Source organism: Kitasatospora sp. NPDC048296 (genome assembly GCF_043201815.1).
Lineage (GTDB): Bacteria > Actinomycetota > Actinomycetes > Streptomycetales > Streptomycetaceae > Kitasatospora.
Map to the genome: position 1 here is coordinate 56,593 of NZ_JBICZB010000025.1, position 50,136 is coordinate 106,728.

A 50,136-nucleotide genomic window follows, 5' to 3' on the forward strand; every position below is an offset into this window, starting at 1 on the left:
CTGCCGCGTTCGACCTGGGCGGGAAATGCCTCAAAGGCCGTCCGCCGGGCCAGCTGGGCCGCCGTGGCGGCCTCCTCGCGCTCGCACCGGTGCGCGCCGTCCGCGTGCGCCGTACCGGCGCGTGCCGCCCCCGTGCGCGCCCCCGCCGCCCGCCGGCGCCGGCCGAGCGCGACCCGCTCGGCGTGTTCCTCGGCTGCCTGTCTAGCGGCCAGATAGGCCTGCACGGCCGCCATGCCGTAGACCGGCTGGATGAGCTGGTGTCCCTTGAAGAAGGGTCTGGCCGGCGCGAACCCGGCGGCGACCACCAGGTCGCGGATCTCGGCTATCTCCGCCTCGCTGCGGGCGGTGAAGCGGACCTCCCAGCCCTTCTTGTACGTATGGCCCTTCTCGCCGCTGCGGCGGGCCGGGTCCGGGCGGCGGACGTATCCGGGCAGGCGGCCGAGGCGGAGCTGGGCCGCGCGGAGGCCGGCGGTCTCGTCACGTGACATGACGTAAGCCTAGGCAATCCCCGGGGCGGGATTGACGCGCCGGGGGTCCCTCGCCGTATGCCCTTGATCACTCTGGGTCAGGCGACCAGGTCGGCGATCGTTTTCGATCGGATCCGATAGCCATATGAACGTCATTTACTCCAAATGAGTGAGGGTATGGGGACTTTAGTGCAGGCTGATCCCGGTTTGGCGACGGTTGCGTAACAGTGCGTCAGGCTGCGACTCGCGAGCGGCGGGGGTTGGGGATGGTGTCGGCATGAGCGAACGCAGTGAGCGAACCATCAAGGGGTGCGCATGGGCGAGCGAAGCGAGGCGGGTCGCATGAGCTACCGGATTCCCTCGTCGCCGCCGTCCCTGGAGGAACTGGCGAAGCGTCAGCAGAACGTCGTCACCGCGAGTCAGCTGCGCGCCCGGGGCGTGCCGGCCCGGGTCGTCACCGGGCACTGCCGCCGGGGCGGCCCCTGGCAGCGGCTGCTGCCCCGGGTCTACCTGCTGCAGTCCGGCGAGCCCACCCCGGAGCAGCGGATGTGGGCCGCGCTGCTGTACGCGGCGCAGAACGGCCGGGAGGAGGGCCGCCGCGAGGGTGCGGTGATCACCGGGGCCGCCGCGCTGGCGTTGTACGGCTTCGCCGCCGTGCCCCGGCTGCCCGCGGTGACCGGGGTGGACGTCCTGGTGCCCCGCCAGCGCCGGCTCAAGGACGCCGGCGAGGTGCGGATCCGGCGCACCGAACGGGAGTTGGTGGCCCGCTCGGTGCACGGCCTGGCCTGCGCGCCGGTGGCCCGGGCGGTCGCGGACGCGCTGTGCGAGTGGACGGCCGACCCGGACACCCCGGCGCCGGTGCGCGAGGTGCTGCGCGAGGCCGTCGCCCGCCCGGAGAACCGCTGCACGGTACGGGAGTTGGCCGATGAGCTGGTCGACTCCGGGCTGACCGGCGAGCCGCGGGTGCGGGCGGCGCTGGACGAACTCCTCGCCGGTGACCGGGACTTGGTGCTGGAGCAGGTCGGCCGACTGGTGGACGAGTGGCTGCTGCCCGCCCCGCTGAGCTCCCCCGAGCTGCGGATGCGCGGCGGCACCTACATCGCCGTCCCGGACCTCTACTGGCCGGAGCGCGGCGTCGCGGTGGAGGTGGACTCGGACCTGCGCTGCGTCAGCGAGGGCGAGGCCGCCTGGGTGCGCGGCGGCCAGCACCGGATGGAGTACCTGGGCATCCGGGTGGTGTACGTCTCCGGCGCCCGGCTGGCCGCCGACCCGGAGGCGGTCGGCGGCGAACTGCGCGAGGCCTACCGGGTCGGCGGGACGGACGTGGTGGAACTGCTGGTGGTCTGAACGCCGCCCGTGCTCACCGGAGCTACGACCGGACCACCGGCGTGCCGATCAGCTCGACCCCGGCCGCCCGCAGTTCGTCCAGCGCGGCGGCGGTGGTTCCCGGCGCCACCCCGGCGGTGAGGTCGAGCAGCACCCGGGTGGTGAAGCCGGCCCGCACGGCGTCCAGGGCGGTGGCCCGGACGCAGTGGTCGGTGGCGATGCCGACCACGTCGACCTCGTCGACCTGCCGTTCGCGCAGCCACTCCACCGGGCCGCGGGCGTTCTCGTCCAGTCCCTCGAAGCCGCTGTAGGCCGCCGAGTAGGCGCCCTTGTCGAACACCGCCTCGACCGCGCCGGAGATCACGGCGGGCGCGAAGTTGGGGTGGAAGCCGACGCCTTCGGTGCCGGCCACGCAGTGCACGGGCCAGCTGGAGACGTAGTCCGGCTCGGCCGAGAAGTGCTCGCCCGGGTCGATGTGGTGGTCCCGGGTGGCGAGGATGTGCTGGTAGCCGGGGGAGGACTCGGCGATCAGATCGGTGATGGCGGCGGCCACCTCGGCGCCGCCGGCGACGGCCAGACTGCCGCCCTCGCAGAAGTCGTTCTGCACGTCGACGACGATCAGTGCCCGGTGCATGGCTCGCATCCTCGGATGTGGGGGCGGTGTGCCCCGGTGGTGGGGGGCCTCGGCGGTTCTGGAGGATTCCAGGGGAACTCTACGGCTGACTCTAGGGAGTGGCGCGCGGGGGCGGAAGGCCTCAGTGCCCACCGCCGGTCCGCGCGGATCCGGCCCGGCCGGGGTCAGTCGATCAGCTCGCTGGGGATGACCGGGTCGCCCTTGGAGAGCTGAGTGGCCGACAGCGGCAGCGCCGCCCGGGCCCGGACGTGCCGCTCGCGGGCGGCGCTCAGCGGCTCGCGGCCGACCGTCTCGCCGCCCAGCACCAGCGGCACCTGCACCAGGTGCGGCCGAAGCTCGTCCGGGACCGCGCCGGTGCCGATCACCTCGGCCTCGGCCACGCCTTCGGCGTCGGGCCGGCGGGCGGCCCACTTGCGGCCGCCGATGCTGGTCTTGCCGCCGGCCGCGCGCTTGGCCACCGGCACCAGCCGGCCGTCCTCGGTCTCGGCGCGGGCGACCAGCTTGTAGACCATGGCGCAGGTCGGGTGGCCGCTGCCGGTGACCAGGCTGGTGCCGACGCCGTAGCCGTCCACCGGGGCGGCGGCCAGGGCGGCGATCGCGTACTCGTCCAGGTCCGAGGTGACGATGATCCGGGTCTTCTCGGCGCCGAGCTCGTCCAGTTGGCGGCGGACCCGGTGGGCCAGCAGGGTGAGGTCGCCGGAGTCGATCCGGACCGCGCCCAGCTCGGGGCCGGCCACCTCGACGGCGGTGCGGACCGCTTCGTGCAGGTCGAAGGTGTCGACCAGCAGCGTGGTGCCCTTGCCCATCGAGGCGATCTGGGCCTGGAAGGCGTCCCGCTCGCTGTCGTGCACCAGGGTGAAGGCGTGGGCGGAGGTGCCGGTGGTCGGGATGCCGTGGGTGAAGCCGGCCTCCAGGTCGGAGGTGGCGGCGAAGCCGGCGATGTAGGCGGCCCGGGCGGCGGCGACGGCGGCCTGCTCGTGCGCCCGGCGGGCACCCATCTCGATCACCGGACGGCCGCCGGCGGCGGCGGTCATCCGGGAGGCGGCGGCCGCGATCGCGGAGTCGTAGTTGAGGATCGACAGGATCACCGTCTCCAGGAGCACCGCCTCGGCGAAGCTGCCCTCCACGGTGAGCACCGGGGAGCCGGGGAAGTAGACCTCGCCCTCGGGGTAGCCGTGGATGTCGCCGCGGAAGCGGTAGTCGGCGAGGAAGCGCAGGGTGTCGTCCTCGACCACGCCCTGGTCGGCCAGCCAGCCCAACTGGGCGCTGCTGAAGCGGAAGTTCTCCACGGCGTCCAGTACCCGGCCGGTGCCGGCCAGGACGCCGTAGCGGCGGCCGCCGGGCAGGCGGCGGGTGAACACCTCGAAGACGGAGCGGCGGTGCGCGGCCCCGCTGCGCAGGGCGGCCTGCAGCATGGTGAGCTCGTAGCGGTCGGTGAGGAGCGCGGTCGACCCGGCCGCGCGCACTGAAGTGGCGTCCATGAGGATGATGCTACTACCACTTAGCGTCAAAGTGACGATTTCTCGCGCGATGGCCCGGGCCGGAATCGCCCGGGTGTCCCCCGGATGGCAGCATGGGGCTTGAGGGATTACGGACGAGCGTGCAACGAGGAGGCCCGCCGGTGAGTGTCGCGCCCGTGGAGATCGAGCGCCCGGAGGTCGAAGGGCAGCCGGTGACCGAGCCGGACACGCCCTGGGTGACCATCGTGCACAACGACCCGGTCAACCTGATGAGCTACGTCCAGTACGTCTTCCAGGCCTACTTCGGCTTCCCGAAGGACAAGGCCCGGAAGCTGATGATGGACGTGCACACCAAGGGCCGGGCGGTGGTCTCCAGCGGTTCGCGCGAGGAGATGGAGCGCGACGTCCAGGCGATGCACGGCTACGGCCTGTGGGCGACGCTCCAGCACGACTGACCCTGTCCGGGCGCACGTCGGTACGCGTGCGACCGGGTGCGCACCGGCACACATACGACTGACCGGCCGCCGGTCCGGCGGCGCGGCCGAAGACGACGAAGACGGGCTGACCGATACAGATGGCTGGGTTGTTCGAGAGCATCGGCGATGGCGGCGCGGCGATCGCGCTGGACGAGGTGGAGGCCTCCATCCTGCGCTCGCTGGAAGTGCAGATGCTGGAGCTGATCGGCCCCGGCCCGGGCGGCGACGGCGGCGGTGACCCGCTGGCCGCGCTGTTCGCCGAGGGCCCGACCGAGGCCCCCGCCGACCCGGCGCTGGCCCGGCTGTTCCCGAACGCCTACGGCGATCCGGCGACGCCGGACGACGTCGAGGCGGTGGTCGCCTCCGGCGAGTTCCGCCGCTACACCGAGCTCGACCTGCGGGCCCGCAAGCGGGACGACGCGCTGCAGGTGGTCCGGGCGCTGGACGGCCTCGGCGGCGCCGGGGTGCTCAAGCTGCCCGCCGCCGACTGCCTGCGCTGGCTGGGCGCACTCAACGACCTGCGGCTGACCCTCGGGGTGCGGCTGGAGGTCACCGAGGACGACGAGCAGGGCCTCTACGAGCTGCCGGACAGTGACGAGCGCAAGCCGCTGGTGATGGCCTACCTGTGGCTGGGAGCGCTCCAGGAGTCGCTGCTGGAGGCGATCACCGACTGACGGCGGACCTGTTTCGTCCGCCTTCCCGGGCAATCCTGCCCGCTTTCGGGCAAGCCCCGGCCGTTCCGTCCAGCATGTGGACGATCGACCGGGGCATTCTCGTTTAAATCGGGCAAACCGTAACAGGTCATGCTCAAATATCGCTCAGATGAACACCGCTATCCGGACCCTGCGTGGTACGACTTCTCCCCACCCACGAGACCCACCCAGGACGGTGACCATGGCCGAGCAGATCTACGACCAGGTGGTCGACGAGGAACCGGACGAGGAGGGCTACGAGCGGGGACTCGGCAGCCGCCAGATCCAGATGATCGCGATCGGCGGAGCGATCGGCACCGGCCTGTTCCTCGGCGCCGGCACCGCGATCTCCAAGTCCGGCCCGAGCCTGATCCTGTCCTACGCCGTGGCCGGCCTGGTGATCTTCGCGATCATGCGGGCCCTCGGCGAACTGCTCACCTACCGCCCGGTCTCCGGCAGCTTCGCCGAGTACGCCCGGGAGTTCCTCGGCCCCTTCGCCGGCTACGTCACCGGCTGGACGTACTGGCTGTTCTGGGTCGTCACCGGCATGGCGGAGACCACCGCCGCCGCCGTGTACGTCAAGTTCTGGGCGCCGGACATCCCGCAGTGGGCCAGCGCGCTGACCTTCCTGGTCATCCTCTACGCGGCCAACCTGATCTCGGTGAAGCTGTTCGGCGAGATCGAGTTCTGGTTCTCCATGGTCAAGGTCACCGCCATCATCGGCATGATCCTGATCGGCATCGGCGTGCTGACCCTCGGCTTCAGCAAGGCCGGTGACACCGCGTCGATCACCCACCTGTGGCAGGACGGCGGCTTCTTCCCCAAGGGCATCGGCGCCACCGTGATGACCCTGCAGATCGTCATGTTCGCCTACCTCGGCGTCGAACTCGTCGGCGTCACCGCGGGCGAGAGCGAGAACCCCGAGAAGACCCTGCCGCGCGCCATCAACACCCTGCCCTGGCGCATCGCGCTGTTCTACATCGGCGCCCTGGTGGTCATCCTCTCGCTGGTGCCGTGGCGGGAGTTCCAGCCCGGCGTCAGCCCGTTCGTCGCCGCCTTCGGCAAGATCGGCATCCCGGCGGCGGCCGGCATCATCAACTTCGTGGTGCTCACCGCGGCGCTCTCCTCCTGCAACTCCGGGATGTACTCCACCGGCCGCATGCTGCGCGACCTCGCCCTGCGCGGCCAGGCCCCCGGGCAGCTCACCAAGCTCAACACCCGCCGCACCCCGGCCTTCGCGATCACCGTCTCCTGCCTGCTGATGGGCGCCGGCGTGGTGCTCAACTACCTCGTCCCGGCACGGGCGTTCGAGTACATCACCTCGGTCGCCACGGTCTGCGGCCTGTGGACCTGGGCGATGATCCTGATCTCCCAGATCCGCTACCGCAAGGCCTGGAAGGGCGGCCACCTGCCCCCGCCCACCTTCAAGGCCCCCGGCGGCATCTGGGTCAGCTGGGCCGCGCTCGCCTTCCTGGCCCTGGTCGTGGTGCTGATCGGCCTGGACGAGGACAACCGGATCTCGCTGTACGTCTTCCCCGGCTGGGCCGTGCTGCTGGTGATCGGCTACCAGGTGCTCAAGCGCCGCAACCCGCAGGCCGTCCACGCCCACGCCCACGACCACCTGCACGCCCGCAACGGAAACGTGGACACCCACTGACCGAGCCTCGGACGCCCCGGCGGACAGCCGCCGGGGCGTGTCTATCCTGACCACATGCTGACCATCACCCGAGAACTCCGCGACCGGATCGTGGCCCACGCCCGCGCCGACCACCCGGACGAGGCCTGCGGCGTGGTCGCCGGACCGGCCGGCAGCGGCCGGCCCGAGCGGTTCATCCCGATGCTCAACGCCGCCCGCTCGCCCACCTTCTACGAGTTCGACTCGGGCGACCTGCTCAAGCTCTACCGCGAGATGGACGACCGGGACGAGGAGCCCGTCGTCGTCTACCACTCCCACACCGCCACCGAGGCCTACCCCTCGCGCACCGACGTGAGCTACGCCTCCGAGCCGTTCGCCCACTACGTCCTGGTCTCCACCGCCGACGGCAACGGCGGGGACGACCCCTACCAGTTCCGTTCGTTCCGCATCGTGGACGGCGAGATCACAGAGGAAGACGTCCAGGTCGTCGAGGCCTACCAGGCTTGACCAGCACCCACCTGGGCGCGGCCCGCCGACCCTCCGCGAGCGGTCGGCGGGCCCGTTTGATTCCGGCCACGTCTCGGCATCGGATACCGAAACATCCGGATCCCGAGACAGGCATGTCGGAGCGGGCCCGGGAATCTATACGATGAGCCCATGCGTTCCGTCGATGTGAGCAACCAGGCCCCGGGCACCCGCCTCGTGGCGCGCCTGCACATCGACCTGTGCCGGCACGCCGGTGCGATCTGTCCCGGCACGCCCGCGCGCTCGCGCTGAGAGCCGCCCCGCCCCGGGCCCGCCGCCGAACCGGCGGTGCCGCGCCCCGGGCACCGTCCGCCCGGCCGCGCCCGCCGCGGCCCACCAACTCCACCCGACTCGCACAGGAGCGCACCCATGGCCATCGAGGTCCGCATCCCGACCATCCTCCGCACCTACACCGACGGCGCCAAGGCCGTCGAGGGCAACGGCAGCAACCTCGGGGAACTCTTCGCCGACCTCGACGCCCGCCACCCGGGCATCGCCGCCCGCCTGGTCGACGGCGGCGAGCTGCGCCGCTTCGTCAACGTCTACCTGAACGACGAGGACGTCCGGTTCCTGGAGGGCATCTCCACCGCCCTCGCCGACGGCGACAGCGTCACCATCCTGCCCGCCGTGGCCGGCGGCGCCCGCTGACCTCCCGGCTCCCCCGCCCGGTGGCGGGGGAGCCACCCCTCTTCACCCGCACCGCCGTGGCCGGAGGCCTCCCTTGCGATACGACAGTCCGCTCGAAGCCGTCGGCAACACCCCGCTGGTCCGCCTGCCGAGGCTGTCCGCCGCCGTCCCCGGCAACGCCGAGGGCCTGGTGAGCCTCTGGGCCAAGCTGGAGGACCGCAACCCCACCGGTTCGATCAAGGACCGCCCGGCGCTGCACATGATCGAACGCGCCGAGGCCGACGGCCGACTCACCCCGGGCTGCACCATCCTGGAGCCCACCAGCGGCAACACCGGCATCTCGCTCGCCATGGCCGCCAAGCTCAAGGGCTACCGGATGGTCTGCGTGATGCCCGAGAACACCAGCGAGGAACGGCGCGAACTGCTCCGGATGTGGGGCGCCGAGATCATCTCCTCCCCGGCCGCCGGCGGCTCCAACACCGCCGTCCGGATCGCCAAGGAGACCGCCGCCGAGCACCCCGACTGGGTCATGCTCTACCAGTACGGCAACCCCGACAACGCGGGCGCCCACTACGCCACCACCGGGCCCGAGATCCTCGCCGACCTGCCGACCGTCACCCACTTCGTGGCCGGCCTCGGCACCACCGGCACCCTGATGGGCGTCGGCCGCTTCCTGCGCGAGAAGGTCCCCGGCGTGCGGATCGTCGCCGCCGAGCCGCGCTACGACGACCTGGTGTACGGGCTGCGCAACCTCGACGAGGGCTTCGTCCCCGAGCTGTACGACGCCGAGGTGCTCACCACCCGCTTCTCGGTCGGCTCCGCGGACGCCGTCCGCCGCACCCGTGAACTCCTCCAGCAGGAGGGCATCTTCGCGGGCGTCTCGACCGGCGCCATCCTGCACGCCGCGATCGGCGTCGGCCGCAAGGCGGCGGCCGCCGGGGAACGCGCGGACATCGTCTTCGTGGTCGCCGACGGCGGCTGGAAGTACCTGTCCACCGGCATCTACACCGCCGAGTCCACCGAGGCGGCGGTCGAGGCACTGCAGGGCCAGCTCTGGGCCTAGTGCCGTCGCGACCAGTGCCGTGCCGACCAGTGCCGTGCCGACCAGTGCTGCAGCGACTTCTAGTGCTGTAGCGACTTCTGCGCCCGGGCCCAGACCTGCCGGTCGACCGTGCCGGCCCGGCGGCGGAACGCCGACAGCGGCACCTCGCGCAGCTCGTCGGTCTCCAGCCAACTGGTCCGGCCCTGCCGGTCACCCACCGAACCGGGCGGCAGCGGCAGCACGCCCGGCCGCTCGGCATGGTGCTTGCTGGTGATCTTCACGACGGTGGCGGTCCGGCCGTGCACCCGCAGCACCAGGCAGGGGCGGTCCTTGGAACCGGGGCCGTCCTCGAACGGCACCTGCGCCCACCAGATCTCCTGCGGCTCCGGACGGTCCCGGGAGCTCGGGCGCGGCCGCGGACCGGTCGGCCCGGCCGGGCGAGGGGCCGGGCGGGTGCGCTTCACCAGCACCGCCGCGACGGCCGCCAGCGCGGCGACGCCCGCCACCGCCAGGACCGGCCAGATTCCCGTCATGCCACTCATGCGGCGAACCGTACCGGGCCGACGGTGAACGCCACCACCGTGGCGACTGTGACAATTGAGCATTTGTCCGCACATCGCTCCCGGTTCGTCACGAAACCGCCACAGCGCCCGTTCTGTCGTGAACGCACCGGTGCCGCCCGGAAAGGCTGCCTCACGAACGTCCGCCCCCGTCCCCCGGAGGTGCCCTCGTGACAAGCGACGAACTGTGGTCGTACGCCGAGATCGCCCGGCACATCAACGTCCAGCCCGAAACCGTCCGCAACTACCGCCGGCACGGGCTGCTGCCCGACCCCGACGTGATCGACGGCAGCAGCCACCCCCGCTGGTACCCCGACACCGTCCGCGCCTGGGCCCGCAACCGCCCCCGGCACCGCTGATCCGCGGCCCCCGTCGCCTCCCCCGCGTTCTGGTGATTCCAGCCACAGCCCGGCACGGGGACGGGGGCAAAGTGCCGCTCCGCCCTTACCCTCGACACACCAACGCAGTGCTACCGGCCGGTCCACCGGCCCGGCCTGCCGTTTTCCATGCTGTTTTCCATGCCGTTTTCCAGCAGCAGCCGGGACGTGTCGGGGCGGAGGGGCTCGGATGAAACTGACCGTGGTGGGGTGCTCGGGGAGCTTCCCGTCCGCCGACTCGTCCTGCTCCAGCTACCTGGTCGAGGCCGACGGCTACCGCGTGGTGATCGACCTCGGCAACGGCGCGCTCGGCGCGCTGCAGAAGTACACCAGCATCTACGAGGTCGACGCCGTCCTGCTCAGCCACCTGCACGCGGACCACTGCGTCGACCTGTGCGCCTACTGGGTCGCCCGCAACTACCGCGTCGAGGGCTGCCCCGACCTCCTGCCGGTGTACGGCCCGGCCGGCACCGCCGAGCGGCTCGCCCGGGCGTACGACATGCCGGAGAACCCCGGGATGAAGGAGGTGTTCGAGTTCCGCACCGTCACCCCCGGCAGCTTCGAGCTCGGCCCCTTCCGGGTCTCCGTCGCCCAGGTCAACCACCCCGTCGACGCCTTCGCCTTCCGGCTGGAGCACGCCGGCCGTTCGCTGGTCTACTCCGGCGACACCGGGGAGAGCCCCGAACTCGTCGAACTCGCCCGCGACACCGACCTGTTCCTCTGCGAGGCCGCGTACCAGGACGGCCGCGACACCTACCGGGCCGTCCACCTCAACGGCCGGGAGGCCGGCGAGCACGCCACCGCCGCCCGGGCCCGCCGGCTCGTCCTCACCCACATCCCGCCGTGGACCGACGCCGAGCGCAACCGCCGCGACGCCGCCGCCGCGTACACCGGCCCGGTCGAGCTGGCCCGGGCCGGCGCGGTCTACGAGATCTGACCCGGTCGGCGGGGCTCCCCGGAGTCCCGGAAAATTCTCGGAATCGACCTGCAACCCCCCAGCCCCCCACACGTCCTTGTCAGTGAGCGGGGGGAAATCCGCTCGGACCGGTCGGCCCGTCGAGCGCGACCGCGGTCACACCAGTCAACCGGGCTTGCTTTGTGCTGCCCGGACGCGGCCGTGCCGCTCCAGAGCGGAAATCCAGGGGGGCCATGTGCAAGACAACCGAGCTATGCGCAAGATCAACCGTGTCCTGCGTCAGACCCGCGGCCTCGTGCCGGCGGCCGTGCTCACCGCCGCGCTGGTCGCCGGCGGCGCCGTGACCGCCGTCCCGGCCTTCGCGGACTCCGGGCCGCTCGGCCTCACCGTCCACACCCCGGCCGTGATCGGCGCCGCGGGCGGGCCGGTGGAGTTCACCGAGACGATCGCGAACCCGGGTGACCAGGGCATCAGCGTCGTGCTGGAACTCTCGATCGAGACCCCGGGCGGGGCGCCGCCGCACGCCCTCAGCCTCGACCACGTCAACGAGTTCGGCACCTGGACGAGCGTGGAGCTGAAGGCGCGCACCGAGGCGGACAAGATCGTCTACTCGGGCACCACCGGCAAGCTCGTCATCCCGCCGGGCGGGAACGACGTCCGTCTGCGCCTCGGCGCCCCCATGGGCGAGCCGCACAACGGAGCCAGCAACGGCGGCGTCGGCCCGGTCCTCACCTTCCGCACCGTGGTCAAGGGCTCGCGGCCGGACAACCCGGTCCAGCCGCCGGTCAGCGACACCCACACGATCACGGTGGAGGCGATCTCCAACCACCTCCTCCAGGTGCCGGCCACGGTCGTCGCGGGCGGTGCGCCGATCGAGTTCGACGCGCTGCTCCGCAACCCGACGCCGTCCGCCTACACCAACCTGGGCAACGTGCTGTTCGCGGACCGGCACGCCAAGGTCGAGGTCCGCGGCGACGACGGCACCTGGACCGCCCTGCCGGCGGTCACCACCGAGCCGGAGCCGTCGGCGGGCTTCTACCTGGACGGCCGCAACTCCTCGGCCGCGCCCGACAGTCTGGCGACCAAGCGGGTCCGGGTCAGCTACCCCGCCGACACCCCGCTCGGCAAGACGGAGCTGAACCCGTGCGTCTACATCAACGAGGCCGACGGCCAGCCCTTCCAGGGCACCACCATGTGCTCGCCCGGCGCCACCGTGCAGGTCGTCGCCCCCACCGCCCCGAAGCCGACCGCCCAGGACCCGGCTCCCGCGGCCGCCCCGGCTGACACCTCGGCCGACACCCCGGCCGAAGCCCCGGCCGCCTCGGCCGAGCAGAAGCCGGGCGCCGGCGCGCCGGTCCGTGCGACGGGTGACGTCACCGAGGCCCCGGCCGCGACGTCCGCGCCGACGTCCGCGCCGACGGCCAACGTGCCCGTTCCGGCGGCCGACGGCGGCGTGAACGCCGAGGTGACCGCCGCCCGGGCGGCGGACGCCCACCTGGCCTCCACCGGAGCCGACAGCGACCGGACCGGCCTGATCGCGGGCGTCGGGGCGGTGCTGCTCGGCATCGGTGGCGGCGCGTTCGCGGTGATCCGGCGCCGCCGTCGTGCCGGCTGACGGCTCCCGGTCCCGGTCCGCCGGCTGTCCGGGCGGACCGGGACCGTAGCGCCGTCAGCGCCGTCAGCGCCGTCAGCGCCGTCAGCGCCGTCAGCGCCGTCAGCGCCGTCAGCGCCGTCAGCGCCGTCCGGGCACCGGCAGACCGAGGTGGTCGCGCAGGGTGGGGCCGGTGTAGTCGGTGCGGAACACCCCGCGCTCCTGGAGCAGCGGGACGACCCGGTCGACGAACTCGTCCAGCCCGCCCGGGGTGAGGTGCGGGACCAGGATGAAGCCGTCGGCCGCGTCCTGCTGCACGAAGTGGTCGATCTGCCCGGCGACGGTGGCGGGGGAGCCGATGAAGGACTGCCGGCCGGTCACCTCGATGACCAGTTCGCGGCTGCTCAGCCCCTTCTCGGCGGCCAGCGCCCGCCACCGTTCGGCGGTGCCCACCGGGTCCGGGATGCGGACGCGGCCCTGGACCAGCGCGCTGTCCGGGTCGGGGTCGAAGGCGGGCAGCGGCCCGTCCGGGTCGTGGTCGGAGAGGTCGACGCCCCAGACCTGCTCCAGGTGGTTGAGCGCGGTGCGCGGCCCGACCTGGGCCCGGCGGACCTCGGCGGCCCGCTCGGCCGCCTCGGCGTCGGTGTCGCCGAGGACGAAGGTGGCGGCGGGCATGATCTTCAGCTCGTCCGGCTTGCGCCCGTACCCGGCCAGCCGGCGCTTGACGTCGGCGTGGAAGGCCCGGCCGTCGGCGAAGGTGGAGTGCCGGCTGAAGACGACGTCGGCGGTGGCGGCGGCGAACTCCCGGCCCTCGTCGGAGTCGCCGGCCTGGATGACGACCGGGTGGCCCTGCGGCGGGCGGGGCAGCGAGAGCCGGCCCTCGACTTCGAACTGCGGGCCGCGGTGGCGGACGCCCTGCTCCCCGGCGTCCCAGAACTCCCGTGCCAGTTGGACGAATTCGGCGGCCCGGGTGTAGCGGTCGGCGCGGTCGAGGTAGCCGCCGCGGCGGAAGTTCTCGCCGGTGAAGGCGTCGGAGGAGGTGACCACGTTCCAGGCCGCGCGGCCGCCGGAGAGGTGGTCCAAGGAGGCGAAGCGGCGGGCGAGTTCGTACGGTTCGTTGAAGGTGGCGTTCACCGTGGCGGCGAGGCCCAGCCGTTCGGTGACGGCGGCCAGTGCGTTCAGCACGGTGATTGACTCGGGGCGGCCGACCACGTCCAGGTCGTGGATGCGGCCCTTGGTCTCGCGCAGCCGCAGGCCCTCGGCGAGGAAGGAGAAGTCGAACTTCCCGCGCTCGGCGGTCTGCGCGAGGTGCCGGAAGGAGGCGAACTCGATGTGGCTGCCGGAGGCCGGGTCGCTCCACACCGTGGTGTTGTTGACGCCGGGGAAGTGTGCGGCGAGGTGGATCTGCTTGAGCGGACGGTTCGTCATCGGGTCACCTCGGCGAGGGCGGGGGAGCCGGCGTTCTCGGTGCCGGCGTTCTCGGTGTCGGCGTTCTCGGTGCCGGTGGGGGCCGCGTAGCGGCTGGCCGGGCGGGCCAGGCCGAGGTGGTCGCGCAGGGTGCGGCCGGAGTACCCGGTGCGCAGCAGCCCGGTGGCGCGCAGGGCGGGGGCGATCCGCTCGGCGACGGCGGTCAGGTCGCGTTCGGGTTCGGCGGGGGCGAGGTGGAAGCCGTCCACGCCGGTGCCGGTCGCGGTGAGTTCGGCGAGCAGCCGCTCCTCGGCGGCCCGGTCGGGCAGGGCGGCGTCGAGCCGGGCGAGGATGCGCAGGTGTTCGCCGGAGCGCAGCCGCAGTTCGGTGGCGGCGGTCAGCCGGGCGGCCCGGTCGGGGGCGTCGAGCAGCACCACGTCGGCGTACCGGATCGCGGTGGCCACCCGGGCGCGCCCGCCCGGGGAGGCGTTCCGGGCGAGGTCGGCTGCGGTCACCGGGACGGCCACCACCGGGCGGCCCTGTGGCGGGCGCGGGGTGATGGACGGGCCGCGGACCGAGAAGTGCCGGCCCTCGAAGTCGACGTAGTGCAGCTTGTCGCGGTCGATGAAGCGACCGGTGGCGGTGTCGCGGATCTCCGCGTCGTCCTCCCAGCTGTCCCAGAGCCGGGCGGCGACCTCGGCGGCGTCGGCCGCCTCGGCCCACAGCTCGTCCTCGGGGGCGACCGGGCGGCGGCCGAAGGCCCTTGCCTCGGCCTCGGTGGTGGAGACGCCGAGCAGCCAGCCGGCCCGGCCCTCGCTCACCCAGTCCAGGGTGTTGACCGAGATCGAGGTGTGGAAGGGCTCGGTGTGGGTGGTGGTGACGGTGGGCACCAGCCCGACCCGGCTGGTCAGCGGGGCGATCCGGGCGAGGGTGGCGAGCGCGTCGGGGCGGCGTGGTTCGGGGGTGAAGGAGTCGTCGAGGGTGACGAAGTCCAGGGTGGCCCGCTCGGCGAGGCGGGCGAGGGCGGCGTAGTACCCGGCGTCGAGGCGGCCCGGCTGTTCGGTGGCGGCGTCGACGGCGGCGGACAGGTGCAACTGGCGGGGCATGGCGAGCCTGACTTTCCTCGTGCGCACACGTGGGGACGCGTGCGGGCGGCCGTCGGCACCCGGGTGCGCGCGGCCGTGCGGTGACGGCCCGTGGACGGGCTGGGCCCGGGCGGGCGGAAGGGGAGGAGGACCGGCGCCGGGCGGGACGTCAGCCGGGCGGCGGTGGGGGAACGGTCAGCTCAGCCGCGACACGCCGCGGACCACACGCGACCGAAGTCGATGTGGCTGCGGGTGACCAGCGGGCACGAGGCGTTCACCGCTTCAGTTGACCAGGGGGTCCGTCGGTTCGTCAACCGCTGTTTCCACCTGACGGACATGCCGAAGGCCCCGCCCGGCCGCTGGGGGAGCAGCGGCCGGGCGGGGCCTCGACGGTGGGCGGACGGACCTCAGGCCTTGGTCACGTCCTCGATCTCGTCGTCGTCCTCACGGCCCGGGGTCTTGAGGTCGAACTTGGTGATCGCGAAGCGGAAGAGGAAGTAGTACAGCGCGGCGAAGACCAGGCCGATCGGGATGATCAGCCACGGGTCGGTGGCCTTGTTCCAGGCCAGCGCGTAGTCGATCAGACCGCCGGAGAAGGTGAAGCCGTCGTGCACGCCGAGGGCCCAGGTGACGGCCATCGAGACCGCGGTGAGCAGCGCGTGGATGACGTACAGGACCGGGGCGATGAAGACGAAGGCGAACTCGATCGGCTCGGTGACACCGGTCACGAAGGAGGTCAGGGCCAGCGACATCATCATGCCGGTGACGGCCTTGCGGCGGTGCGGCTTGGCGGCGTGGGCGATGGCCAGCGCGGCGGCGGGCAGCGCGAACATCATGATCGGGTAGAAGCCCGACATGAACTGCCCGGCGGTCGGGTCGCCGGCGAAGAAGCGGTGCAGGTCACCGTGGACGACGGTGCCGTCCGGCTGGGTGAAGTCACCGGTCTGGAACCAGGCGAAGGAGTTCACGAACTGGTGCATGCCGACCGGCAGCAGACCGCGGTTGACCAGGCCGAAGGCACCCGCGCCGAACGCACCGGCGCCGATCAGGCTGTCGTTCAGGCTCTTGATGGCGTCGCCGACCGGGCCCCAGGTCAGGGCGAAGAGCACACCGACGCCGGTGCCGACGAAGGCCATGATGATCGGGACGAGCCGGCGGCCGTTGAAGAAGCCCAGCCAGTCGACCAGCCTGGTGCGGTGGTACTTCTGCCACAGCACGGCGGCCAGCAGGCCGATCACGATGCCGCCGAGCACGCCCGGGTCCTGGTAGACCGGCTTGATCCACTTGTCGCCCTCGATGTGGCCCTCGGTGACCGGGAACGCGGTGAGCACGTTCTTGTACACCAGGAAGCCGACCAGCGCGGCGAGGGCGGTGGAGCCGTCCGCCTTCTTGGCGAAGCCGATCGCGATGCCCACCGCGAACAGCAGCGGCAGGCTGCTGAAGACGCCGTCACCGGCAGTGGCGAAGACCGAGGCGACCTTGTTCCAGCCGAGGCCGTCCTTGCCGAAGACGTCGTCCTGGCCGAGACGCAGCAGCAGGCCGGCCGCGGGGAGCACGGCGATCGGCAGCTGGAGGCTGCGACCCATCTTCTGCAGACCCTGGAGGAGGGTCTGGCCGAACTTCTTGGCGGGGCTTGGCGTGGCCGGAGCCGTGGCGGGCGTCGGTGCCTGCGCAGACTGACTCATGGGGGTGGGTTCCTAACGGCATGGCGGTCGGTCGGGGGAAGGCACAGGGGGCCGAACCGCGAACTGGTCTACACCACGTGTGGTGTAGACCAGTTTTGTAGCACGGGCGGAGAAGGCGGGGAACCCCGGAAAGCACCGCCGCCCGGAAGCGCTATGAAATCGAAACCTAGTCGCGGAACGACGATCATGATTTCAGTCGCGATTGGGATTTTGGCTATTTGCGCAACAAAAAGCGCCGTCGCCGTACGGCACCGGGCCGGGGCAGGCGCCCGGGGGTCGCGCCGGACGATCCCGCCGCTCCGGGGCGTGCGCGGCGGCTACTGAGAGTGATCGTGGCGTCGCGGACGTGCCGGATGTGGCGTCCCCCACCCGCGGTCGGGCGTGGTCAGGAGCGTCGCCGGGCGGCCGGATCGCGGCCGAATTATCTTTTCCGCGGCCGTCGGACCGGGAATTCAGTCCTTTCCCGAAATGACGAAGGGCCCCGGCGCAGCGGGTCCAAGGGCCTTTGCGGGCGATGTGCGGGGCGGCGGGATTCAGGCCTTGGTGACGTCCTCGACCTCGCTCTCCTCCTCGCGGCCCGGTGTTTTCAGGTCGAATTTCACGATGATGAACCAGAAGAGCGCGTAGTACACCGCGGCGAAGCAGAGTCCGATGATGATGATCAGCCACGGCTTGGTGGCCAGCCCCCAGTTGATGACGTAGTCGATCAGGCCGGCCGAGAAGCTGAAGCCGTCGTGCACCCCGAGCCCCCAGGTGACCGCCATCGAGACGCCGGTCAGCAGCGCGTGCACGCCGTACAGGGCCGGGGCGATGTGGGCGAAGGAGTACTCGATCGGCTCGGTGACGCCGGTGACGAAGGAGGTCAGGCCGACCGAGAGCATCAGGCCGTAGATCTCCTTGCGGCGGTGCGGCTTGGCGGCGTGGGCGATCGCGAGCGCGGCGGCGGGCAGCGCGAACATCATGATGGGGAAGAAACCGGACTGGAACTGGCCGGCCGTCGGGTCGCCCGCCAGGAATCGCGGGATGTCGCCGTGCACGACGGTGCCGTCGGCCTTGGTGAACTCCCCGAACTGGAACCAGACGAAGGTGTTCAGCAACTGGTGCATGCCGATCAGCAGCAGTGCGCGGTTGAACAGGCCGAAGACGCCCGCGCCGCCCGCGCCGAGATCGGCGAGGTTCTGCGAGAAGTCGAACAGGGCGCGGCCGATCGGCGGCCAGACCCACAGCGCGAGCGCGGCGGTCAGCATGCCGACCAGTGCGGTGATCATCGGAACCAGGCGGCGGCCGTTGAAGAAGCCCAGCCAGTCGACCAGCCTGGTGCGGTGGTACCGCACCCACAGCCAGGCCGACATCAGGCCGATCAGGATGCCGCCGAGCACCCCCGGGTTCTGGTACGTCGCGTTGGCCGCCTTCGCCGAGGAGTAGTCCACGCACTGGTCGCTGACCAGCACCGTCGGCGGCTTGCAGCTCTCCGGGAAGGCGTGCAGGACCTTGTAGTAGACGAGGAAACCGACCACGGCCGCCAGGGCCGTCGAGCCGTCCGCCTTCTTGGCCATGCCGATCGCCACACCGACGCAGAACAGCATCGGCAGGCCGAGCGCGGAGTCCAGCAGGGCGCCGCCGGCCGCCGCGAACACCTTGGCGACGTCGGTCCAGCCCAGGCCGTCCTTGCCGAAGACGTCGGGCTGGCCGAGCCGGTTGAGGAGGCCGGCCGCGGGGAGCACCGCGACCGGCAGCTGCAGCGAGCGGCCCATCTTCTGGAGTCCGCCGTAGAAGGTGTGCCACCGGGTGGTCCGCGGGGCCGTGGCTCCTGCCGAACTCATCATCCGCCCTCCGGGAGCAGTTGCCGTCGGGAGACCCGGTGCGGGACCCTCGGGCGGGGCCAGGAACACCCGGGGTCCTTCCTGCGTTCATCGGAGTACACATATATTGGTGTAGACCACTTTGGGGCGCAGGCCGCACGCCGGGACGCGAGCCCCGCTGATCGTCATCCTCGGGCGGCGGTCGGAAGCCTGCGCGCCGAAATGGGCCAAAAGTGGTCTAACGTGGCATACCGGACCGGCTCGGGTCATGCTTGTCGCGCTGCCCGCCAGCACGACCGCAGCTGAACCCGCGTCAGCCTCCGGCACGGACCTCACCGCCCGACGGTCGAGGCCCACCCCAAAGCACAGCGCAGGACGGCACCCGGCAGAGCCGCCGAAGGGCCGAGACAGAGGGAGAAACCAGATGGCCAGCAAGGCTGAGAAGATCGTCGCCGGTCTGGGCGGCATCGAGAACATCGAAGAGGTCGAAGGCTGCATCACCCGCCTGCGCACCGAGGTCAAGGACGCCTCCCTGGTCGACGAGGCCGCCCTCAAGGCCGCCGGCGCCCACGGCGTCGTCAAGATGGGCACCGCGATCCAGGTCGTCATCGGCACCGACGCCGACCCGATCGCCGCCGACATCGAGGACATGATGTGAGCTGAGCCACCCAGGCCCACCACACCCGGCCCGCCGACCCGCTCAAGGGGACGGCGGGCCGAGACACATCCGGAACCAACCTCCGGAGCGACTACGCTCAGTGCCTATGTCACGCATCGACGGCCGCACCCCCGAACAGCTCCGCCCCATCACCATCGAGCGGGGCTGGAGCAAGCACGCCGAAGGCTCCGTCCTCATCTCCTACGGCGACACCAAGGTGCTCTGCACCGCCAGCGTCACCGAGGGCGTCCCCCGCTGGCGCAAGGGCAGCGGCGAAGGCTGGGTCACCGCCGAGTACTCCATGCTCCCCCGCGCCACCAACACCCGCGGCGACCGCGAAGCCGTCAAGGGCCGCATCGGCGGCCGCACCCACGAGATCAGCCGCCTCATCGGCCGCTCGCTGCGCGCCGTCATCGACCACCGCGCCCTCGCCGAGAACACCATCGTGCTCGACTGCGACGTCCTCCAGGCCGACGGCGGCACCCGCACCGCCGCCATCACCGGCGCCTACGTCGCCCTGGTCGACGCCGTCTCCTGGGCCCGCGAGCGCAAACTGCTCCGAGCCAAGGGCCAGCCCATCATCGGCGGCGTCAGCGCCGTCAGCGTCGGCATCATCGACGGCGCCCCGATGCTCGACCTCCAGTACGAGGAGGACGTGCGCGCCGAGACCGACATGAACATCGTCTGCACCTCCGACGGCCGCTTCGTCGAGGTCCAGGGCACCGCCGAAGGCGCCCCCTTCGACCGCGACCTCCTCAACCGGCTGCTCGACCTCGGCACCCTCGGCTGCGCCGAGCTCGACGGCATCCAGCGCAAGGCCCTGGAAGGCTGAGGCCCCCTCAGAACTCAACGCGCGCACGGCCTGCTGTACAGGCCGGGCCCGCAGACCGTACGGTTCCCGCAGCACCCCCGCTGCGGGAACCGCGCACCCCGTGACGCGCGTCCCTCCCCACGGAACCCGCGCCCCCCAGGAGGACCGGATGCCGTCCAGCATCGCCCGCCCCGCCGCCCTCGCCGTGGCCGGACTGATCGCGATCCTCCCGCTCAGCATGGTGAGTTGCTCCGCCGCCCAGAAGGCGATCGACTGCGGCAACACCGCCGTCAAGGTCACCGGCGACATCGCCGACCTCACCAAGGCCTACGACAACGCCAGCAACGACTCGGCCGCCGCCGGCAAGGCGCTGCAGAAGCTCAAGGGCGACCTCGACCAGATCGGGAAGAACTCCAAGAGCACCGACGTCGCCAAGGCCGTGACCGACCTGCAGAAGCAGGCCGACAAGGTCCAGCAGGCCGTCGACAAGAAGGAAGCCCCCGACCTCAAGCCGCTCGGCGACGCGGCGGGCAACCTCACCTCGGTCTGCACCGGCTGATCCTCTCCACGCTCCGGAGCTCTGGATAGGGTGGGTGATATGTCCACCCGTCTGATCCTCGCCACCCGCAACCAGCACAAGGTCACCGAGCTGCGCGCCATCCTCACCGACGCCGGCCTGGACGTCGAACTCGTCGGCGCCGACGCCTACCCCGAGATCCCGGACGTCCCCGAGACCGGCGTCACCTTCGCCGAGAACGCCCTGCTCAAGGCCCACGCCCTGGCCCGCGCCACCGGCCTGCCCGCCGTCGCCGACGACTCCGGCCTCTGCGTGGACGTGCTGGGCGGCGCACCCGGCATCTTCTCCGCCCGCTGGTCCGGCAAGCACGGCGACGACCGCGCCAACCTCGACCTGCTGCTCGCCCAGCTCTCCGACATCGACGCCGCCCACCGCGGCGCCCACTTCTTCTGCGCCGCCGCCCTCGCCCTGCCCGACGGCACCGAGCGCGTCGTCGAGGGCCGCCTCCTCGGCACCCTGCGCACCGCGCCGGCCGGTGACGGCGGATTCGGTTACGACCCGATCCTTCAGCCGCTCGGCGAGAGCCGGACCTGCGCGGAGCTGACGGCCGACGAGAAGAACGCCATCAGCCACCGCGGCCAGGCCTTCCGGGCCCTGGCGCCGGTGGTGAAGGAGCTGCTGGGCTGAGGTCCTGCAGGAGCGACGATGGCCCGCTTCCCTTCGAATCGAAGGGAAGCGGGCCATTTCAGTCGGTACGCCCGGTGGGACTCGAACCCACGACCCTGCGGACCTAAACCGCAGCCCTCTCGCCAGCTGGGGTACGGGCGCCCGTCGGCACAAGCCTACCGGCTGGTGCCGACGGATGGAGCCACGTTTACGGCTAGGCAGCGGCATCTCCTGCGCGCGCCGCACGGTTCATGTTCCGGCCGCAGTAGGTGGGCGTGATGGAGTGACAGTTGGGGCAGAGCAGGCGGAGGTTCTCCCGCCGGTTGTCGAGCCAGTCGCCGTTGACGTGGTCGACCTCCAAGGTCATCGGGTGGCCGAGCCAGGACGGAGGGGTGCCGCACAGCTCGCAGACGTCGGGATGCCCGATGTGCACGAGCATGGTCCGAAGTCGATCGCCTGGGACCCGCTGGCTTCCCGGCGGGCGCCGAACCAGCAACTCCTCGGCCGTGCGCCGTGGTCCGGTCTTCTGCCCCTTGTTGTGTGCCCGGCCGGTGAAGTGGTCGGTGTCGAGACGGTGGAAGTCGATGGCCTCTCGGACCAGCGTCCGCGAGTTGCCGCAGTCCGTCATCCCGAGGGCGAGGATCACGCCGCGGATGCTCCGGTGTGCGGCGACGGCCTGCGCGAGGGCGTCCCTCGGAATGGCTTCGACCCTGCTGCGGCCGTCGCCCCTGAACCTGAAGTGCGAGGTGTCGATGCCGAAGTCGGCCAGGCGCTTCTTCAGGTAGGCGTAGAGGCTGTCGTACGGGGCGACGCCCAGGTGGGCCATCATCCCGTTGATGCTGTCACTATTGGCGGCGGCTTCGGCCAACACTTCTCGCGGGTAGCGGCGGCGCCCATAGTCAGGCCTGGCGTGGTTGAAGTGTGAGGTGCCGATGTCGTAGTGCCGCAGTCGCCTGCTCAGGTAGCTGTGCGTGCCGCCCGCCATCGGCACGCCGAGCTTGCGCATCATCTCGTTCACGCTGCTGGACTCGGCTGCGAGCGAAGCGAGCAGCTCGCGGGTGTACTTGACCGGCATGGTCGTCCCCTTGGGCAGTGGTGTGCCCCTTCCCCGTCGTGAGAACGATCGCCGGGCGGATTGGTTACGGCCTCCCGGAGGTTTGGGAAGTGTTTGCCAATTGGTACAGACCTATTGGCCTTTATGGTCCAGACCACATAGCTTCGGCGCCAATTGGAATCCCCCACGTGCGTGCTCCCCCACGGGCATGCGCCGACACTCTCTCCTGGAGGACCGAGTGTTGATCCGAAAGAGTTCCGCCGCCAGGGCGGGTGTGGCCTCGTTGGCGGCGGCCTCGCTGGCCGGGCTGCTGATGGCGACGCTGGGTGCGGCGCCCTCGCAGGCCTCGGCGGCGGTCGACAACGCGGCCTGTCGGCCGGACGGGATGTACCGGACGCCCGAGGTGGACGTCCCGTACTGCTCGGTCTACGACACCGGCGGGCGCGAGAAGATGGGTGCGGACCACCAGCGCCGAATCATCGGGTACTTCACCGGCTGGCGCACCGGCAGGAATGGCGACCAGCCCTACCTGGTGAGCGACATCCCCTGGGACAAGGTCACCCACCTCAACTACGCCTTCGGGCACGTCGGCGGCGACAACAAGCTCTCGGTCGGCACCGACGGTCCGACCAACCCCGCCACCGGGATCGACTTCCCCGGCGTGCCGGGCGCCGAGCTGGACCCGACCCTGCCGTACAAGGGCCACTTCAACCTGCTGACGAAGTTCAAGAAGCAGTACCCGAACGTCAAGACCCTGATCTCGGTGGGCGGTTGGACCGAGACCGGCGGCTACTTCGACGACGCCGGCACCCGGGTCAACTCCGGCGGCTTCTACTCGATGACCGTCAATCCGGACGGCAGCGTCAACCAGGCCGGCATCGACACCTTCGCCGCCTCCTCGGTCGACTTCGTCCGCAAGTACGGCTTCAACGGCGTCGACATCGACTACGAGTACCCGACCTCGATGAAGGACGCCGGGAACCCGCTGGACCGGCAGCTCGCCAACGCCAAGCGCGGCTCGCTGGCCAAGGGCTACGCGGCGCTGATGAAGACCCTGCGGGAGAGCCTGGACAAGGCCGGCGCCGCCGACGGCAGGCACTACCTGCTCTCGGTCGCGGCCCCGTCCTCCGGATACCTGCTCCGTGGCATGGAGACCTTCCAGGTGGCGCAGTACCTGGACTACGTCAACATCATGTCGTACGACCTGCACGGCGCCTGGAACAAGTACGTCGGCCCGAACGCCTCGCTCTACGACGACGGCAAGGACGGCGAGTTGGCCGCCGCCAACGTGTACGGCACCGCGCAGTACGGCGGCATCGGTTACCTGAACGCCGACTGGTCGTACCACTACTTCCGCGGCGCGATGCCCGCCGGCCGGATCAACGTCGGCCTGCCGTACTACACCCGCGGCTTCAAGAACGTCACCGGCGGTACCAACGGCCTCTGGGGCACCGCGTCCGCGACCACCTGCCCGGCCGGCTCCGGCCTGACCTCCTGCGGCGACGGCGCGGTCGGCATCGACAACATCTGGAACGACAAGGACGACGCGGGCAAGGAGTCCCCGGCCGGGTCGAACCCGATGTGGCACGCCAAGAACCTGGAGAAGGGCATCCTGCCCGACTACCTCGCCAGGTACGGCGTGACCGACACCGCCCTGCAGGGCAGCTACAGCCGCAGCTACAGCGACGCCCTGGTGGCGCCGTGGCTGTGGAACGACACCAAGAAGGTGTTCCTGTCCACCGAGGACGAGCAGTCGGTGGGGGCCAAGGCGGACTACATCGTCAACCAGGGCGCCGGCGGCGCGATGATCTGGGAGCTCGCGGGCGACTACCGGTGGGACGCCACGGCCAACGGCGGCAAAGGCGAGTACGTGCCCGGCTCGACGCTGACCTCGCTGATGTACGACAAGTTCAAGGCGGCCGCCCCGTACGGCGCGACCCGCTCCACGGTGGCGCTGCCGCAGCAGACCCTGCCGGTCGACGTGTCGTTCACCAGCTTCGCGCTGGGCGACTCCAACTATCCGATCAATCCGAAGCTGCACATCGTCAACAACTCGACGCTGACCCTGCCGGGCGGCACCGAGTTCCAGTTCGACTACGGCAACTCGGCTCCGGGCAACGCCAAGGACCAGTCCGGCTTCGGGCTGCAGGTGATCCGGCAGGACAACCCGGGCCCGGGCAACGTCGGCGGTCTGAAGGGCACCTACAACCGGGTGTCGGTCAAGCTGCCGGGCTGGCAGTCGCTGGCGCCGGGCGCCTCGATCGACATGGACTTCGTCTACTACCTGCCGGTCTCGACCCCGTCGAACTGGACGGTCGACGTGGGCGGCACGCTGTACGGGATCAAGGGCGACCTGACCCGGGGCGCGGTGGACGGCGGTACGCCGAACCCGACCCCCACCCCGACCGCGTCCCCGACTCCGACCCCGACGGCGACTCCCACCGGGACCCCGACCCCGACCCCGACCTCGGGCGCCTGCGCGGCCGCCCCGGGCTGGGACGCGGGCACCACCTACGCGACGCCAACCAAGGTGGCCTGGAAGGGCCACTACTACCAGAACAAGTGGTGGACCAAGGGCGACGACCCCACGGCCGGCGGCGCCTGGGGCGTCTGGAGCGACCTCGGGGCCTGCTGACCTGACGGCGGCCCGTCGAGGTGAGGGACGGCGGTGGCGGCGCACCCGGTCGGGGGGTGTGCCGCCACCGCTTCGTTCGGAGTGATCAGGCCTCGACCTTGAGGTCGCGCAGCAGCTTGGCGACGTGCCCGGTGGCCTTGACGTTGTACAGCGCGCGCTCGACCTTGCCCTGCTCGTCGACGACCACGGTGGAGCGGATCACGCCCAGGTAGGTGCGGCCGTAGTTCTGCTTCTCGCCGTAGGCGCCGTACGCCTCCAGGACGGCGTGGTCCGGGTCGGACAGCAGCGTGACCTTGAGGTCCTCGGCCTCGCGGAACTTGCCGAGCTTCTCCGGCTGGTCCGGCGAGATGCCGATGACGTCGTAGCCGGCGCCCGCGAAGACCTCCAGGTTGTCGGTGAAGTCGCAGGCCTGCTTGGTGCACCCCGGGGTGAGGGCCTTGGGGTAGAAGTAGACGATGACCTTGCGGCCCAGGTGGTCGGCGAGGGAGACCTGGTTGCCGTCGGCGTCGGACAGGCTGAAGGCGGGCGCGGTGTCGCCGGGCTGGAGACGCTCAGTCATGGGATGGACTCTCCTGGTGCGTGCGGCTGGGACGGGCGGTCGTACCACGGCAAACTTACCTCCGTTGGTGGGTGGGGCCGCGCGGCCGTACTTGGCAGCTGACAAACTGGTTCAGTCACGCAGGACGACCAGGACGACATCGGCAAGTGAATGGGGTGGCCCGAGTGGGCGAGGCGAGCACGCAGGACAAGCCGGAGCGGACGACCGCCCAGATCGAGGCGGACATCGAGCGCACCCGCGACCGGCTGGCGGAGACCCTGGACGAGCTGGCCGTGCGGATCCACCCGAGCACCGTCTCCGCCCAGGTCAAGGCGAAGGCGATGGCCACCGTCGAGGAGAAGGCGGGCCGGGCGTACGTGGCCGCGAACGGCCTGGTGGAGAAGGTCCGGGCGCAGTTCGTGGACGAGAAGGGGCAGCCGCGCCGGGAGCGCGTCGTCCCGGCCGCGCTGGTCGGCGTGGGCCTGGTGCTGCTGATCGCCTCCTCCCGTCGGCGCCGCAAGGACTGAACGGCGGTGCCGGAACGGCCGGGCGCCCGTGGGGGCCCGGCCTTCCGTATGCCGGGCTGGCGTCACGCTTTGCGCCTGGGGGCGGTACCTTCGGGATCGTGAGTACGAACGACGAACCGACCCGCTCCGAGCAGGAGCACGAGCCCGTGCGGCACGACCGGCTGGGCGAGAAGCTGCCGATCCGGATGCTGCACGACCGCGTGCTGGTGCGCACCGAGGGCAGCGAGGGTGAGCGCCGCTCGACCGGCGGCATCCTGATCCCGGCGACCGCTGAGCTGAGCAAGAGGTGCACCTGGGCCGAGGCCGTCGCGGTGGGCCAGAGCGTGCGTGCGGTGGAGCCGGGTGACCGGGTGCTGTACGACCCGGAGGACAAGCTGGAGGTCGAGGTCCGGGGCGCCACCTACGTGCTGCTGCGCGAGCGCGACCTGCACGCCGTTGCCGCGACCCGCTTCGGTGACACGGAGGGGTCGACCGGGCTGTACCTGTGACCGGGGGCGTGTGACGTGAGGGCGGGCGCCGTCCCGGGACGGCGCCCGTCGGCGTGCTCGGGGGCCGTGTGGGCGCAGCGTGTCGGAGGCGGGCGCTAGGGTCCGGGCATGAGCGTGGCTGTGCCGGTGATCGGCGATGCGGAGCGGCGGGCCCGGTTGGGGCGGCGGCAGCTGTTGGCGCCCTCGGTGCGGGCGGCGCGGGTGGAGGACGTGGCCGACGCGGTGGTCGGGCTGCACGCGACGGACGCGGCCACGGTGTACCTGTCGGCCTGTGCTCGGTTGGCCGAGCCTTCGGCGGCTGAGGTGGACCGGGCGCTGTACGAGGACGTCTCGCTGGTGAAGTTGCTGTCGATGCGGCGGACGATCTTCGCGGTGACGGAGGGTTTCGCCCCGTACGTGAGTTCGGCGGCGGCGCGGGCGATCGCGCTGAAGGAGCGGGCGTCGCTGCTCAAGCATCTGCGGGACCATGCCGAGGGCTGGGACGAGGCCCGGTTGGCGGAGGCGGAGCGCGAGGTGCTGGCCGCGCTGGGGCGGCGGGGTGAGGCGACGACCAGGCAACTCGGGGACGATGTCCCGCAGTTGCGCGAGACGATGCTGATGTCGGCGGGCAAGCCGTACGAGGCGAGGCAGAGCGTGGGTAGTCGGTTGCTGCGGCTGTTGGCCTCGGACGGGCATGTGCGCCGTTGCCGTCCGCGCGGGTCCTGGCTGAGCAGCAGCTATCCGTGGGCGCTGGTGCCGCAGTGGCGGGAGGTGCCGGTGCGGGAGGCGAAGGCGGAGGTGGTGCGGCGCTGGCTGGCGGCGTACGGTCCGGCGACGGTCGAGGACGTGAAGTGGTGGACGGGCTGGACGCTGGGGGATGTCCGCAGGGCGCTGGTGGACGTCGGGGCGCGGGACGTGGCGTTGGCGGACGGTTCGGCCGCGCTGGTGCTGGCGGGGGACGAGGCTCCGGTGTCGGCGCCGGAACCGTGGGCGGCGCTGTTGCCGGCGTTGGACCCGGCGGTGATGGGTTGGCGCGGGCGGGACTGGTACCTGCGGCCGGAGGACGTGCCTGCGCTGTTCGACCGGGCGGGCAATGCCGGGCCGACGGTGTGGTGGTGCGGCGAGGTGGTGGGCGGCTGGGCGCAGCGGGCGGACGGTGAGGTGGTGTGGCGGCTGTTCCGGGACGTCGGGGCGCAGGCCGGGCGGGCCGTCGCGGCGGAGGCGGAGCGGCTGGCGGGCTGGCTGGGGGAGGTGCGGGTGACGCCGCGGTTCCGGACGGGGTTGGAGCGGGAGCTGGTCGCCGGGAAGTAGCTCACTGGGCGGGTGCCGTCGCCGAGTTGGTGGGTCCGGCGGTGGTGGTGGGCTGGCTGGTGGGTTTGGTCGGCCGGGTCGTCTGGGTGGGGCGGGCGGTGGGGCTGGGCTGTTCTTCCTGGCTGGGGGTGGGCGCCGGGTTCTGCGGGCTGGGGGCGGCCGGGCCGGGCGCGGGTGCGTCGTTGGTGGGGGGTGCGCTGGGGGTGTGGGGGTGGGTGGTCGGCGCGGGGGCGCCGGTGGGGGTGGCGGCGGTGCCGGGGGTGGCGCCGGCGCTCGGGGGAGTGCTGTTGGGGGTGCCGGTGGGGGTCCAGTTGCCGGGGTCGGGGTTGCTGTGGCCGGTCTGCAGGTCGAACTGCTGGGTGGTGGCGCCGTTCAGGGCGGCGGTCATGTAGTCGGTCCAGATCTTGGTGGGGAAGGCGCCGCCGTTGATCCGGGTGAGGCCGGCGGTGCCGGCCAGCGGCTCCTTGGCGTGGCTCTTCGGGTTCTCTCGGAACAGGCCGACGGTGGTGGTGAGTTCGGGGGTGTAGCCGGCGAACCAGGCGGAGAGGTTGGAGTCGGTGGTGCCGGTCTTGCCGGCGGCGGGGCGGTTGAGGTCGAGGGCGGCGGCGCCGGTGCCGCGCGGGCTGACGACGTCGCGCAGCACGTCGGTGACGGAGTCGGCGATGCTGCGGTCCATGGCGGTGGTGGGCTTGTGTTCGGGCATCTTGGGGACGTCGACGGCGCCGCCGGGGTTGACGCGTTCGAGCTTGAGGACGGACCAGGGGGTGTGTGCCTCGCCGTGGTTGGCGAAGGTGGCGTAGGCGCCGGCCAGGTCGAGGGCGCTGGGGGTGGCGGTGCCGAGGGTCATCGAGGTGTTGGTCGGGTCCATGCCGCGGACGCTGTCGGGGATGCCGAGTTTGACGGCGGTCTCGCGGACGCGGGCGAGTCCGGCGTCCACGCCTTCCTGGGCGTACACGGAGTTGACGGACTTGACCATGGCGTAGCGCAGGGTGATGTTGCCGTAGTCGACGTCGTCCTCGTTGGGTGGCGCGTAGGGGGTGGGGCCGCCGGTGACGGGGCGTTCGCTGCTGCCGTCGTAGCGGGTCTCGGTGGTGATCGGGCGGCCGTCCAGGGTGTGTTGGGCGATCAGGCCGGCGGCGAGGTCGATCGGTTTGAAGGTGGAGCCGATCTGGTTGTCCTGGCGCAGCGCGTCGTTGTAGGGCTGCTTGGCGTAGTCGGAGCCGCCGTAGACGGCGACGACGCGGCCGGTGGCGGGGTCGACGGAGGCGCCGGCGACTCGGACGTCGGTGTCGGTGGTGGGGCGGGTCCTGGGGTCGAGTTCGTCGGTGAGTTCGTTCTGGACGGCCTTGACGAAGGCGTCCTGTCGGGGTTTCTCGAAGGTGGTGGTGATGCGCCAGCCGCCGGCCTTGAGGGTGGGGGCGTCGATGGTGCCGGAGGAGATCAGGTAGTCGTCGGCGACGCCGACGAGGTAGCCGGCCTGGCCGGAGAGGCCGGTGGCGGGCTGGGGGTCGATCGGCTCGGGGAAGGTGGTGGCGGCGCGGTCGGCGGTGGTGAGGAAGCCGAGTTGGACCATGCCGTCGAGGGTGTAGTGCCAGCGGGCGACGGCCTTCTCGCGGTTGGCGGGGGTGGCGGTCTTGACGTCGTAGAGGCTGGGGGCCTGGAGCAGGGAGGCGAGGTAGGCGCCCTGGCCGAGGGTGAGTCCGGAGACGTCGACGCCGTAGTAGGCCTTGGCGGCGCTCTGGATGCCGTAGGCGCCGCGGCCGAAGTAGCTGCTGTTGAGGTACCCGGCCAGGATTTCCTTCTTGTCGCGTTGCTGGTCGACCTTGAGGGCGATGAAGAGTTCGCGGCCCTTGCGTTCGAAGGTCTGGTCCTGGGTCAGGTAGTAGTTCTTGACGTACTGCTGGGTGATGGTGGAGCCGCCCTGCATGCCCTTGCCGAGCAGGGTGTTCCAGCCGGCCCGGAGCATGCCCTTCAGGTCGATGCCGCGGTTCTGGTAGAAGGTGCGGTCCTCGGCGGAGACGACGGCCTGTTGGGTCTGCAGCGGGATCTGGTCGATGGTGACGTCGGTGCGGTTGACGGCTCCGGTGCGGGCGATCTCGGTGGTGCCGTCGGAGTAGAGGTAGATGTTGTTCTGGGCGACGGCATGGGCGTTGGGGTCGGGCACCGGGACGATGACGTAGAGCACGGCGAAGGCGCCGACGGCGAGCAGCAGTAGTGCGGTGAGGGTGCCGAGGGTGACCCGCCAGGTGGGCAGGAGCCGGCGCCAGAGGGGGAGGGCGCGGCGGGCCTCGCGGCGGGCGGCCCGTTTGGCCTGGCGTCGGGTGCTCAAGGTCATGCCGAGATTATCTGCTATATGACGTCCGATCAGCGCTGGCAGGGTTCCTGAACTGCGCGGTTGTGTGCGGCGGGTCGTGCGCCCCGGGGTGCGTCGGGAATCCGGGTGCGGGCCGGGAGGGCCGACGGTACGGTGAAAGGTGCGAACCACATAGCGTGCCCACGTCTGGCAGCTCCGTCCGTCCGGCCCGGTACCCCCGGGTGGGGCCGGTCGGGGCTGATGGGTCGTGCGCTGACGCGTGTGCGGGCACTCGTCTGCCCGTATTTGTCGACAAGGAGACAATATGCAGAACGGTGTCACGGTGGGGGCGAAGCCCCCTGATACCGCCGCCGGCTCCCCCCTCGGGCTCTACGCCGCCGTCGCCCGCGGCGCCTTCCGCCGCTACTCCACCTACCGGGCCGCCACCCTGGCCGGCACCTTCACCAACACCGTCTTCGGCATCATCCTCGCCTCCTCCTTCCTCGCCCTCTGGCAGGCCCGCCCCGGCCTCGGCGGCTACGACCAGAGCCAGGCCGTCACCTACATCTGGGTCAGCCAGGGCCTGCTGGTCACGATCGCGGTCTGGGGCGGCGGCTTCCAGGACGACGTCCAGGACCGCTTCCGCTCCGGGGACATCGCCGTCGACCTCTACCGCCCGGTCGACTTCCAGGGCTGGTGGCTGGCCGCCGACCTCGGCCGGGCCGCCTTCCAGGCGCTGATCCGGGGCACCGTGCCGATGCTGGTCGGCGCGCTGGTGTTCCGCACCCGGATGCCCGAACACCCGCTGACCTGGGCGTTCTTCCTGCTCTCCGGGCTGCTGGCGCTGCTGGTCAGCTTCGGGCTGCGGTTCCTGGTCTCGATCACCGGCTTCTGGCTGCACGACTCGGAGGGGGTGCGCGCGGTGATGCTGGTGGTCTCGATGTTCTTCTCCGGGATGCTGCTGCCGATCGCGCTCTTCCCCGGCTGGCTCGGCGACCTCGGCCGGGTACTGCCCTGGGCGGCGCTGATCAAGGTGCCGACCGACGTCTTCCTGGAGCGCGCCACCGGCACCGGACTGCTCCCGGAGCTCGGCTTCCAGCTCGGCTGGGCGGCCGCGCTGCTCGCCGCCGGGCGGGGCGCGCAGTGGCTGGCGACCCGCAGGGTGGTGGTCCAGGGTGGCTGAGCCCCTCGCCGCGCGCACGTCCTGGGCGGTCCGCTCCTGGTGGCTCTGCGCCCGGATGTGGATGCGCTCGATGATGGCCTACCGGGCCTCCTTCACGCTGAACCTCCTGGCCAGCCTGGTCACCCATTCCCTCGACTTCGTCGTGCTGGTGATCATGTTCCGGCACACCGACGAACTCGGCGGCTGGAACCTGCCGGAGATCGCCTTCCTCTACGCCACCGCGACCTTCTCCCTCGGCACGGCCAACCTGCTGGTCGGCTCGGCCGACGGCCTCGGCGTGCGGATCACGAGCGGCACGCTGGACACCATGCTGATCCGCCCCGCGCCCGCGCTCTCCCAGCTGTGCGCCGAACGCTTCACCCTGCGCCGGCTCGGCCGCCCGCTCCAGGCCACGGCGGTGCTGGCCTGGTCGCTGGCCGCCCTGGACGTGCACTGGACCTGGGACCGGGTGCTGCTGGTGCCCGTCCTGCTGGTGTGCGGCAGCGTCATCTTCGGCGCGATCTACATCGGCGGCGCCACCGTCCAGTTCTGGTGGGGCGAGTCCAAGGAGATCCAGAACTCCTTCACCTACGGCGGCGCGACCCTCCTGCACTACCCGCCGACCGTCTTCGCCAAGGAGCTGGTCGCCGGGGTGGTCTTCGGCGTCCCGCTCGCCTTCGTCAACTGGCTGCCCGCCCTGCACATCCTCGGCCGGCCCGACCCGCTCGGCCTGCCCACCGCCTTCCAGTACGCCTCCCCGGTCGCCGCCGCGCTGTGCGTCGCCGCCGCCGGGCTCGCCTGGCGGGCCGGACTGCGCGCCTACCGCGGCACCGGCAGCTGACCCCTCGTACCTCGCGCGAGGCAGGGCCTTCCGCAAGGCCCTGCCTCACGCCGTGCCTCCCGTGAGGAATCACCGTGTCACTGATCGAACTCCAGGACGTCCACCGCACCTTCACCGTGCGGGCCCGCACCGGCCGGTTCAGCCGGACCAAGCGCGAGGTGCGCGCGGTCGACGGGCTGAGCTTCACCGTCGAGGCCGGCGAGTGCGTCGGCTACATCGGGCCCAACGGCGCCGGCAAGTCGACCACCATCAAGATGCTCACCGGCATCCTCGTCCCCAGCGCCGGACGGCTGCGCGTCGCCGGGGTCGACCCGGCCCGCGAACGCGTCGCGCTGGCCCGCCGGATCGGCGTCGTCTTCGGCCAGCGCACCACCCTGTGGTGGGACCTCCCGCTGCGCGACTCCTTCGAGCTCGCCCGCCGGATCTACCGCATCCCCGACCGGCGTTACCGCGAGAACCTCGGCCGCTGCATCGAACTGCTCGACCTGGACGGCTTGTTGGACACGCCCGTCCGACAGCTCTCACTCGGCCAGCGGATGCGCGGCGACCTCGCGGCGGCGCTGCTGCACGACCCCCAGGTGCTCTACCTGGACGAGCCCACCATCGGCCTGGACGTGGTCAGCAAGGGCCGGGTGCGCGAGTTCCTGCGCGAGGTCAACCGCGACCGGGGCACCACGGTGCTGCTCACCACCCACGACCTGACCGACATCGAGCAGCTCTGCGGCCGGGTGATGGTGATCGACCACGGCCGGGTGGTCCACGACGGCGGGCTGGACGGGCTGCACACCACCGGGCGCAGCGAGCGCACGCTGGTGGTCGACCTCGCCGAGGCCCGGCCGCCGATCGAGGTGGCCGGGGTGCGGGTGGTGAAGGTCGAGGGGCCGCGGCAGTGGCTGGCCTTCCCGGCCCGGGAGAGCGCGGCACCGATCGTGGCGGCGGTCGCGGCGCGGTACCCGCTGGTGGACCTGTCGGTGCGGGAGCCGGCCATCGAGGACGTGATCGCGCGGATGTATGCCGAAGTCGCGATCGGCTGATCTCCGTTTGATCTCCGGCTGTTCGGGCGCACGTTCGGGGCTCGTCATCCGTCCGGGGCCCGTCACCCGTCCGGGGAGGGCGCGTGACTCACCGGCGGGCGGCCGAGTTGACGGTGCAGCCCTCGCCGAACCGCGCACCGGAGGCCCGCCGCCCGATGTCCGTACCCGACGTGACCGTGGTGGTCGCGGCCTGCGACACCATGCCGCACCTCACCGCCTGCCTGGACTCGCCGGTCGGGCGGACGCCGGCGCCGGGCGGCCGGAGATGATGGCCGTCGACGACGGCTCCGCGGACGGCGGCGAAGCGCTGCTGGACGAGTACGCCGCCCGGCACCCCGGGCTGTTCCGGGCGGTGCACCAGCCCGACTCCGATGGCCCGGCGGCCTCCGCCGACGCCTGGGGCCCGGAGCCGTTCACCTCGGAGGCCTGTCTGCGGGCGGGCCGGGTGTCCGTGCTCGCCGACTACGACTGCTGTGTCCCGGCGCTGCGCGAGGACCTCGGCAACGTCACCGAGCGGGCCGGGGTGCTGGACCGGCTGCGCGGGATCGCCGTGCTGCAGCAGGTGGCTGTCGAACTCGCCGTCGACGAAGAGGAGTTGGACGACATCCGGGCCCGCGGCTTCGCCTGGGACGTGCCCCGGCTGCTCCAGGACGGCTTCCTGCTGCTGGACGACGGGCTGCAGCGGCGGGTGTGCGAGGAGGTCGGCCGGATGATCGAGCGCTTCGACGCCCGCACGGTGTACCACCGGCTGCCGGTCGCCGCCCGGGTACGGCTCGAACTCGCCGCCGCCGCAAGGCCGGAGGCGCTGCGCGACCAGATCCGCTACGAGGCCGCGCACGGCGAGCCGCCGGCGGTGGCGGACGGGCGGCGGCGCTACGCGGGCTATCCGGCGTTCCGGGACGCCCGGCTCGGCCTGCCGGACGGGCTGTTCCTGCTGGGCGAGGAGCCGATGGTCGAGGCCGTCGTGCCGCTCAACGCGGCCCAGCAGCTGTGGCGCGGCGTCGTCCCGGAGCGGCTGCGGCGCGGGTTGCGGCGCTCGACGGTGTGGCGCCGGCTCGCCAACTCGGTGAACGGAGGGCGGGGATGAGCCGGGAGAGCTGAGTGGTCGGGCCGGACGAGCCGGGCCTGCCGCCGGCCGTCCGGTGCGCGCTGAAGGGCCACCGGGTCACCGGCGCGCTCGGGGCGGTCGGTTGCGGGCCGCCACCGCCACCGCCGCCACGGTCCTCACCGGCGCCGTCGCGGCCGGGCTCCTCCACCGGGCGCGGGGCCGAGCTCGGTGTGGGGGCGTGTGGTCCCGGCAGCGCGCTCGGCTTGAGGGCGTGCGATCGAGGGGCGTGCGATCGCGGGGCGTGCGATCGCGGGGCACGCCCCCGTCCGCGCCGGGCAACGGGCAGACTGGCGGGGTGAGTGACGAAGCCTTCAGCGGGACCGGCCCCGGGGTCCGGTTCACCGCGTCCGACGAACAGAAGAGACGCGGCGTCCGCCGGATGAAGACCATCGCGACCGGCCTGCTGGCCTTCGCGACCCTGGTCTTCGCCCTCTCCACCTGGGCCAGGGCGGCCGGCGCCGGAGCCTGGGCGGGGTACGTGGCGGCCGCCGCCGAGGCGGGCATGGTCGGCGCACTGGCCGACTGGTTCGCGGTGACGGCCCTGTTCCGCCGCCCGTTCGGCCTGCCGATCCCGCACACCGCGATCATCCCGACCAAGAAGGACGCCTTCGGGCGCTCGCTCGGCGAGTTCGTCGGCGAGAACTTCCTCGCCGGCCACGTGGTGCGCGGCCGGCTCGCGGCGCTCGGCATCGGCCGCCGGCTGGGGGAGTGGCTGGCCGCGCCGGGCAGCGCCGAACGCGTCACCAAGGAGGCCTCGGCGGCGCTGCGCGGGGTGCTCGCGGTGCTGCGCGACGACGACGTGCGGGCGGTGGTCGCCGAGGCGGTCACCCGGCGGGCCGCCGCCACCTCGGTGGCCGAGCCGATGGGCCGGATGCTGGGCAAGGTGGTCGCGGACGGCGGGCACCACGGCGTGGTGGACCTGGTGGCCGTCCGGGCGCACGGCTGGCTCACGGCCAACCACGAGGACGTGATCCGGAAGGTCTCCCAGAAGACCCCGGGCTGGACGCCGAAGTTCATCGACCACCAGGTCGGCGAGCGGGTCTACAAGGAGCTGCTGCGCTTCGTCACCGACATCCGGGACGACCCGAACCACCCGGCCCGCGGGGCGATCGACAACTTCCTCGCCGACTTCGCCACCGAGCTGCAGACCGACCCGGAGACCATCGCCCGGGTCGAGCGGGCCAAGGGCGAGCTGCTGGCCCGCCCCGAGGTGCAGGACCTGATCAACTCCACCTGGGCGGCCGTGCGCACGCTGGTGATGGGCGCGGCCGAGGACGAGGACAGCGAACTGCGCCGGCGCATCCGCGACGGCGTGCGCAGCTTCGGCGGGCGTCTGGCCACCGATGCCAAGCTGCAGGCCAAGGTGGACGGCTGGCTCCAGGACGCCGCCCAGTACCTGGTCGACACCTACCGGACCGAGATCACCTCGCTGATCTCCGAGACGGTGGCGAGCTGGGACGCCGACGACGCCTCGCGCAAGATCGAGGCCAACGTCGGGCGTGACCTGCAGTTCATCCGGATCAACGGCACGGTGGTCGGCGCCCTGGCCGGGCTGCTGATCCACACCGTGGCGATCGCGCTCGGGGGGTGAACCCCGGCGTCCCCGGTCGGCTGCGCCGACTTGGGCCTATCCTGGGCCCCGTCAGTGCGATACGCGCGTAGAAGGCGCGGAGAAGGAAGAAGGGAACCCCCGTGGTCCAGCCGGACGGAAGTCGGATCGGCCCCCATGTCAGTCAGACCGGGCCCACCGGTAACACCGCAGACCGGAGCATCGAGGCGTTCATCGCCGGGATGCCCAAGGCGGAACTGCACGTCCACCACGTCGGCTCGGCTTCGCCGCGCGTCGTCGCCGAACTGGCCGCCCGCCACCGGGGCCAGTCCAAGGTGCCGACCGACCCTGCCGCGCTCGCCGAGTACTTCACCTTCACCGACTTCGCCCACTTCATCGAGGTCTACCTGAGCGTCGTGGACCTGGTCCGCGACGCCGAGGACGTCCGCGCGCTCACCTACGGCGTGGCCGAGGACATGGCCCGCCAGAACATCCGGTACGCCGAGCTGACCATCACCCCGTACTCCTCGGTCAAGCGCGGGATCCCCGACGTCGCCTTCATGGAGGCCATCGAGGACGCCCGGCTGCGCGCCGAGAAGGAACTCGGCGTGGTGCTGCGCTGGTGCTTCGACATCCCGGGCGAGGCCGGTCTGGAGTCGGCCGAGGTGACCGCCCGCCTGGCCACCGAGCTGGCCCCCGAAGGCCTGGTCAGCTTCGGCCTGGGCGGTCCGGAGATCGGCGTGCCGCGGCCGCAGTTCAAGCCGTACTTCGACCGGGCGCGGGCGGCCGGCCTGCACTCCGTCCCGCACGCCGGCGAGAGCACCGGGCCGCAGACCGTCTGGGACGCGATCCGCGAGCTCGGCGCCGAGCGCATCGGGCACGGCACCCAGGCGGTCAAGGACCCGGCGCTGCTCGACTACCTGGGCGAGCACCGCATCGCGCTGGAGGTCTGCCCGACCTCCAACATCGCCACCCGGGCGGTGGAGCGGATCGAGGACCACCCGATCAAGCGGATGGTGGACTCCGGGCTGCTGGTGACCGTCAACAGCGACGACCCGCCGATGTTCGGCACCGACCTCAACACCGAGTACGCGGTGGCGGCGCGGCTGCTGGGGCTGGACGAGACCGGGGTGGCGGCGCTGGCCCGCAACGCGGTCGAGGCCTCCTTCCTGGACCAGCCCGGCAAGGCGCGGCTGACCGGCGAGATCGACGCCTACCTGGCGGGCTGGCAGCGCTGACCCCCCTCCTGTGACCGCCCCGTCGACTTCGGTCGGCGGGGCGGTTCCGTTTCCGGTGCCCTTTCCGCACGGGGTGCCGGGTGCTTCCGGGTGGCGCCATCCGAGTTTTCTCGATGGCGCCAGAGTGGTGCCACAAATGGCTCGACATGGCACCACCGCCGTGCCATGCTTGAGCCATGGACCTCACGCCGTACGTCGAAAACCTCCGGAACGAGCTCGCGGTGGCCGCCGCCACCGGCGGGGAGGAAGCCCGTGAGCTGGCCGACCGGCTGACGCTCCCGCTGGAGTCGGCCGTGCGGCTCACCCTGCTCAACGCACTCTCGGCCGCCATGGGCGAAGTCACCCGCGACCTCGCCCCGGGCTCGGTGGACGTGCGGCTGCGCGGGCTCGACCCGGAGTTCGTGGTGACGGCGCCGCCCGGCTCCGGCGGCTTCCATGGTGATGTGCCGCCCGTGGTGCCGACGGTGGCGCCGGTGGTGCCATCCGTGGCGTCGGTTGCGCCGCCGGTGGTGCCGGAGTCGGACGAGTCGGGCACCGCCCGGATCAACCTGCGCCTGCCCGCCAACCTCAAGGCCCGGGCGGAGGAGGCCGCCGGACAGGAGGGTCTCTCCCTCAACGCCTGGCTGGTCCGGGCCGTCGCCGGCGCGCTGGACGGAGGCCGGCCCGCCGCCCGTCCGGCCGCCGACCTCGGCACCCGCACCTCGCGCAGCGTCGGCGGCCAGGGCTTCACCGGCTGGGTCCACTGACACCTACGCGCCATCCGAACCTCCGCACCACCTTCCGAACCTTCAACGTCACCCCGCTCCGACCAGCGGGAACAGCTACACGAGTCAAGAGGACGGGACAGCCATGCCTACGTACGAGACCGACGGACCGATCTCCGTCGCCCTTGAGTTCGAGATCGGCTCGGTGTGGATCCGGGCGAGCAAGCGCACCGACGCGGTGGTCGAGGTCCGGCCCGCCAACGCGAGCAGGGACGCGGACATCAAGGCCGCCGAGCTGACCCAGGTCGACTTCTCCGGCGGCCGGCTCACCCTCAAGGGCCCCAAGCAGCGCACGGTGTTCTCCAGCAAGAAGGGCTCGATCGAGATCACGATCGAGCTGCCCTCCGGCTCCGAGGTGCACGTCGACTCCCCGATGGCGGACTTCGTCACCGAGGGCCCGCTCGGCGACTGCCGGCTGAAGACCTCCATGGGCCGGATCCAGGTCGACCGGGCCGACAGCGTTCGCCTCAAGACCGACATGGGGGACGTCCGGGTCGGCACGGTCGTCGGCGACGCCGAGGTGACCGGCGGCGGCCGGATCGAGGTCGGCTCCGTCGGCGGCGCGCTGACGGTCAAGAACAACAACGGCGACACCGAGATCGACGAGGTGCACGGCGAGTTGACGGCCAACTCCTCCAATGGCCGGATCCACGTCGGCCTCGCCGAGGCGGGCGTGGACGCCAAGTCGGCGAACGGCCACATCCGGCTCGGCCAGGTGGTCCGCGGCAAGGTCACCCTGCAGACCGGCGTGGGGGACGTGGAGATCGGCATCGCGGAGGGCACGGCGGCCTGGCTGGACGTGCACAGCAAGTTCGGCGGCGTCCGCAACACCCTCGGCTCGGCCGAGGGCCCCGGTGACGCCCGGGAGACCGCCGAGGTTCGTGCCAACACCCAGGTCGGCAACGTCATCGTCCGGAGGGCCTGATGACGGCGATCTCCGCGGTGGGGCTGACCAAGTCCTACGGGGACAAGGCGGTGCTCAACGGCATCGACCTGTCCATCCGGGCCGGTAGCGTCTTCGCCCTGCTCGGGCCGAACGGCGCCGGCAAGACCACCACCGTGCAGATCCTCTCCACCCTGATCCCCGCCGACGGCGGCTCGGCCCAGGTGGCCGGGCACGATGTGGTCCGGCAGGCCGACGGGGTGCGGAAGGCGATCGGGGTGACCGGCCAGTTCTCGGCGGTCGACAACCTCCTCACCGCCGAGGAGAACCTGATGCTGATGGCAGACCTCAACCACCTCCGCCGTCGGGAGGGGCGGAGGCGGGCCGAGGAACTGTTGAGCCGCTTCGAACTCACCGAGGCCGCGCGCAAGCCCGTCGCCACCTTCTCCGGTGGCATGCGGCGCAAGCTCGACCTGGCGATGACGCTGGTCGGCGACCCCAAGGTGATCTTCCTGGACGAGCCGACCACCGGGCTGGACCCGCGCAGCCGGCGCACCATGTGGGAGATCATCCGGGGGCTGGTCGCCGACCACGGGGTGACGATCTTCCTCACCACCCAGTACCTGGAGGAGGCCGACCAGCTCGCCGACCGGATAGCCGTCCTGGACGGCGGCCGGATCGTCGCCGAGGGTACGGCCGAGGAGCTGAAGCGGATCGTCCCCGGCGGGCGGATCCGCCTCCAGTTCACCGACGCGGCCCAACTGGGCACCGCCGCCACGCTGTTCGACTACGCCACGGCCGACGCCGACGCCCTGCGGCTGGACATCCCGGGGGACAACTCGGTGCTCACCGTGAAGGCCGTGCTGGACGCACTCGACAACGCGTCCGTACAGGCGCAGTCGCTGGTCGTGGAGACGGCCGATCTGGACGACGTTTTCCTCACGCTGACCGGGGAGGGTGCGCGATGAGTGCGACGACCTATGTGGTCAGCGACTCGCTGACCATGCTGCGACGCAACCTCAAGCGGGCGCAGCGGTATCCGGCGATGACCTTCTCGGTCGTGGTGATGCCGGTGATGATGCTGCTGCTCTTCAACTACGCCTTCGGGGGAGCGTTGGGGGCGGGGATCGGCGGCGGGAGCTACATCGACTACGTGACGCCCGGGATCGTGCTGATGACGGCGACGGCGGGCTCGGTCGCCACCGCGGTGGGCGTGTGCGTCGACATGACGGAGGGCATAGTCAACCGCTTCCGGACCATGTCGATCTCACGGTCGGCGTTCCTGGCCGGGCACGTGGTCGGCAGCGTGATCCAGACGGTGGTCGCGCTGGTGTTCGTGATCGCCGCGGCCTTCGCGATGGGGTTCCGGTCGAGCGCCGGCCCGCTGGAATGGCTCGCGGCCGCGGGGCTGCTGCTCTTCGTGACCCTGGCGCTGACCTGGATCTCGGCGGGGATCGGGCTGGTGTCGAAGACGCCGGAGAGCGCGAGCAACACGCCGCTGCCGCTGACGTTCCTGCCGTTCATCGGCAGCGCGATCGTCCCGCCCGACTCGATGCCGACCGTGCTGCGGTGGTTCGCCGAGTACCAGCCCTTCACCCCCATCATCGAGACCCTGCGCGGCCTGCTGATGGGCACCGGGATCGGCACCAGCGCGTGGAGCGCCCTCGCCTGGTGCGCCGGCCTCACGCTGGTCGGCTACCTCTGGTCGCGGAGCGTCTTCTACCGGCGGTGACGGGGGTACGGCCGGTAGCCCACCAGGCCCGGACGGCGGGGAGCACCCGCCGTCCGGGCCGTCGCGGTGCGATCCTCCCGTAGTAAAGTCCGGGCCAAAGATCGGCAAAGCTCGTTCGGGGGGACGGATGACGGCAGTGCGTCGCAGACAGATCGCGTGGGGGCTCAGAGGGGTGGCGCTGGCGCCGGTCCTGACGTACGTGGCGGGCCGGCACGCCTCCCACTCGGGCGGGCTGGTGGAGGTCGAACACTGGTTCAACCGCCCGGTCCTGCTGGTCGGCGCGGCCACCGTGCTGATCGTGGTCTCGCTGATCGTCGAGCTGGACTTCCGTGCCAGGTTGTCGCAGGTCGGTTGTGCGGCCGGTCTCGTGGCGCTCGTCTTCGGCGGGGTGCCGATCGTGGTGCTGTCGTACGTGTTCGGCGGTGAGGGGCGCTGGGTCGAGAGGAAGATCCACCCGGACCACCCGGACCGGGTGCTGACCGTGACCGACATCGCCTTCTCGATCGACCCGATCTACCGGGTGGAGCTGGTGACCGGCAGTGGTTGGTCCGCCCGCCACTGGAACCTGGGCACCTGGGACGCCGACAGCGGTGACTTCACCAGGGTCGAGTGGTCCGGTCCGGACCGGATCACGGTGACCGGGCGGACGGAGCTCCGGGTCTTCGACGTGCGCCCGGACGGCAGTCTGAGCGAGCCCCGGGTGCTGCCCCGGTAGCCCGGTCCGACCGTCAGCCCGAGGCGGCCGACGTCCCGCAGAGAGCCTTCTCCAAGAAGGCCCGGTAGAGCCGGTCGGACTTGTCGGAGTCGCTCTTGTCGTACTCGTTGTACGACAGCGCGACCTGCCGGCTGCCGTCCCGCGTGCCGAACACGGCGGTCGAGTAGCCGGGGATTTCGCCGGTGTGGCCCCAGAACCGGCCGCAGGAGAAGTCGTAGCGGGCCGTGCCGAGCCCGTACTCGGCGCCGGGCAGGCCGGGGATGCGGACCGTGGTGGTCATCTCGGCGAGCTGCGCCGGGGCGAGCAACGTGCCGCCGAACAGTGCCGCGTGGAAGCGGTTGAGGTCGTCGGTGGTGGAGATCCCGGCGCCGGCCGCGTCCGCGATGGTCGGGGAGAGCCGGGTGACGTCGCCCGGGCCTTCGGGGAACTTGAAGTAGCCGTGCGCGTGCGGCCCGGGGACCGCCGTGGAGGTGGTCGGCAGGGAGGTGTGGCGCAGCCCGAGCGGTCGGATGATCCGGTCCTCCACCGCCTCCCGCCAACTGTGGCCGGTGACCTTCTCGATGAGCATGCCGACGACGACGTAGTTGGTGTTGGAGTAGTGCCAGTCCTGGCCGGGCGGGAAGTACGGCGGCATGGCGGTTCCGATGGCCAGCAGCCGTTGCGGGGTGTACTCGATCCAGCGCCCGGTGGCGAGGAACGCCCGGTTGCCGGCCTCGGTGTTGGAGCGGACCCGTGGATCGCCCAGGTAGTCGTGCAGCCCGCTGGTGTGGTTGAGGAGTTGGCGGACGGTGATGTGGTCGCCGTTCGGGACGGTGCCGGGCAGGTAGTGCTCGATCGGATCGTCCAGTCCGATCCGTCCTTCGCCGACCAGCTGGAGGGTGACGGTCGAGACGAAGCTCTTGGTGACGCTGGCGATCCTGAACCGCCCGTCCGCGCGCGCGGGTCGGCCGGTGTCCAGGTCGGCGGTGCCGGCCGCGCCGCGCCAGGTGACCCGGCCGTGGTCGCGGACCTCGGCGAGCGCGGCCGTGCTGCCACCCTGCTCGACCATGGCGTTCAGCTCGGGCTGTAAGTCGGCGGAGACCTGCGGTGGGACGACCGGGCCGGCGGCCGTGGCGTTGGGCGCGAGCGCGGCGAGGGTGGCGGTGGCGAGGGCGGCGGCGGCGGCGATCCGCGCGCCGATCCGCACGCTGATTCGGCGGCGGGACGGATGAGTTGTGGTCATGCCGATCACGCTCGCATCGGCGGCTGCCGGCGGTCCTCCTCCGGACGAAGGGCCCGGCTCTCCGTCTTCCGGAGGAGAGCCGGGCCCCGTCCGGAGGAGACCGGGGTTGTCGTCAGGCCGGGTCCGTCACCAGGTGTCGATGCCCATGGTCTTGGCCGCGCTGTGGATGGCGTTGTAGTGCGCGATCGACATGTCGGACTTCTTGTCCTTCGGCGGCAGGTTCTTGTCCGCGGTCCGGAACTCGTCGCGCGCGGAGGCGAGCAGGCTGGTGCCGTAGGAAACCGGGACATCGTTCTTGCCGTGGATCGGGTGGGACTTGGCGGCGGTCTGGCTGCCGGCGTTGGCCAGGATGCTGCGGGCCTGGTTGTACGCGTCGGCCTTGACCGTCTTCGGGTTACGGACCTGGGCCTGGACCCCGGCCACCGACCGGGTCTGCTCGGCGGCCATGGCCACGGGGGCGACGGCGGCGGTGAGCGCGCCTGCGGCGACGACGGTCGTGAGGGCGCTGCGGACGATCCTGTTCATGCGAAATCCCTTCCGTAAAAATCTCAAAGATTCGCCTCCGCATCGGACATGGGAATCGTCGGAGTGCGAACGTCCTGGCACTACCCCTGCCATCGGCGGCGGAAAACCGCCTTCCGCAAGATTCGTTCGGAGGCGATGGGATCAGGCCATGTTCTGGATTTACGGATTTCGTATCGTCGGATCGGCGGCTCTGTCGCGCCCGGAGAGGGCCTACACGGTGGACCAGGAGCGGGTGGACAGCACCAGCAGATAGCCGTCCGGGTCCTGAACGGTCACGCCCCAGGTGTCCCAGTAGGGGTTGTGGGCCGGCACCCGCTTCCCGCCGTGCTGCTCCAGCCGCTCGACCAGCGCGTCCGGCACCGGCTCGCCCAGGTAGACGACCAGCAGGTCCTCGGCGGTCGGCCGCGGCTCCAGCGGGGCAGCGGGGTCGTGGACCAGCTCCAGGTGCCAGGCGGCATCGGGCCAACCGGTCATGAGGAGCGAGTGCTCGCCGGGGGTGCCGTCCGTCTCGTGCCGGTACAGGACGTCGAGCCCGAGCCCCGAGACCCAGAAGTCCTCCGCCGCGCGGAGGTCACGCGAGGGGCGGGCGATGCGGATGTGAGCGGTGGCGTCAGCCGGCATGGTCGTACTTTCTGAGGTGGGGGTGGGGGCGGGTCTGGGATCGGCGATCGCAGCGAGCCTAGGGATCACCCGGCCCGGTACCATCGGGCGCTGGTCCTAGTCCTCCGAGTCGAGGGCCCGGGCCGCCGCCACGCATGCCAGTTCGTCGACGGATGAACCCGGGGAACTCGACCGGCTCCCTCGTCCCCCGCCGGTCCCGCGGACCGCCGGGGCACCCGGCCGCCCGGACCGAGAAAATGCCGAGTGCCCGCAGCACCGATGTTGGTTAGCCTCGGCGCCATGACCTGGCTGCCCGATGACTTCGTCCACCCCGTCCACGTCCCCCTGCTCGGCGACGAGTACCACCTGAGGCCGATCGCGGAGGCCGACGCCGCCCTCGACTATCCGGCCGTGATGGGCTCACGCGAGCGCCTGTGGGGCATCTTCGGCCCGGTCTGGGGCTGGCCGGCCGAGACGATGACCTTCGAGGGGAACCGGATCGACCTGGCGCGGCACGAGCGGGAGACAGCCGCCCACCAGTCCTTCAACTACGTCCTGCTCGACCGCGCCGAGATGGCGATCCTCGGCTGCGTCTACATCGACCCGCCGGAGCGGACCGGCGCCGACGGCGAGGTCTCCTGGTGGGTGGTGGACGAGCTGGTCGACGGCGAGGTGGAGCAGGCGCTGGACGCCCTGGTGCCACAGTGGATCGCCGCCGACTGGCCGTTCCGGAAGCCGCGCTACCTGGGCCGCGACATCTCCTGGCAGGACTGGAAGGCCCTGCCGGCCGCCTGATCCTCCGACACCGGTGCCGGAGGGTGTCGCGGTGCCCTCCGGCGGCGGCCGGCCCGATCGGGGGCGCAGGCGGCTCCGCGGGCGGTGGCAGCGAAGCGGGTGAGCGGAAACGCGGACGGGGTCCGGCGCCTGTGAAGGCACCGGACCCCGTCCGACAGTGGAGCGCCAGGCCCGGGTTGCACGGACTCTTCCTACTGAAAGTAGGACGTGCTCTGGTAGCACCGCTGACGCCTGACGAGGAATCATCTCCCTCGCGATGAGATAAATACTAGCAGCTCAGAGCCCGTGCGCCGAACCGGGGAGAGCCGCCCCCGGCGGGGGTCTGCGGTCCTCGCCCGGTCGGCCCGCCGCCGGCCGACCGGGCGACCGGGCGACCGGGCGAGGACCGCTGCCGTGTCAGGGGAGGGAGCACATGTCGGCGGCCGCAAAAGGGGGTTGCCAGGGCAGTCGGCACTGGTGATCATCGTGCGATGAGCACCATCATCAGACGCGTACGGACCGAGGAGTGGGAGCGGGTCAAGGAGATCCGACTGGACGCCCTGCGGGATCCGGTCGCGAACGTCGCCTTCCTCGACACCTACGAGAACGCCGCCGCCCAGCCCGACGAGTTCTGGCAGGGCCGCACCCGGGGCGCGGCCGAGGGCGACTCCGTGCGGCAGATCGTCGCGGAGGCCGAGGGCGGCCGCTGGCTGGGCAGCATCACCGTGCTGGTCGAGCAGCCCGGCGGGGCGGGGGCCCTCGGCGGCGACGTCATCGAGGTCCCCCAGACCCACCTGGTCGGCTTCTACGTGCGCCCCGAGGCGCGCGGCACCGGTCTGGCGCATGAGCTCATCCGGGCCGGCCAGGAGTGGTCCTGGTCGCTCACCGAGCCCCGGATCGAGCGGGTGCGGCTGTTCGTCCACGAGGACAACGCCCGTGCCCAGGCGATGTACCTGCGGGCCGGCTTCAAGCACTCCGGCGTGTCGGTGCCGGTGCCGGGCGACGAGACGCGCCGGGAGATCGAGCTGGCAGTCCTCCGGGGTTGACCACCGCGGCGTGAGGGGCCCGGCCGGAGTGGGCGTGACGGGCCGGCCGGGGCGGGCGGCTAGCGGAAGTCCTCCACGTGGTCGCGCACCCACGAGCGGAAGCTGCGCGCCGGGCGCCCGAGCACCTGCTGCACGGTGTCCGTCACCCGCTCCGGCTCGCGCGTGAACGCCTCCCACGCCCGCAGCCGGGAGTCCACGAACGCCGCGTTCCCCCAAGCCGCCGTCAGCTGCTCACGGGCCGTCTCGGGCGCGAGTTCGTCCCATCGCACCCCGGTGCCGGTCTCCTCGCCGATGATCCGCGCCAGCTCGGCGTGGGAGATCGACTCGGGCCCGGTGACCACGTACTTGCCGCCGTCGTGCCCGTCCTCGGTGAGCGCCGCCACCGCCACGTCCGCGATGTCCCGCTCGTGGATCAGCGAGCGGCGCGCCTCGCCGTACGGCCAGCGGACGACGCCCTGCCGCACCTGGTCGGCCCAGCCGAGCATGTTGCCCGCGAAGTCGATCGCCCGCACGAAGGTCCAGCCGAGGCCGGATCGGCGGATCAGCCGCTCGATCTCCTGGTGGAAGATCACCGCCGGCTCGTCGTCCGCGAGGTCGGCCACATCCGTCGACAGGTACACGACCCGCTCGGCGTGCCGGGCGATCAGCTCCACCACCCGCGGCTGCACCGGAATCCCGGGCCACATCAGGTAGACGCTCTCCACTCCGCCGCTCAGAGCGCCCACCAGGCTCTCCGGCGCCGCCAGATCACCCCGCACGGCCTCCACCCCCGCGGGCAGCGCGGCCTTGGCGGCGTCCCGCACCAACGCCCGTACCTCGTGCCCGCCTTCGGCCAGCGCGGCCACAACATGCGTGCCCACACTGCCGTTTGCGCCGATCACCAGAATCTTGGTCATGCCGGCTCCGAACACCTGGCGGGCCCGGACTATGCCCCGGACGATCCGGCCGCCGCCGTGCAAGGACGCCGCCGTGCAAGGACGCCGTCCTGAAGGGGCGCCGGCCGGCGAGCCCACGCCTTCGCCAACTCGCCGTGGAAACCGCCGATCCCGCCGCCTGCCGCCGCCGGCGCTCCTTCGACGGGCTCGTCGCCGAGGCCGCCCGACGGCTAGGCTCGCCCGATGTCCGACGACCGACTCCGGCTCACCGTGCTGGGAAGCGCCACGCCCTACCCGAGCGCCGACAATCCCTGCTCCGGCTACCTGGTCTCCGGCGGGGCCACCCGGGTGTGGGTGGACGCCGGCACCGGCACCCTCGGGCCGCTCCAGCGGTACGTGAGGCTGGACGAGCTGGACGCGATCTGGATCTCGCACCTGCACGCCGACCACTGCGCCGACCTGCTCACCGCCTACTACGGTGCCCTGTACGCCGACATCCGGCTCGCCGCGCCGATCCCGCTCTACGGCCCGCCCGGCACCGCCGACCGGCTGGCGGACTTCCTGACCAACTCGGCGCAGCGCAGTCCGGTCGAATCAGCCTTCGCCGTCACGGAGTTGTCCGACGGGCACCGGGTGGCGGTCGGCTCGATGGCGCTGACCAGCCGGGCGGTGGAGCACGGCATGCCGGCCTTCGCGCTCCGGGTGGAGGCCGGCGGCCGCTCGCTGGTCTACTCCGGCGACACCGCGCCGTGCGTCGCGCTCACCGAACTGGCCGCGGACTGCGACCTGTTGCTCTGCGAGGCGGAGGGCGACGACCCGGCGCACCACACCCCCGAGCAGGCCGGCGCGACCGCCACCGCGGCTGCCGCGCGCCGCCTGGTCGTCACCCACGTCGGCCGGGCCGTGACCCCCGAACGGGCGGTCACCCGCGCCGCGGCCCACTTCGCGGGGCCGGTCGAGTCCGCCGACCCGGGGGCGACCTTCACCGTCTGAGTCCGCCGACCGCCCCGTACGGGAAGTCGATCCGGCCGACTTCCGGTGCGGGCGGCCCGCTCAACCCGCCACGCGCACCACGTACTTGCCGGTCGCCCGCCCCTCCTGCATCGCGTCGTGCGCGGCCGGGACGGCCTCCAGGCCGGGCAGTTCGGTGAGCGGGATGGTCAGGCCGCTGTTCGCCTGCAGGTCGAGGGTGGTGCGGATGGCGCGGGCGAGGTGCTCGGGGGCGGTGGCGGCGAAGGCGCGGTGACTGAAGCCGGTGATGGAGAGGTTGCCGCCCATCAGGAGCCCGAGCGGGGGCAGGTCGCTGACGGTGCCGCCGCCGGCGTTGCCGAACAGGACGATTCGGCCGCCGGGTGCGGTGACGTCCAGGTCGAGCTCCAGCGCGGCGGTGCCAAGCGGGTCGAGCACCAGGTCGACGCCCCGGCCGTCGGTCGCGGCGCGGACGGCGTCGGCGAGCTTCTCGTCGCGGGCGAAGGCGTGGTCGTAGCCCAGCTCGACCGCGGCCGCGGCCTTCTCCGGACGGCCGACCGTGCCGATCAGCGTGCCCCCGCCGCCGAGCAGCGGGACCAGCTGGGCGATCGCGCTGCCGATGCCGCCGCCGGCCGAGTGGACCAGGACGTTGTCCCCGGCGGTCAGCCGGCCCGCGTCGGTCAGCAGCAGGACGGCGGTGGCGAGGCCCAGCGGGGCGGCCGCGGCGACGCTGAGCGCCAGTCCGTCCGGGACCGGGACGGTCAGGACGGCCTCCGCGACGACGACCTCGGCCAGCCCGCCGCCGACCGGCGCGGCCACCACCCGGTCGCCCACGGCCAGTCCGGTGACGCCCTCGCCGAGTTCCCGGACCGTACCGGCCACCTCCTTGCCCGGCAGGTGCGGCCACTCGGCGGTGTAGCCGCCGTCGCCGCGGCGGGCCATCACGTCCACGAAGTTCAGTCCGGCCCAGGCGACGTCGATCGCCACCTGGCCGGGGCCGGGGTGCGGTGCCTCCAACTCCTGGACCTCGGAGTTCTCGGCTCCACCGGGTGCGGTCATCACCAGTGCGCGCATGGTCGTGTCCCCCTCGACTACGATGTTCGACGAACGACGAAATTGCCGTGAGCCATTGCTACCACGCTGTTTTGATGGTTGTCGAACATCGCAGATCAGGGAGGTCGTCCATGCCCCGCAGCACCCGCCGCCGACCGGCGCTCGCGCACCCCGCGACCGAGGAGATCGACCTGTACGACGTCCTGCACGCGCTCTCCGACCCCACCCGGATGACCATCGTCCGCGTGCTGCGCACCGAACCGGAACGGGCCTGCGGCACCTTCCCGGTGGACGTCGCGCCGTCCACCCTCAGCCACCACTTCAAGGTGCTGCGGGAGTCCGGTGTGATCACCCAGCGCGAGGAGGCCAACCGCCGGTTCTCCGCCCTGCGTACGGTCGACCTGGAGCGGCGCTTCCCCGGCCTGCTCGACACCGTCCTCGCCGCGCTCGCCCGCAACGAGGCGGCCGAAGTGGTCTAGGACCCGGCGTCGGCCGTGCGGTGCCGGCGGTGGTACGAGACGGTGACAGCCGCCAGCAGCGGCCCCCAGGCGACCGCCGGCAGGTAGAGGAAGCCGACCAGCAGGTGCCCGCGCGGGGTCATGTTCGGGTGCGGCGTCGCCCACCAGGCGAGGAAGGGCGTCCAGAGCAGCACCAGCCCGGCGGCGCCCAGCGAGGCCGCGATGACGACGGCGCGCGGGTTGACCGGGCGCCCGCCGAGGAACGGGATCCAGCGCGGTGGCACCGTGCCCCACGGCCGGACCAGGCCGAGGGTGAGCAGGGCCAGCGCCTCGGTGAGCACGCTCAGGGTGACCGGCCACACCGCGTCCCAGCCGGTGAAGCCCACCGCGTGGTAGCCCGCGTCGGTGTAGCCGCCGTGCCAGCCCGCGACCAGCCCCAGCCGCCACAGCCCGGCCGGCAGGGCGGTGGCCGCGGCGACGTGCGAGGCGTGGACGGCCCAGCGGGGCGGGGCGGGGACGGCGGTGGTGGGCGGGGGCGTTGTCATGCGTCCACCCTCCCGCCGTCACCGTCCCCGCCGCGTCCGCCCGCCGGCGGGCTTGGGCCGGCACCCTCCCCCGGGTGGGGGAGTGGCGCCTCAGCCCGCGGGCGGTCCGGGGGCCGGCGGTCGTGCGGGGGGCCGGAGCCCGTACGGGGGCCAGGGGCCGTACGGGGACCGGTGGTTGTACGAGGGGCAGCCGCCGTACGGGGTCAGCGCAGCCGCGAGGAGGACAGGATCGACGCCAGGTGCGCCACCACCATCCCCCAGGTGATCACCGTGATCCCGGCGAGCGTCGCCCGGGTCGCGTCCAGGTGGCCGAGCCCGGCGTCCACCGCGGCCGCCGCCAGCAGCACCAGGGAGGCCTCGATGCCGTTCGTCACCCGGTGGATCTTGAAGATCGAGGCGAACCGACGGGCCGTCGCGATGCCCTGGGAGCGCGGCTGGGTGGACTCCTCGTCCGCCGGCGGCTGACCGCTGCGGGCGCGGGCCACGTCCACCAGGTCCGTCGAGGCCTTCAGCAGCACCACGCCCAGCGCGGCCGCCAGGCCCGCCGACACCCACAGCTCCGAGCCGCCGCGCGCCGCCCGGACGCCGGCGCCGATCATCAGCGCGGCGTCCGCCAGGTAGGCGCCGAGCCGGTCCACGTACACCCCGGCCATGCTGAACTGGCGCTTCCAGCGCGCCACTTCACCGTCCACGCAGTCGAACAGCAGGAACAGCTGGAACAGCACCGCCGCCAGCACCGCGCCGGTCAGGCCCGGGATCAGCAGGGCCGCGCCGCCGCCGACCCCGCACACCACCATCACCCAGGTCAGGGTGTTCGGCGAGACCGAGGTCCGCACCAGCTGCCGGGTGGTGCGCAGCGAGACGGCCCGCATGTACAGCCGGCCCGCCCAGTGCTCACCGTTGCGGCTCTGCAGCTTGGCCTGCGGCTGGCACACCTCGCGCAACTCGGCGAGCGCCGGAGCAGCCACCATGACGACATCCCTCCACCTGTCCCGAAACGATCACCACAGGCTACGGCCTCCGGAGCACTGCTGTGACCAGCCCGTTCGGCGGTGAACGGGAGAGCGGAGAGGGCGGTGCGGAGGAGGTGGAAGGGCAGTGGAGCGGGCGGTGACGAGCCGGTGAGCGGCGGAAAAACGGTGGGCCGGCCGAAGACCCCCGGGCTAGGAGCGTGTCTCAGTAACCGGCAAGCGGCCGAGCGGTCGTGATCGGCGGGATCGGTCGTCGGCCGCTCGGCGCATGCCTGCTGGCGTCGGAG

53 protein-coding genes and 1 tRNA gene (1 of these 54 only partly in view) are annotated in these 50,136 nt (G+C 72.0%); 35 read left to right on the forward strand and 19 right to left on the reverse strand.

The genetic code is table 11. The annotated features are described in order from the left end of the window. Positions 1–488 carry the 5' portion of a hypothetical protein gene (locus tag ACGF12_RS17255; protein ID WP_393030044.1) on the reverse strand. 49 nt of this gene lie to the left of the window's left edge, so the window shows 488 of its 537 coding nt (coding positions 1–488); it begins with the start codon at positions 486–488; its stop codon lies beyond the left edge, outside the window. Between the two features lie 294 nt (positions 489–782). Between ACGF12_RS17255 and ACGF12_RS17260 the strand changes: the two genes are divergently transcribed. Beyond that, positions 783–1,814, forward strand: a complete 1,032-nt coding sequence (locus ACGF12_RS17260; RefSeq protein ID WP_393030046.1) for a hypothetical protein — start codon at positions 783–785, stop codon at positions 1,812–1,814. A gap of 22 nt (positions 1,815–1,836) precedes the next feature. Here the strand turns inward: ACGF12_RS17260 and ACGF12_RS17265 are convergent, their stop codons facing one another. After that, positions 1,837–2,427, reverse strand: a complete 591-nt coding sequence (locus ACGF12_RS17265; RefSeq protein WP_393030049.1) for an isochorismatase family protein — start codon at positions 2,425–2,427, stop codon at positions 1,837–1,839. Positions 2,428–2,591: 164 nt separating this feature from the next. After that, a complete protein-coding gene (locus ACGF12_RS17270; RefSeq protein WP_393030052.1) occupies positions 2,592–3,908 on the reverse strand; it encodes a nicotinate phosphoribosyltransferase in 1,317 nt (438 codons plus the stop codon). A gap of 140 nt (positions 3,909–4,048) precedes the next feature. Here ACGF12_RS17270 and clpS point away from each other — a divergent pair, with 140 nt between their 5' ends. From clpS to ACGF12_RS17305, 7 genes are all read left to right on the forward strand, one after another. Beyond that, positions 4,049–4,342 carry an ATP-dependent Clp protease adapter ClpS gene (gene clpS, locus ACGF12_RS17275; RefSeq protein ID WP_188305571.1) on the forward strand — a complete coding sequence of 98 codons (294 nt, stop codon included), beginning with the start codon at positions 4,049–4,051 and terminating at the stop codon, positions 4,340–4,342. Positions 4,343–4,461: 119 nt separating this feature from the next. Beyond that, positions 4,462–5,037, forward strand: a complete 576-nt coding sequence (locus ACGF12_RS17280) for a DUF2017 domain-containing protein (RefSeq protein WP_393030055.1) — start codon at positions 4,462–4,464, stop codon at positions 5,035–5,037. A gap of 220 nt (positions 5,038–5,257) precedes the next feature. After that, on the forward strand, positions 5,258–6,712 hold the full coding sequence (locus tag ACGF12_RS17285) for an amino acid permease (protein ID WP_393030058.1): 1,455 nt from the start codon (positions 5,258–5,260) through the stop codon (positions 6,710–6,712). A 54-nt stretch (positions 6,713–6,766) separates the two neighbouring features. After that, a complete protein-coding gene (locus tag ACGF12_RS17290; RefSeq protein WP_393030061.1) occupies positions 6,767–7,198 on the forward strand; it encodes a Mov34/MPN/PAD-1 family protein in 432 nt (143 codons plus the stop codon). A 150-nt stretch (positions 7,199–7,348) separates the two neighbouring features. Beyond that, complete coding sequence (locus ACGF12_RS17295; RefSeq protein ID WP_317621128.1) at positions 7,349–7,468, forward strand: putative leader peptide; 120 nt, start codon at positions 7,349–7,351, stop codon at positions 7,466–7,468. A 117-nt stretch (positions 7,469–7,585) separates the two neighbouring features. Beyond that, entirely contained in the window at positions 7,586–7,864 is a 279-nt protein-coding gene (locus tag ACGF12_RS17300; RefSeq protein ID WP_363434122.1) for a MoaD/ThiS family protein, read from the forward strand. 73 nt (positions 7,865–7,937) lie between these two features. Then, positions 7,938–8,906, forward strand: coding sequence for a PLP-dependent cysteine synthase family protein (locus ACGF12_RS17305; RefSeq protein WP_393030065.1), 969 nt, complete (start codon positions 7,938–7,940; stop codon positions 8,904–8,906). 59 nt (positions 8,907–8,965) lie between these two features. Here the strand turns inward: ACGF12_RS17305 and ACGF12_RS17310 are convergent, their stop codons facing one another. Further along, positions 8,966–9,427, reverse strand: coding sequence for a type II toxin-antitoxin system PemK/MazF family toxin (locus ACGF12_RS17310; RefSeq protein ID WP_393030068.1), 462 nt, complete (start codon positions 9,425–9,427; stop codon positions 8,966–8,968). Positions 9,428–9,615: 188 nt separating this feature from the next. Between ACGF12_RS17310 and ACGF12_RS17315 the strand changes: the two genes are divergently transcribed. The 3 genes from ACGF12_RS17315 to ACGF12_RS17325 all read left to right on the forward strand — a co-directional run bounded on the left by ACGF12_RS17315 (position 9,616) and on the right by ACGF12_RS17325 (position 12,353). Continuing rightward, positions 9,616–9,804: a helix-turn-helix transcriptional regulator gene (locus ACGF12_RS17315; RefSeq protein ID WP_393030071.1), complete on the forward strand. Its 189-nt coding sequence runs from the start codon at positions 9,616–9,618 to the stop codon at positions 9,802–9,804. A gap of 208 nt (positions 9,805–10,012) precedes the next feature. After that, entirely contained in the window at positions 10,013–10,759 is a 747-nt protein-coding gene (locus ACGF12_RS17320; RefSeq protein ID WP_387613877.1) for an MBL fold metallo-hydrolase, read from the forward strand. Positions 10,760–10,991: 232 nt separating this feature from the next. After that, positions 10,992–12,353, forward strand: coding sequence for an LAETG motif-containing sortase-dependent surface protein (locus ACGF12_RS17325; protein ID WP_393030074.1), 1,362 nt, complete (start codon positions 10,992–10,994; stop codon positions 12,351–12,353). A 117-nt stretch (positions 12,354–12,470) separates the two neighbouring features. Here ACGF12_RS17325 and ACGF12_RS17330 read toward each other — a convergent pair whose 3' ends face one another. The 4 genes from ACGF12_RS17330 to ACGF12_RS17345 form a co-directional block, all read right to left on the reverse strand. Continuing rightward, positions 12,471–13,757 carry an LLM class flavin-dependent oxidoreductase gene (locus ACGF12_RS17330; RefSeq protein WP_393030076.1) on the reverse strand — a complete coding sequence of 429 codons (1,287 nt, stop codon included), beginning with the start codon at positions 13,755–13,757 and terminating at the stop codon, positions 12,471–12,473. After that, positions 13,754–14,842, reverse strand: a complete 1,089-nt coding sequence (locus ACGF12_RS17335) for an LLM class flavin-dependent oxidoreductase (protein ID WP_393030079.1) — start codon at positions 14,840–14,842, stop codon at positions 13,754–13,756. The genes ACGF12_RS17330 and ACGF12_RS17335 overlap by 4 nt, the downstream gene beginning before the upstream one ends. 386 nt (positions 14,843–15,228) lie before the next feature. Then, a complete protein-coding gene (locus tag ACGF12_RS17340) occupies positions 15,229–16,506 on the reverse strand; it encodes a PTS transporter subunit EIIC (protein ID WP_393030082.1) in 1,278 nt (425 codons plus the stop codon). Between the two features lie 533 nt (positions 16,507–17,039). Further along, positions 17,040–18,329 carry a PTS transporter subunit EIIC gene (locus ACGF12_RS17345; RefSeq protein ID WP_393030084.1) on the reverse strand — a complete coding sequence of 430 codons (1,290 nt, stop codon included), beginning with the start codon at positions 18,327–18,329 and terminating at the stop codon, positions 17,040–17,042. Positions 18,330–18,732: 403 nt separating this feature from the next. Here ACGF12_RS17345 and ACGF12_RS17350 point away from each other — a divergent pair, with 403 nt between their 5' ends. The 4 genes from ACGF12_RS17350 to rdgB all read left to right on the forward strand — a co-directional run bounded on the left by ACGF12_RS17350 (position 18,733) and on the right by rdgB (position 20,981). Then, positions 18,733–18,966, forward strand: coding sequence for a glucose PTS transporter subunit EIIB (locus ACGF12_RS17350; protein WP_238862766.1), 234 nt, complete (start codon positions 18,733–18,735; stop codon positions 18,964–18,966). Between the two features lie 106 nt (positions 18,967–19,072). Further along, on the forward strand, positions 19,073–19,798 hold the full coding sequence (rph, locus tag ACGF12_RS17355) for a ribonuclease PH (protein ID WP_393030087.1): 726 nt from the start codon (positions 19,073–19,075) through the stop codon (positions 19,796–19,798). Between the two features lie 148 nt (positions 19,799–19,946). After that, positions 19,947–20,336 carry a hypothetical protein gene (locus ACGF12_RS17360; protein WP_393030090.1) on the forward strand — a complete coding sequence of 130 codons (390 nt, stop codon included), beginning with the start codon at positions 19,947–19,949 and terminating at the stop codon, positions 20,334–20,336. A 39-nt stretch (positions 20,337–20,375) separates the two neighbouring features. After that, a complete protein-coding gene (gene rdgB, locus ACGF12_RS17365) occupies positions 20,376–20,981 on the forward strand; it encodes an RdgB/HAM1 family non-canonical purine NTP pyrophosphatase (RefSeq protein WP_393030093.1) in 606 nt (201 codons plus the stop codon). A 66-nt stretch (positions 20,982–21,047) separates the two neighbouring features. Here rdgB and ACGF12_RS17370 read toward each other — a convergent pair. Both ACGF12_RS17370 and ACGF12_RS17375 read right to left on the reverse strand, forming a co-directional pair. Continuing rightward, positions 21,048–21,122 (reverse strand) — tRNA-Leu (locus tag ACGF12_RS17370). Positions 21,123–21,174: 52 nt separating this feature from the next. Further along, positions 21,175–22,035 carry an HNH endonuclease gene (locus ACGF12_RS17375; RefSeq protein ID WP_393030096.1) on the reverse strand — a complete coding sequence of 287 codons (861 nt, stop codon included), beginning with the start codon at positions 22,033–22,035 and terminating at the stop codon, positions 21,175–21,177. Positions 22,036–22,222: 187 nt separating this feature from the next. On the opposite strand from ACGF12_RS17375, the gene ACGF12_RS17380 reads away from it, so the two are divergent. Further along, a complete protein-coding gene (locus tag ACGF12_RS17380; RefSeq protein ID WP_393030098.1) occupies positions 22,223–24,649 on the forward strand; it encodes a chitinase C-terminal domain-containing protein in 2,427 nt (808 codons plus the stop codon). Between the two features lie 85 nt (positions 24,650–24,734). Here ACGF12_RS17380 and bcp read toward each other — a convergent pair whose 3' ends face one another. Further along, entirely contained in the window at positions 24,735–25,208 is a 474-nt protein-coding gene (gene bcp, locus ACGF12_RS17385) for a thioredoxin-dependent thiol peroxidase (RefSeq protein WP_393030101.1), read from the reverse strand. Positions 25,209–25,372: 164 nt separating this feature from the next. Between bcp and ACGF12_RS17390 the strand changes: the two genes are divergently transcribed. From ACGF12_RS17390 to ACGF12_RS17400, 3 genes are all read left to right on the forward strand, one after another. Continuing rightward, positions 25,373–25,714: a DUF3618 domain-containing protein gene (locus ACGF12_RS17390; protein ID WP_380611447.1), complete on the forward strand. Its 342-nt coding sequence runs from the start codon at positions 25,373–25,375 to the stop codon at positions 25,712–25,714. A 185-nt stretch (positions 25,715–25,899) separates the two neighbouring features. Next, positions 25,900–26,202: a GroES family chaperonin gene (locus ACGF12_RS17395; protein WP_380611508.1), complete on the forward strand. Its 303-nt coding sequence runs from the start codon at positions 25,900–25,902 to the stop codon at positions 26,200–26,202. A gap of 108 nt (positions 26,203–26,310) precedes the next feature. After that, positions 26,311–27,492, forward strand: a complete 1,182-nt coding sequence (locus tag ACGF12_RS17400; RefSeq protein WP_393030104.1) for a winged helix DNA-binding domain-containing protein — start codon at positions 26,311–26,313, stop codon at positions 27,490–27,492. Position 27,493: 1 nt separating this feature from the next. On the opposite strand, the gene ACGF12_RS17405 is transcribed toward ACGF12_RS17400, so the two are convergent. Then, positions 27,494–29,827 (reverse strand): transglycosylase domain-containing protein, encoded by a 2,334-nt coding sequence (locus ACGF12_RS17405; protein WP_393030107.1) that lies wholly within the window; start codon positions 29,825–29,827, stop codon positions 27,494–27,496. A 283-nt stretch (positions 29,828–30,110) separates the two neighbouring features. Between ACGF12_RS17405 and ACGF12_RS17410 the strand changes: the two genes are divergently transcribed. From ACGF12_RS17410 to ACGF12_RS17465, 12 genes are all read left to right on the forward strand, one after another. Next, a complete protein-coding gene (locus ACGF12_RS17410) occupies positions 30,111–30,968 on the forward strand; it encodes an ABC transporter permease (protein ID WP_393030110.1) in 858 nt (285 codons plus the stop codon). Further along, positions 30,961–31,788 carry an ABC transporter permease gene (locus tag ACGF12_RS17415; RefSeq protein WP_393030113.1) on the forward strand — a complete coding sequence of 276 codons (828 nt, stop codon included), beginning with the start codon at positions 30,961–30,963 and terminating at the stop codon, positions 31,786–31,788. Before ACGF12_RS17410 ends, ACGF12_RS17415 begins: the two co-directional genes overlap by 8 nt. 74 nt (positions 31,789–31,862) lie before the next feature. Then, a complete protein-coding gene (locus ACGF12_RS17420; RefSeq protein ID WP_393030116.1) occupies positions 31,863–32,822 on the forward strand; it encodes an ATP-binding cassette domain-containing protein in 960 nt (319 codons plus the stop codon). Positions 32,823–32,905: 83 nt separating this feature from the next. Beyond that, a complete protein-coding gene (locus ACGF12_RS17425; RefSeq protein WP_393030118.1) occupies positions 32,906–33,091 on the forward strand; it encodes a hypothetical protein in 186 nt (61 codons plus the stop codon). Beyond that, complete coding sequence (locus tag ACGF12_RS17430; RefSeq protein ID WP_393030121.1) at positions 33,091–33,909, forward strand: hypothetical protein; 819 nt, start codon at positions 33,091–33,093, stop codon at positions 33,907–33,909. Before ACGF12_RS17425 ends, ACGF12_RS17430 begins: the two co-directional genes overlap by 1 nt. A gap of 316 nt (positions 33,910–34,225) precedes the next feature. Continuing rightward, positions 34,226–35,521, forward strand: a complete 1,296-nt coding sequence (locus ACGF12_RS17435; RefSeq protein ID WP_393030124.1) for a DUF445 domain-containing protein — start codon at positions 34,226–34,228, stop codon at positions 35,519–35,521. A gap of 125 nt (positions 35,522–35,646) precedes the next feature. After that, positions 35,647–36,717 (forward strand): adenosine deaminase, encoded by a 1,071-nt coding sequence (locus ACGF12_RS17440; RefSeq protein WP_393030180.1) that lies wholly within the window; start codon positions 35,647–35,649, stop codon positions 36,715–36,717. A gap of 176 nt (positions 36,718–36,893) precedes the next feature. After that, positions 36,894–37,463, forward strand: a complete 570-nt coding sequence (locus ACGF12_RS17445; protein ID WP_393030127.1) for a toxin-antitoxin system HicB family antitoxin — start codon at positions 36,894–36,896, stop codon at positions 37,461–37,463. 103 nt (positions 37,464–37,566) lie between these two features. Beyond that, positions 37,567–38,406, forward strand: coding sequence for a DUF4097 domain-containing protein (locus ACGF12_RS17450; RefSeq protein ID WP_393030130.1), 840 nt, complete (start codon positions 37,567–37,569; stop codon positions 38,404–38,406). Next, positions 38,406–39,332, forward strand: coding sequence for an ATP-binding cassette domain-containing protein (locus ACGF12_RS17455; protein WP_393030133.1), 927 nt, complete (start codon positions 38,406–38,408; stop codon positions 39,330–39,332). The genes ACGF12_RS17450 and ACGF12_RS17455 overlap by 1 nt, the downstream gene beginning before the upstream one ends. Then, positions 39,329–40,096 (forward strand): ABC transporter permease, encoded by a 768-nt coding sequence (locus ACGF12_RS17460; protein ID WP_393030136.1) that lies wholly within the window; start codon positions 39,329–39,331, stop codon positions 40,094–40,096. Before ACGF12_RS17455 ends, ACGF12_RS17460 begins: the two co-directional genes overlap by 4 nt. A 136-nt stretch (positions 40,097–40,232) precedes the next feature. Next, positions 40,233–40,811: a hypothetical protein gene (locus ACGF12_RS17465; RefSeq protein ID WP_393030139.1), complete on the forward strand. Its 579-nt coding sequence runs from the start codon at positions 40,233–40,235 to the stop codon at positions 40,809–40,811. A gap of 13 nt (positions 40,812–40,824) precedes the next feature. On the opposite strand, the gene ACGF12_RS17470 is transcribed toward ACGF12_RS17465, so the two are convergent. The 3 genes from ACGF12_RS17470 to ACGF12_RS17480 form a co-directional block, all read right to left on the reverse strand. Further along, a complete protein-coding gene (locus ACGF12_RS17470; protein ID WP_393030142.1) occupies positions 40,825–42,033 on the reverse strand; it encodes a serine hydrolase domain-containing protein in 1,209 nt (402 codons plus the stop codon). 126 nt (positions 42,034–42,159) lie between these two features. Further along, a complete protein-coding gene (locus ACGF12_RS17475) occupies positions 42,160–42,558 on the reverse strand; it encodes a hypothetical protein (protein WP_393030145.1) in 399 nt (132 codons plus the stop codon). Positions 42,559–42,768: 210 nt separating this feature from the next. Then, the gene (locus tag ACGF12_RS17480; RefSeq protein WP_393030148.1) at positions 42,769–43,179 is read right to left on the reverse strand and encodes a VOC family protein; all 411 of its coding nucleotides are present in this window, start codon (positions 43,177–43,179) and stop codon (positions 42,769–42,771) included. A 279-nt stretch (positions 43,180–43,458) separates the two neighbouring features. On the opposite strand from ACGF12_RS17480, the gene ACGF12_RS17485 reads away from it, so the two are divergent. Both ACGF12_RS17485 and ACGF12_RS17490 read left to right on the forward strand, forming a co-directional pair. Then, positions 43,459–43,953, forward strand: a complete 495-nt coding sequence (locus tag ACGF12_RS17485) for an N-acetyltransferase (RefSeq protein ID WP_393030151.1) — start codon at positions 43,459–43,461, stop codon at positions 43,951–43,953. A gap of 470 nt (positions 43,954–44,423) precedes the next feature. Further along, positions 44,424–44,978 (forward strand): GNAT family N-acetyltransferase, encoded by a 555-nt coding sequence (locus ACGF12_RS17490; protein WP_393030154.1) that lies wholly within the window; start codon positions 44,424–44,426, stop codon positions 44,976–44,978. Between the two features lie 59 nt (positions 44,979–45,037). Here ACGF12_RS17490 and ACGF12_RS17495 read toward each other — a convergent pair whose 3' ends face one another. After that, positions 45,038–45,874, reverse strand: coding sequence for an NmrA family NAD(P)-binding protein (locus tag ACGF12_RS17495; protein WP_393030157.1), 837 nt, complete (start codon positions 45,872–45,874; stop codon positions 45,038–45,040). Between the two features lie 222 nt (positions 45,875–46,096). Here ACGF12_RS17495 and ACGF12_RS17500 point away from each other — a divergent pair, with 222 nt between their 5' ends. Beyond that, entirely contained in the window at positions 46,097–46,846 is a 750-nt protein-coding gene (locus tag ACGF12_RS17500; RefSeq protein ID WP_393030160.1) for an MBL fold metallo-hydrolase, read from the forward strand. Between the two features lie 60 nt (positions 46,847–46,906). On the opposite strand, the gene ACGF12_RS17505 is transcribed toward ACGF12_RS17500, so the two are convergent. Continuing rightward, entirely contained in the window at positions 46,907–47,896 is a 990-nt protein-coding gene (locus ACGF12_RS17505; RefSeq protein ID WP_393030163.1) for a zinc-binding alcohol dehydrogenase family protein, read from the reverse strand. Between the two features lie 110 nt (positions 47,897–48,006). Between ACGF12_RS17505 and ACGF12_RS17510 the strand changes: the two genes are divergently transcribed. Beyond that, a complete protein-coding gene (locus ACGF12_RS17510; protein WP_387613995.1) occupies positions 48,007–48,354 on the forward strand; it encodes an ArsR/SmtB family transcription factor in 348 nt (115 codons plus the stop codon). Here ACGF12_RS17510 and ACGF12_RS17515 read toward each other — a convergent pair. Beyond that, complete coding sequence (locus ACGF12_RS17515; RefSeq protein ID WP_393030166.1) at positions 48,351–48,878, reverse strand: hypothetical protein; 528 nt, start codon at positions 48,876–48,878, stop codon at positions 48,351–48,353. The genes ACGF12_RS17510 and ACGF12_RS17515 overlap by 4 nt on opposite strands. Positions 48,879–49,081: 203 nt before the next feature. After that, positions 49,082–49,849: a CDP-alcohol phosphatidyltransferase family protein gene (locus tag ACGF12_RS17520; RefSeq protein WP_393030169.1), complete on the reverse strand. Its 768-nt coding sequence runs from the start codon at positions 49,847–49,849 to the stop codon at positions 49,082–49,084. Positions 49,850–50,136: the final 287 nt, after the last annotated feature.

Coding starts and splice junctions, on each gene's coding strand:
- ACGF12_RS17260 (WP_393030046.1), top strand. CDS start 783: ATGGGCGAGCGAAGCGAGGCGGGTCGCATGAGCTACCGGATTCCCTCG.
- ACGF12_RS17265 (WP_393030049.1), bottom strand. CDS start 2,427: ATGCACCGGGCACTGATCGTCGTCGACGTGCAGAACGACTTCTGCGAG.
- ACGF12_RS17270 (WP_393030052.1), bottom strand. CDS start 3,908: ATGGACGCCACTTCAGTGCGCGCGGCCGGGTCGACCGCGCTCCTCACC.
- ACGF12_RS17280 (WP_393030055.1), top strand. CDS start 4,462: ATGGCTGGGTTGTTCGAGAGCATCGGCGATGGCGGCGCGGCGATCGCG.
- ACGF12_RS17285 (WP_393030058.1), top strand. CDS start 5,258: ATGGCCGAGCAGATCTACGACCAGGTGGTCGACGAGGAACCGGACGAG.
- ACGF12_RS17290 (WP_393030061.1), top strand. CDS start 6,767: ATGCTGACCATCACCCGAGAACTCCGCGACCGGATCGTGGCCCACGCC.
- ACGF12_RS17295 (WP_317621128.1), top strand. CDS start 7,349: ATGCGTTCCGTCGATGTGAGCAACCAGGCCCCGGGCACCCGCCTCGTG.
- ACGF12_RS17300 (WP_363434122.1), top strand. CDS start 7,586: ATGGCCATCGAGGTCCGCATCCCGACCATCCTCCGCACCTACACCGAC.
- ACGF12_RS17310 (WP_393030068.1), bottom strand. CDS start 9,427: ATGAGTGGCATGACGGGAATCTGGCCGGTCCTGGCGGTGGCGGGCGTC.
- ACGF12_RS17320 (WP_387613877.1), top strand. CDS start 10,013: ATGAAACTGACCGTGGTGGGGTGCTCGGGGAGCTTCCCGTCCGCCGAC.
- ACGF12_RS17325 (WP_393030074.1), top strand. CDS start 10,992: ATGCGCAAGATCAACCGTGTCCTGCGTCAGACCCGCGGCCTCGTGCCG.
- ACGF12_RS17330 (WP_393030076.1), bottom strand. CDS start 13,757: ATGACGAACCGTCCGCTCAAGCAGATCCACCTCGCCGCACACTTCCCC.
- ACGF12_RS17335 (WP_393030079.1), bottom strand. CDS start 14,842: ATGCCCCGCCAGTTGCACCTGTCCGCCGCCGTCGACGCCGCCACCGAA.
- ACGF12_RS17340 (WP_393030082.1), bottom strand. CDS start 16,506: ATGAGTCAGTCTGCGCAGGCACCGACGCCCGCCACGGCTCCGGCCACG.
- ACGF12_RS17345 (WP_393030084.1), bottom strand. CDS start 18,329: ATGAGTTCGGCAGGAGCCACGGCCCCGCGGACCACCCGGTGGCACACC.
- ACGF12_RS17350 (WP_238862766.1), top strand. CDS start 18,733: ATGGCCAGCAAGGCTGAGAAGATCGTCGCCGGTCTGGGCGGCATCGAG.
- rph (WP_393030087.1), top strand. CDS start 19,073: ATGTCACGCATCGACGGCCGCACCCCCGAACAGCTCCGCCCCATCACC.
- ACGF12_RS17360 (WP_393030090.1), top strand. CDS start 19,947: ATGCCGTCCAGCATCGCCCGCCCCGCCGCCCTCGCCGTGGCCGGACTG.
- rdgB (WP_393030093.1), top strand. CDS start 20,376: ATGTCCACCCGTCTGATCCTCGCCACCCGCAACCAGCACAAGGTCACC.
- ACGF12_RS17375 (WP_393030096.1), bottom strand. CDS start 22,035: ATGCCGGTCAAGTACACCCGCGAGCTGCTCGCTTCGCTCGCAGCCGAG.
- ACGF12_RS17380 (WP_393030098.1), top strand. CDS start 22,223: ATGCGCCGACACTCTCTCCTGGAGGACCGAGTGTTGATCCGAAAGAGT.
- bcp (WP_393030101.1), bottom strand. CDS start 25,208: ATGACTGAGCGTCTCCAGCCCGGCGACACCGCGCCCGCCTTCAGCCTG.
- ACGF12_RS17395 (WP_380611508.1), top strand. CDS start 25,900: ATGCTGCACGACCGCGTGCTGGTGCGCACCGAGGGCAGCGAGGGTGAG.
- ACGF12_RS17400 (WP_393030104.1), top strand. CDS start 26,311: ATGAGCGTGGCTGTGCCGGTGATCGGCGATGCGGAGCGGCGGGCCCGG.
- ACGF12_RS17405 (WP_393030107.1), bottom strand. CDS start 29,827: ATGACCTTGAGCACCCGACGCCAGGCCAAACGGGCCGCCCGCCGCGAG.
- ACGF12_RS17410 (WP_393030110.1), top strand. CDS start 30,111: ATGCAGAACGGTGTCACGGTGGGGGCGAAGCCCCCTGATACCGCCGCC.
- ACGF12_RS17430 (WP_393030121.1), top strand. CDS start 33,091: ATGGCCGTCGACGACGGCTCCGCGGACGGCGGCGAAGCGCTGCTGGAC.
- ACGF12_RS17445 (WP_393030127.1), top strand. CDS start 36,894: ATGGACCTCACGCCGTACGTCGAAAACCTCCGGAACGAGCTCGCGGTG.
- ACGF12_RS17450 (WP_393030130.1), top strand. CDS start 37,567: ATGCCTACGTACGAGACCGACGGACCGATCTCCGTCGCCCTTGAGTTC.
- ACGF12_RS17455 (WP_393030133.1), top strand. CDS start 38,406: ATGACGGCGATCTCCGCGGTGGGGCTGACCAAGTCCTACGGGGACAAG.
- ACGF12_RS17460 (WP_393030136.1), top strand. CDS start 39,329: ATGAGTGCGACGACCTATGTGGTCAGCGACTCGCTGACCATGCTGCGA.
- ACGF12_RS17470 (WP_393030142.1), bottom strand. CDS start 42,033: ATGACCACAACTCATCCGTCCCGCCGCCGAATCAGCGTGCGGATCGGC.
- ACGF12_RS17475 (WP_393030145.1), bottom strand. CDS start 42,558: ATGAACAGGATCGTCCGCAGCGCCCTCACGACCGTCGTCGCCGCAGGC.
- ACGF12_RS17480 (WP_393030148.1), bottom strand. CDS start 43,179: ATGCCGGCTGACGCCACCGCTCACATCCGCATCGCCCGCCCCTCGCGT.
- ACGF12_RS17485 (WP_393030151.1), top strand. CDS start 43,459: ATGACCTGGCTGCCCGATGACTTCGTCCACCCCGTCCACGTCCCCCTG.
- ACGF12_RS17490 (WP_393030154.1), top strand. CDS start 44,424: ATGAGCACCATCATCAGACGCGTACGGACCGAGGAGTGGGAGCGGGTC.
- ACGF12_RS17495 (WP_393030157.1), bottom strand. CDS start 45,874: ATGACCAAGATTCTGGTGATCGGCGCAAACGGCAGTGTGGGCACGCAT.
- ACGF12_RS17500 (WP_393030160.1), top strand. CDS start 46,097: ATGTCCGACGACCGACTCCGGCTCACCGTGCTGGGAAGCGCCACGCCC.
- ACGF12_RS17505 (WP_393030163.1), bottom strand. CDS start 47,896: ATGCGCGCACTGGTGATGACCGCACCCGGTGGAGCCGAGAACTCCGAG.
- ACGF12_RS17510 (WP_387613995.1), top strand. CDS start 48,007: ATGCCCCGCAGCACCCGCCGCCGACCGGCGCTCGCGCACCCCGCGACC.
- ACGF12_RS17515 (WP_393030166.1), bottom strand. CDS start 48,878: ATGACAACGCCCCCGCCCACCACCGCCGTCCCCGCCCCGCCCCGCTGG.
- ACGF12_RS17520 (WP_393030169.1), bottom strand. CDS start 49,849: ATGGTGGCTGCTCCGGCGCTCGCCGAGTTGCGCGAGGTGTGCCAGCCG.